The organism is Hymenobacter artigasi (assembly GCF_012275535.1).
In the GTDB taxonomy this organism is placed as follows: domain Bacteria; phylum Bacteroidota; class Bacteroidia; order Cytophagales; family Hymenobacteraceae; genus Hymenobacter; species Hymenobacter artigasi.
In genome coordinates this window covers 209,755-267,000 of the sequence record NZ_JAAVTK010000002.1, presented here as the reverse complement: position 1 = coordinate 267,000, position 57,246 = coordinate 209,755, and the positions used below count along the sequence as shown (strand labels likewise).

Below are 57,246 nucleotides of genomic sequence, written 5' to 3'. Positions count from 1 at the left end.
GGCGCTTGTTGGCCAGTACCGAGCCGATGAGCGAGCCCGCGTCGTCCACCAGCGCCCGGCCGGCTTCCAGCACCAGCAGCGGCAGCTCATCGGCCGGGAAGCCTGCGCCGAGCAGGGCCCCGGTAATGGCTTCAGCGTACTCATCGAGCGGTGGCACCGTGTCGGCGGCGGGCAGGTAAGCGCCTTTCAGGGTGTTGGTGGAAGGGAAGCCGCCGCCCAGGTCGAGGTACTGAATGGCCGTGTGCAGCTCGCGCCCGCAGCGCCGGGCCAGCGCCGCCAGCTTGGTGGCCGCCACGCCATACGCCTTGGGCTGAAGCACGTAAGTCCCAATGTGGCAGTGCAGCCCCACCAGCGCCAGCCGCCCCGAGGCCACCACGCGGCCCAGCGCCTGCCAGGCCTCGCCGTTCTCCAGGTTGAAGCCGAACCGGTCCCACTGCGGGTAGATGCCCGCGTCGAGGTTCACGCGCAGGGCCACGCGCGGCCGGGTGGCGCGGCCGGCCGCCACGTCCAGCAGCAGGTGCAGCTCATCGGCATTGTCGAGGTGAATGACGGCATCGACCGCGCAGGCCTGCTCCAAATCGGTGCGCCGCTTGCCGGGGCCGTTAAATAGGATGTGCGGGCCGGGCACGCCGTTCAGCAAGGCCTTCTCCAGCTCCATGCCGCTCACCACCTCCGCCCACGCGCCCTCCTGGTGGAAGGTGCGGCACACGGCATTCAAATAGTTCGTCTTGTACGACCACGCCAACTGCACCGCCGGGTAGCGCGTGCCGAAGGCCCGCACCGCCGCCTGGTAGCTGCGCCGCAGCTGCCGCTCGCTCAGCACAAAGAGCGGCGAGCCGAACCGGGCCACCAGCTCCGCCACGGCTACGCCATCGAGGGCGGCCGTGGGCGCGGCCCCGGCGCGCGGCCCAAACTTGTGCAGCGCGCCGGCCGTGAGCTTGCGGAGGGTAGGACGTTCGTAGGGTTGTTTCATGGATGGATACTAATGAGCCAGCGGACAATTCCCCTCCTCAGCTGAGGAGGGGATGCTGGCGCGAAGCGGCAGCTGGGGTGGTTGAATCGTTGAACGACTCGCGCCCGCACCAGCCGGGCATCGTTTGGGCGTGATTCGGCCGCATCAGTCGGGTATCGTTCGGGTGTCGTTCAACGAGGTCAACCACCCCCGTTGCCGCGTCGCGGCAACATCCCCTCCTCGTCTGAGGAGGGGAGCTCAAAGTTCGCCCAGCGCGGCCACTTGCTGGAACTCGGTATGGTCGGTAATCAAGTCCCAGGCGTAGCGCACGAACATCTTACCCACGGCATAGCCTTCCATCATGGTCACGGGCAGGCCTAGGGCCAGGCGGAGCAGGGCGGCGGGCTGGTTCTGGCCGGCGGCGGCCGTGAGGTATATCCAGGCCGGGAAGCGGGGGTTGATTTCGAGAATAACCAGCTCATCGGCCGCCGTGCGAATCAGCTCCAGCTCGAAGCCGCCGCGCCAGCGCGTGGCCTCGGCAAAGCGGCGGGCCAGGGCCAGCAGGGCCTCATCCTCCAGGGTGATGCCCGCCCAGGCCTTGCCCCGGTCCGTGATGGTGAGCTTGCGCATGGGCACCGCGCTCAGGGCGCGGCCGTGCCCGTCGCCCAGCCCGGCAATGTTGATTTCCTGCCCCGCCACAAACTGTTGCGCGATGAGCGGCACGCCCCACAGCCCGCTCAGCCGCGCAAACGCCTGCTCGGCCTGCGCCAGCGAATGCACCACGGCGGCATCGTAATAGCGGCCCTTCAGTACCAGCGGCCAGCCCAGTGTTTCAGCGGCAGTCGTTATTTCAAAAGCGCTGTGCAGCGGCCGGCTGGCGGGCGTGCTGAAACCATACGCGGCCCCGAAAGCGGCCAGGTTCAGCTTGTCGCGCGCATCGAGCTGGGCCAGCGTGGGCAGAAACGTATGGATGCCCAGCGCCCGCAACTCGGGCTCCAGCTTGATGAAGTTGAACAGCTCCGCATCGAAGTTGGGGATGAGCACGGCTACGTCCTCCCGCTCACGGATGTGGGCCAGCCGCGCCAGCAGCGCCGCCGTGCCCGCCGCAGGGTAGGGCAGCTGGTACGTCTTATCCACCAGCTCACGCAGGTAAATACCGGGCTCCAGCGCCTCGTAGCTCAACCCGATGATGCGCAGGTCGAAGTCCGTGGTTTCGCGCAGGGCGCGGATGACGGCCACGCCGGGGCCGGGACTGTCGGTGGCATTGAGGCCGGTCACGGCCACGGTGAGGCGCGGCCGGGTGTTGGAAGCAGGGAGTGGGGAGGGGGAAGTGGGCATTGGCTCAGGTTACTTTTTGGTGCTCACTTTCCGCTTCCCCCAGCAGGTTGAAGTCGCGCAGCTGGGCCAGCAGGTCGTCCCAGTCCTTTTCGAGCTGGCCGGGGGCCACATCGTAGCGCTCCAGAATGTCGGCCTTAATGGCCGCCGCGTCCAGCCCGGCCTTGGCGCGGGCCAGGATGTCGGCCGCCAGCGGGTTGGCCGCGAAGGAGTCGCCGGTGGCGGGATTGAAGATGAATCCGGCCTCGCTGGTGGCAATGTTGGGCTTGAGCTTCATGGGAGGGGAAAGGTAGGGGAGGAAGGTGTAAGGCGGGGGACTTTCCTGTCATCCTGAGCATTCTGCGATTGAAGCAGAGACGAAGGACCTTATCACGGCTGCGCCAATTGCATTGCTGACTGAATTACTGCAAACCGTTCTTCGGTGGTAAGGTCCTTCGTCTCTGCTTCAATCGCAGAATGCTCAGGATGACAGGCGGACGCAACGCCGGGTCAGCACAAGCCCCCCTACGGAATCACCTCCACCCAGCCCTTAAACTTGCGGCCGTCGGTGTAAGTAGCCAGGTAATAATACAGCCCGCCTACGCCCTGGCCGCCCCACTGAAACCCGCGCTCCGAGGAGGCGAATACCTGCTGTCCCCAGCGCGAGAAGATTTTGATGCCCGCAAATTTATTATCGCAGAAGTCCACCGGCAGGTCGGGCATCCGCAGGAAGTCGTTTTGCCCGTCGCCATTTGGCGTGATGACATTAGGCGGGCGGAAGGCGGTCAGCTCCGCCACCGGCACCACCTCGAAGCGGATGGCGCGCTCCTGCGGCAGCGGCACACAGGGGCCGGTTTCGGTCAGCTTGAAGTGCACCACCAGGCCATTGCTGGTGCCGATGGCCGCCACGGCCGCGCAGGTCGGCTCCCAGGCGAAGGTGCCGTTGGCCAGCCCCGCGCCGTTTTGGGCGGTAAACTGCATGCCCATGCTGGCCAGGTCGAAGCCCTCGCCCACGGCCGCGAGGGCCAGGGCGTTGCGGTCGGCATCGGTGCCGGTGAGGGTGGCGGTGTAGCGCTGGCCCAGCGTCACGCGCACCACCGTGGGCGCGGCATCTACGGTGGGAGCCGGGGCGGGCGGGAAGCTGCTGCTGAGCACCGGGGCCGCGTTGGTGCCCTGCGTGGCGGTGAAGGCCACGCGCACGGTGTCGTGCTTGGGCAGGCTGCACCCGTTATCGGCCACAATGAGGTCGAGCAGGTACACCTTGCCCTTGGTGTCGGAGCAATCGGGGAAGCAGAGGGTGGCGGTGAGGGTGTCGGGGGCACCGGCGGCCCGCACCGTGCCGCTGATGCTGGTGGTGAAGGTGGGCGCGGGCACCGTGAAATTGACCGGCCGGGTGCTCATGGTAAGCACCGAGTTGGGGTCGGAGTCGGTGTAGCGAATGGTGAGGCAGCGGTTGCCGCCGGGCAGCAGGCGCAACGTGTCGCGGCCGGGGCGGTACAGGGCGGCGCTGTTGGCCGCGCGCACCTGGAGCCGGGGCGCCACGTTGGTGGGGCAGTTCAGCACGTAGAGCTGGAAGTCGCGCCGCGTCTCGCCAATCTTCACGCCCTTGCGGTATTCCGCGCAGCGCACCCCGAATACGAACAGGCCCAGGCTGCTGGCCCGCACCGTGAGGCGGCCGGTGCGCGCGTCAATGCCCAGGGCCGGCGTGCCCGGAATCTGGTTGGCGGCGCTCAGGCCCTGGCTCCAGGTGATGGGGGCGTAGGGGGCCGCGCTGGGCAGCGGCGCGTTGTTGCCGACGGCCGCCGTGGCGTGGCCGTTGAGCGGCGTCACCATGTCGTAGGCGAGCGAGTCGCCATCCACGTCCTGCCCGCCGAAGTCGTAATAAAACAGCTCGCCCCGGCACGCATAGTCGCCCAGGGGCGGGAAAATGCGCGGCGTGGAATCAATAAAAGCCGCGCCATTGCGGACGACAGCCGGAAATTCGAGGTAAAACGTCTGGGCCGCGCCGCCGGGATTGATAATGTTGCTGATGGTGATGTTGCGGCAGCAGCGCTCCACGGCCACGTAGTAGCCGCCGGCGTTGGCGTAGGTGGCGGCATCCAGCGTTATTTCTTTGGTGTACACCAGCTTGCGGGTGCTCAGCGAGCCCACGGCGCAGGCGGGATTGGTGTACTGCACGAAGGTGTTGCTGGTGAGCGGCAGCGTCACGTTCACTACACGCTGGTTGGTGGCTTTCACAAAAATGCTGGCTACCAGGCTTTGGTCCAGGGCCAGCGGGTCGCCGTTGATGGCATCAAAATACAGGTTGAGGCTGAGCGTGTAGGTGCTGCCGGACTTGTACTGCAAATCCAGCTCGCCGCCCACAATGTGCGTGGCCGAAGCCACCAGCGGCAGCAGCAACAGGAGCAGAAGTCCAAGCGAGCGGAGGGGTTTCATGTGGGTAGTGAAGATAAGAAATCGGCAGCCGGGAAACCTCACCCCCAGCCCCGGTTCGCTTAATGCGCGAAGCCCGCGGAGAGGGGAGCCAAGGTAATCGTTAGGCTCCCCTCTCCGCGGGAGAGGGGCTGGGGGTGAGGTGACGGCGTCGGATTAGTTAGCGCCCGTGCCGGTGCCCGTACCCGTCGTGGTCGTGGTAGTCGGGGTGGTGGCCGTGGTGGTTTTCTTGGTGCAGCCGCCGTTGGGGCGCACGTTGTCTTTCTCGCAGCCCGAGAAGCTGCTCATGGAGCACAGCAGCGCGGCGGCGCTGGCAAAGCGTAGGAGGTTAGTGAAGCGCATAAAAGTTGGTTGGGGAAAAGGGTTGAAAAATGAAAAAATGATGAGAGGAAGGCTAGTGAATGTTGCCGCCCACGGCCAGGCCGCTGGGCACGGCGGCGGGCACGGTGCGGTCGTAGCTGGCGGCGGTGAGGGATTGCAGAAAGGCAATGATGTTCTGCGGATTGGTCACGCGGCCGGGAAACAGCGGGTCGCGCTGGCTTAGGCTCACGTGCGGGTTGGCCGTGGCCGGTGCCCCGGGCGGTGGCGCGTAGAAAGCCAGCACCGCCTGCAGGTTGGGCAGCGTGCCGCTGTGCATGTAGGGCGCGGTGAGGGCCACGTTGCGCAGGCTGGGCGTGCGGAAGGCGTAGCTGCCATTGGCCCCTGCATCGGAAGTCGGATTTTTGCCGTTATCGGCCACGCCGAGGATGTGCAGCTGGTAGTCGCTGAGCATCGGGCCGCTGTGGCACTTGGCGCAGCCGCTGGTCACGAAATCGTTCAGGCCCTGCACCTGCTGGGCCGTGAGGGCGCTTTTGTCGCCGCGCATGTACTGGTCGAAAGGTGCATCGGTGGCCAGCAGCGTGCGCTCGAAACAGGCAATGGCCTTGCCGATATTGGCCGGCGAAATGGGCGTGGCCTCCGCGAACGCCGCCCCGAACAGCGGCCCATACGCCGCGATGCCGCGCAGCCGCGCCACCACCGAATCGAGGGCCACGCCCTCGGCGTACTGGTGGCCGCGCATCTCATCCAGCGCGGCCACCGGCATCACCGACTGCGTTTCGAGCGACTGCGCCCGCAAGTCCCAGAACATGGCGGCGGTGGCAGGCTGGCAGCTGCCATCGGCCGCCATGCCGTTGAAGGCGGCGTTGAGCACCGTGGGCGAGTTGCGCTGGTTGAAGGCAATGTCGTTGGGGGCGCGGAAGTGGCGGGCGGTGCCCAGGCCCTGCCCGTTGCTGCCAATGCTGAGGTCGAGGGCGTCGGCGTAGCCGCTGGCGGGGTGGTGGCAGCTGGCGCAGCTCACGTCCTTGCCGCCCGACAGCACGGGGTCCCAAAACAGGGCGCGGCCCAGCGCGATTTTGGCCGCGCTGCTCGGGTTGCTGGCCGGAGCGGTGGCCACCTGCGGCAGCGCCGTGATGGTGGCGAGGTCGGCGGTAGTGGGCGTGCTGAGTTCGCGGTCTTTCTGGCAGGCCACTACCAGCAGCAGCGCGGCTGCAGCCATCATCGAAGCAAGTCGGGGAAGCAGGGGCGAGGCCATGAATAAAGCAGGGGGGAGGAGCGGAGGTGTAAGCGGCAATCTGCCAGCCAACAGGCAGCGGGTTTGGCTCAAATTTGCGGCTCCTTAATAACTGGGGCCAACTGCAATCGCCGAGCTACTGTCCCGCGTCGCCCATTCGCCTTTTTAGCCCCCCCAAACGGCGCGGCCAATTGGGGCCACGCCGCGCCAGCGGCCCAAAGTGCCGACTCGGCGATACCCACCCCCCGCTGGCCGATACAAGGCCCGGGCACCCAAGGGCGGGTTGTAGCTTTGGAGGGAGTTAAAAGTTGGGAGTATAAGAGCTGAAAATGGGAGTTGAGGACTGGCCGCCGTTCGTTCTCGCTACGCAACGCTTCACTTTTAACTCCTAACTCTTAACTCCCAACTATGCCCCTTCCGCTACTCCGTTCGGCTTCCACGCTGCTGCTGCACGCCCTGGTCTGGGGGCTGGTGGCGGTGTTGCTGGTGGCCCAGCAGCCCGACTACCCCGGCCCCAAGCCCACCGAGTTCTGGCTGACGCAGGCCGTGGTATTTGGCTTGCTGGTGGGTGTGTTTTACCTGAACGTGGCCTGGGCCGCGCCGCGCCTGCTGTATGGCGGCAAAGGCTGGGCCTACGTGGTGCTGAATGCCGCGCTGGTGCTGGCGGTGCTGGCCATTCATCAGCAGGCAGAGCAGCGCCTGGGCGTGCCCGAGCTGATTTCGGCTGCCCGCGAGGCCGTCCTCAACCCGCCCAATCCGTGGTCGGCGCCGCGCCCGCACCCGCTGCCGGGCCTGGAGGAAGGCAGCCCGTTCGTCAATTCCGGGGTGCTGCTGCTGGCGCTGCTCGTGCTGGGCATTGCCACCAGCCTCGCGGCCATGCAAAAGGGCCAGCGCGACGCCGAAAGCCGCCTGGAGCTGGAGCGCCGCCAGGTAGCCACCGAGCTCAGCCTGCTGAAAGCCCAAATCAACCCGCACTTCTTTTTCAATACCCTCAACAACATCTACGCCCTCACGCTGCTCGACGCCGACCAGGCCCGGGCCGCCCTGCACCGCCTCTCGCGCATGATGCGCTACGTGCTGTATGAGTCGCCGGCCGGCCACACCCGCCTGAGCCAGGAAATCAGCTTCCTGCGCGATTATGTTGAGCTGATGCACCTGCGCCTGACCAATAAGGTGCAGGTCAGCTTCGAGATGCCCGACCCTGCCGGGCCCGGCCCGCTCAGCCCCGACCCGTTCATCGCGCCCATGCTGTTTCAGCCGTTTGTTGAGAATGCGTTTAAGCATGGCGTGAGCGCCACCGCGCCCAGCCGCATCAGCATCGAGCTGCGCCAGCCCACGGCCCATACCGTGGAGCTGTGCGTGCGCAACACCGTGTTCCCCGACCGGCCCGCCGCCGATGACGACGAGCCCGGCGGCATTGGCCTGGCCAACACCCAGCGCCGCCTCGATTTGCTCTATCCCCACGCCCACACCGTGCGCGTAAACCCCCGCAACGCCGCCAACGAATACGAAGTATGCCTGCACCTGAATCTGTAACCCCCGCCCCGGCCGCCGCCCCGTTCGTCATCAACTGCGTAGCCGTCGATGACGAGCCCCTGGCCCTGGGCCTGGTGTGCTCCTTCATCGAGCAAACGCCGTTTCTGCGCCTTGTGGGCCGGCACGAAAGCGCCGTGGCCGCTCTGCGCTCGCTGCACGAGCGGCCCGATGCCCAGCTGCTGTTTCTCGATATCAAGATGCCCGACCTCAGTGGGCTGGAGCTGGCCAAGGTGCTGCAGCACGGCCCGCGCATCATCTTCACCACCGCCTTCAACCAGTATGCCCTGGAGGGCTTCCGCGTCGATGCGCTCGATTACCTGCTCAAGCCCTTCGATTACCAGGAGTTTCTGCGCGCTGCCCTCAAGGCCAGAACCTACTTCGAAATGAAGCAGGCCAGCGAAATCCCCGCGTCCGCCACCACCCCACCAATCCCCCAACCCGCCAATCTACCAGAGGACGACCACATCTACCTCAAAGTGGAGTACCAACTGGTGCGCGTGCCCCTGGCCGACATCGTGTACGTGGAGGGCCTGAAGGACTACGTGAAGGTGCACCTGGCCAGCCAGACGCGGCCGCTGCTCTCGCTCACCAGCCTGCGCGGCATGGAGGAAAAGCTGCCCGCCGGCAAGTTTCTGCGCATCCACCGCAGCTACATCGTGGGGCTGGGCCACATTCAGTCGGTGGGCCGCGGCACGGTGCAGATTGCCGGCGAAACCCTGCCCGTGAGCGACGGCTACCGCGAGGGCTTCGACCAGTTTTTTAGTCGCTGGAAATAAACTTCCGGGCCCGGGCGCCAATCCAACCAATGTTCACGCTGCGTTAATAGTAGCGTCACTACCTTGCCTGCGTTATGAGTGAGAATCAGCCCGATTACTTCGATACCGACGGCCGCCCCCAACCCGCTGACTACGCGAGTGCTGCCGCCGAGCGCAAGCTCAAAGTCTGGGCCGTGCTCAACGCCGTGCAGCAAGGCCTGATGGATGCCGTGGAGGCCTGCGCCGCCTACGGCATCAGCCCCGCCGAGCTGGAAGAACAGCGCGCCGACTGGCTCGATTTCGAGTCGGGCCGCCGCTGATTGCCGGCCGGGCTGGAATTAACTTTTAAGTCTCTTTGTATAAATGCCCGGCCGCGATTTTTCGCGCAGCCGGGCATTTCTTTTGATAACCCCCTTTACTACTCTATCGTACCACTGCTTCATGCAAGAAAATCATCCTGCCGCTGCCCACGCCCTGCCCCAGCTGCCCAAAGCCCCCACGGGCATCGACGGACTCGACGAAATTACCGAAGGCGGCCTGCCGCTGGGCCGGCCCACGCTGATTTGCGGCAGCGCCGGCTGCGGCAAAACCCTGATGGGCATTGAGTTCCTGGTGCGCGGCATTCTGGATTTCAACGAGCCGGGCGTGCTTATGGCCTTCGAGGAAACCGCCCAGGAGCTAGCCGCCAACGTGGCCTCGCTGGGCTTTGACCTAAAGGATTTGCAGGAACGCAAAATGCTGCGCCTCGACCATGTGCACGTGGACCGCTCCGAGATTGAGGAAACCGGCGAGTACGACCTCGAAGGCCTGTTCATTCGGCTGGGCCACGCCATCGACAGCATCGGGGCCAAGCGGGTGGTGCTTGATACCATTGAGGCGCTGTTTTCGGGCTTTCCGAACCAGGGCGTGCTGCGCTCGGAAATCCGCCGGCTGTTTCACTGGCTGAAGGACAAGGGCGTGACCACCATCATCACCGCCGAGCGTGGCGACGGCACCCTCACGCGCCAGGGCCTGGAAGAGTACGTGTCAGACTGCGTAATTCTGCTCGACAACCGCGTGATTGACCAGATTACCACCCGCCGGCTGCGCGTGGTGAAGTACCGGGGCAGCACCCACGGCACCAACGAATACCCCTACCTCATCACCGAAAACGGCATTTCGGTGCTGCCCGTGACCTCGCTGCGGCTCGACCACGCGGTGTCGAGCCATATTGTCTCGACCGGCATTCCGGCCCTCGACGAAATGTTTGGCCTGCGCGGCTACTACGAGGGCAGCAGCGTGCTCATCACCGGCACGGCCGGCACCGCCAAAACAACCCTGGCCGCCGGTTTCGCCGAAAAAATCTGCCAGGACGGCGGGCGCTGCATCCTGTTTGCCTTCGAAGAATCGCCGGCGCAGCTGCTGCGCAACATGGCCTCGATAAAAATCAACCTGCAGGAGCATGTGACGTCCGGCCAGCTGCTCATCGAAGCCAGCCGCCCCACCCTCAACGGCCTGGAGCAGCACCTCGTCACGCTGCACCGCCTGGTGCGGGAGTTCAAGCCCACCGCCGTGGTCATCGACCCCATCACCAACCTCATTTCCGTAGGCAACAAGAATGAGGTGCGCAGCATGCTCACCCGCCTCATCGACTTTCTGAAAGTCAACGGCATCACGGCCCTGTTTACGGCCCTGGTAAATGGGCACGGCTTCCAGCAGGAAATGACCGACGAGGGCGTGTCGTCGCTGGTCGATACCTGGATTTCGGTGCGCGACCTCGAGGGCGTGGGCGAGCGCAACCGCGGCCTGAGCATCCTCAAGTCGCGGGGCATGGCTCATTCCAACCAGGTGCGCGAGTTTGTGGTGACCCCGCACGGCATCGAGCTGCTCGACGTGGTGCTCGGGCCCTCCGGCATCGTCACCGGGGCCAGCCGCCTCACCCAGCAAATGCAGGAGCACGCCGAGATGCTGGCCGCCCAGCAGGAGGCCGACCGCCGCGACCGCGAAGTGGAGCGCCGCCGCCGCATGTTGGAAGCCAACATCGCCAACCTGCGTACCGAGTTTGAGTCGGCGGAGGAGGAGCTGCGCCAAATCAGCTCCAACGAGCAAAGCCGCCAGCAAACCCTGCTCAGCGGCCACCAGCGCATCGCGGCCGCCAATCCGCCGGCCCCCAGCGCGCCCAGCGCCCCCACCGCCGAAAGCGGCCAGTAACCCCAACACCCGGAATGCCGTAGCATCCCATTCCATTGTCCGTTTTATGGCAGAAGTAGCCGCAGTTGAATTAGCAGAAGAAGGCCTCCAGGAAACGTGGGAACTGCGCTTGTACGTGGCCGGCCAAACGCCCAAGTCGGTAACGGCTCTGGCCAACCTTCGGAAGTATTGCGAGCAGCACCTCAAAGGCCGCTACAAGCTGGAAGTGGTGGACCTGCTGGTGAATCCCCAGCTGGCCGAAGGCGACCAGATTCTGGCCATTCCTACGCTGGTGCGCAAAGTGCCCGAGCCCATCCGCAAAATCATCGGCGACCTCTCCAACGAAGAGCGGGTGCTGGTCGGGCTCGACGTGCGCCCGGCCCTGAGCAAATAACTGCGCGCCCATGGACCCTTTCACGGACCCCCTGGCCCCGCCGGAGCCCGCCGGCCCCGAGTACGTGCTGCACCTGTACATCACGGGGGCCACGCCCAACTCGACGCGCGCCGTGCGCAACATCAAAGACATTTGCGAGCAGTACCTGAAGGGGCGCTATGAGCTGCTGATTATGGATGTTTTCCAGCAGCCCGCCCTGGCCCAGCGCGAAGACCTCATTGGCGTGCCCACGCTCATCAAGCGCAGCCCCGGCCTGGTGCGCCGCCTGGTGGGCGACCTCTCGGACCGCGAGCGGGTGCTAAAAGCCCTGGGCATCAACCCGTCAGCTGGCGAAGGCGTGCGCTATGAGTGAGCCGTTGCCCATCGCCGCCGAGCTGGCCCGGGCCAACGAAGAGCTGCGCGAGCAGCTGGAGGAAGCCCAGGACCTGATTCACGCCATCCGCACCGGGGCCGTGGATGCGCTGGCCGTGCAAGGGGCCGAGGGGCCGCGCATCTTCACCCTGCAGGGGGCCGACCAGAGCTACCGCACCCTCATCGAGCAGATGAGCGAAGGTGCCCTGCTGCTGGCCGAAGATGCCACCGTGCTCTACTGCAACGCCAGCCTGGCCGAGCTGCTGCACTGCCCGCTGGCCGAGGTGATGGGCCGCAATTTCGATGAGTTTGTGCCTCCGGGCTTTGGCAAAACCTGGGCCGCGCTGATGGACCGGGGCTGGGCCGGCAAAAGCCGGGGCGAGCTGCCGCTGCAAACCCAGACCGGGGCGCTACTGCCCTTCTCGGTGTCGATGAACGTGCTGGAATTCAACGAGACGCCGGCGCTGGCCGTCATCGTCACCGACCTGTCGGCGCAGCGCGAAATTACGGCCATTCGGGCGCAGGTAGCCGAGCAGAATGCCCTGCTCGACCGCAAAAATGAAGAATTGAAGCGCGAGGAGGCGGCCCGCCAGGCCGGCGAGCGCGCCGCCGCCGAAGCCAGCCGCGTGCTGGAAGGTATTCCGCAGATTGCCTGGACGGCCACGCCGCAGGGCATCAATTCCTACCTCAACCGCCGCTGGTTCGATTACATTGGCCGGGAAAACGCCGTGGGTTCTGACCAGGGCTGGACGGCGCACCTGCACCCCGACGACCGGCCCGCCGCCCGGCAGCAGTGGGTAGAATGCCTGGCCTCGGGCGAGCCCTATGAGGTGGAGTACCGCTTCCGCAACCGCGCCGGCGACTACCGCTGGATGCTGGGCCGCGCCCAGCCCTCGCGCAATGCGCAGGGCGCGATTATGCAGTGGATTGGCACCTGCACCGACATTCACGAGCAGAAGCTGGCCCTCCAGCGCATCGACCAGGCCCAGCACCAGCTGCGCGACAACAACGCGCAGCTCACCCGCGCCAACGTCGACCTCGACAACTTCATCTACACCGCCTCGCACGACCTCAAAGCGCCCATCAGCAACATTGAGGGCCTGCTCGATGCCCTGCTGCTGGAGCTGCCCGCCGCCACGGCGCAGAGCGCAGAGATAAGCCCCCTGCTCGACCTGATGCAGGACTCGGTGAACCGCTTTAAGCGCACCATTGAGCACCTCACGGAAGTGTCGCGGCTGCAAAAGGAACACGGCAGCTACGTGGCGCCGGTAGACCTGGCGGCCGTCATCCACGACGTGCGCCTCGACCTGGAACCGGTTATCCAAGGCACGGGTGCCCGGTTGGAAGTGGACGTGCAGGCCACCCCCGTGGTGCTGTTTTCGGAGAAAAACCTGCGCTCAGTGGTGTTCAACCTGCTCAGCAATGCCCTGAAGTACCGCGCCCCCACGCGGCCGCCGCACGTGCGCCTGCGCACCTGGGCCGAAGCGGGCCACACGGTGCTGGAAGTGCGCGACAACGGCCTGGGCCTCGAGGCGGCCTATCTTGACCGGCTATTTGGCATGTTCCAGCGTTTCCACGACCATGTGGAGGGCTCCGGCATCGGGCTGTACATGGTGAAAAAAATGGTGGAAAATGCCGGGGGGCGCATCACCGTGACGTCGGAGCTGGGCACGGGCAGCGTATTCTTCGTGTATTTCGTTCATCAATAACCCGCGGTGCGCCAAAGCCCGGCTTTGCGGGCAAAACCGCGGATTGAATGCCCATGCAAAAACTTGCCTGCGTCCTGCTCGTCGATGACGACGCCACTGCCAACTACCTCAACCAGCTGCTGCTAAAACGGCTGGGCGTGGCCGAGCAGGTGCTGGTAGCGCTCAACGGCCAGGAGGCGCTGGACCTGCTGCACGTTCATTGCCAGACGCCCTTCGCCACCTGCCCGGCCTTGGTTCTGCTGGATGTGAAAATGCCCGTGATGGACGGCTTCGCCTTCCTCGAAGCCTACGAGGAATTGCCCGCCGCCCAGCGCCAGGCCATCACCGTGGTGATGCTGACCACCTCCCTGCACCCCCGCGATGTGGAGCGGGTGCAGCAGCTCAAAATCGGCGGCTTTTTCAACAAGCCCCTGAACCGGGAAAAGGTCGACGAAATTCTGAAAACCCACTTCGGCCGCCAGCTGCCGGAAGCGTAAGCGGCGGCCTGCGGCTAGTGCCGCTCCAGGGCGGCGCGGTCCCAGCCCGACAGGTTGGCGGCGGCGGCGTAGGTGCTTTGCAGGAAGTCGTGCACGGCTTGGCGCGGGTCGGGGGCGGTGCGGGCGGCTTCGTAGGGCAGGAAGTATTCGCCCATTTCGGGATTGAAAAAGGCTTCGGCGGGCTGAATAGGGGCCTCGGCCAGGCCCGGCACGCCGGGGTACACGTAGCTGTAGAAGGCGGCTTCCTGGCCGTTGCCGCCGGGCCACCAGCCGGCCGCGCACTGTTCGGCCGAGTACGATTCGCGCGTCACCCAGTCAGCCAGGTGCGGGATGCCGCCGGGGTGCGGCGGCGCAGCCCGCCCCGAAAAGCGCGTGACTGCTGAATCGAAGCTGCCCCAGAAAAAATGCACCGGGCTGCACTGAGGTGTGACACTTTTGCAGATACCGGTAGGTAGATGAAAGGGGGAGTTGACGGCATTACCATTGGTGTATTAATGGGCTGTTAATCAATTATTTTGAGATTAATAGATTCTGCAGCTCCTTTTGGGAAGTAGCCAATTCGCGTTTGCAGTCGTCGAGGGTGATGTTCCCAATGGCCGTGCCGATGATGTTGCCTTTGATGGTGGAAATATTTTGTGTGAGTTCGGCACCAGGTAGGAATGGCTCACCGGTACCAGTAATAAGCCAGCTTGAATTGACGTGGCTAAAATGGCTCGATATGCTCTCCAGATAGTCCGAGTTTAACTTGGTACCCATGCTGAGGTAGTTCCTAGTGTTTGAATCTAGTACACCAAGCACAGCGCTAAATGCCTTGGCACTAAGGTTTAAGGATTTTATCAAAAAAATTAAGCCGCCCATTGATGGGGTTTTGGGCCGGTTTTGAGGAATTGTCTGGCATTTTGAGCCTAAAATGGTGAGCTAGTTATGGCTCACTGCCGTGTGTTTGTTGCACGTCACGACAGCGCTCATGCAATAAAGCAAGGGCGCGGCGAATCTTGTCAAACACGCTATGCACGCTCCCCTCAGCACGGACCGGCAGAAGTACTTCCAACTCATGGCGCTGGTGTGCGAAGACCTGCCCACCACAGCCATCGATACGCTGGCGTGCAGCGGCTACGAAGCCACTTCGGCGCAGCTCACGGCCATACGCCAGTACCGCAAAATCCACTTGCCTTGGCTCATCGACCTAGTGCGGGCCGGCCTGCCCGGCTACGTGATTCCCCTTGATGTGCTGCCCGCGCAGGTGCTGCCCCCCCCTCTTTTCCTACCAGTTCACCATTACCCCACATCTCATGCACCTCAACACCGACCCCGTTGTGCCGGCGGCCTCCGCCAAAAAGCCGTACTGGCGCGACCTGCACGAACTCACAACCATACATCTCAACCCAGCCCTTGTGACACTGGTGACGCTCCCGGAACTGGAGCGCCGCCTGAGCAAAATCGAAGCCGAGTACCCGCATCTGGTGGAGGAAACGCCCATTGTGTGGCAGCATGAAACCCACCGCCGCGCCCAGTTCCAGGGCTTGCAGGTGAGCGGCAGCCGCACGCCGGCCCATCCTAACACCATTCAAGCCTACTCCAATGCCCTACAAAATCGGAACCAGCGGAAACCCCACCGGCCGCCCACTAGGCAGCGCCAACAAAGCCACGGCCGCCGCCCGCGTAGCTATTGCCGCCGTCCTGGCTGGGGCCAACGCCGAAAAGCTGGCCGCCCACTTCGATAGCCTGACCGGAAAAGACTTCATCGATGCTTACGTGAAGCTGGCTGAGTTCATTATTCCAAAGCTGCAGTGCACGTCTCTAACGGCTGAACAGGAACGCGGGCCAGTAAAGCATATTGACGGCACCCGTGAGCAACGGGCAGCCAACACCCGCAACGCTGCCAAGATGCTGAATTAACTTAAAGCTGCCAGCACGAAAAATCCCCGCGCCCTCGAATGAGGAACGCGAGGATTTTTGTTATCGGTAAGAGACTACGTTAATGCCGAAAAAAGATTAGCGTTTGCCTTTGGTGCTGCCCTTGCCGTTCTGCTTGTCAGTCAGGGTGAGCTTAATCGAGCCATCGGGCATGGTAACCGCCTCCGTATTATAGGTGCGGGTAACCCCATCGTTGTTGCTTTCCGTCCATGTCGCATTCTTGACCAAGCGTTGGGCGGGGCGGGATTCTACGGGCACGGTGCCCTGCCACACGGACATGGCGTTGCCTGAGGGCGTGACCATGAATTTTTCCTGCGTCATCGTCAGGCAATTGAGGCCGTTAAGGCCCAGCAAAGAATTCGTGATGCATTCCGTACGGGTGCTTTTTTGCACGTACGCGCCCTGGCCCTGCTGCACGGCACCTTCAATGCGGTTCTGTGCGCGTGCGGTTGTGGCGCCTGCGGTCAAGGCAAGAAACAAGAGGGAAACGGCGGTATTTTTCAGGAAGTTTTGCATGATTATCTAGGAAAAGAATAAGGAATGAATTGCGCTTTCAAATAGCGTACCACAACCATACGGCCTCGTCCACTGACGCGTTCTACCACTTCCCCTGAAACGCCTGCTGCATCTTGTTCTCTTATTAAACGTCCGAGTGCGGCCCAGCCTTGTACAATCAGCATGAAAAGCCCCACACCCTCGATTAAGGAACGCGGGGCTTTTGCCGTTTGGTAGAGCTGGCAACTACAACCTTTCGGGCTGAAACAAAGATAAACAGACCGCTGGGGAACCTCGGCCGCGCTGGCCGATACCGGCCGAAAAAGTGCAGCCGTGTACCCCTACGTGTACCCTTGGAAAACAAAAAGGCCCTTTACGATAGCGTAAAGGGCCTCTTTCGTGGTCGTGTAAGGAGAGGCGGATGTTCTGCTAAAAGAGGCTGGAGTATGCTAGTGCCGACTTTTTCGCTTGTTTACTGGTGATGCAACGAGGCGAAGGCGTTGGAGTCGGCTGCCGTTTGCTGGGGTTGCATACTACCTGCATACTGCGCCAACGCCTGTTTCAACTCTTCACTGATGGGTAGACCCATCTTGCCGCTGAGTAAGCCCTCAACGGTTAGGGGCTCTGGTGTCGCCGCTGGCGTGCTCGTACTCGTCCGGTCTGCCTCCCAACGCTGGTCAAACTCGGCGATGCTGCCCGGGCGCTGGGCAGTGGCGCCGACGTAGCGCTGAAATGCCGCCAAGGAACTGTGACCGCTCCAGCTCATGACCTCCTTCACTGCGAATTTTTTGTCCAGGCACAGCGAAACGAATGAGCGTCGCAGGGTGTGGGACGTCACAAACTTCCATTTGGGTTTGGTGCGCTCCATTGCCTTGCCGTGAAGGCGGTAGTCCTGGGTGTAGTCTTCGTGAAGTAACTCGACGAGCTGGCAGACGTCCTTGATGCCCCGGTTGAACTCCTGCTCGGAGAAGAAGGGTAAGTCCAGCTTGCCGTCGCTGGTGTATTTAGCCAGCACCTGCCGCGCTTGGCGAAACAAGGGGACGTGAACCTTCACGGCTTTCGCCGCGCTCTTCCGCATTGGCAAACTGATGAAGTCACCCGAAACAAATCGGCTTTCCAGACGGCTCATGTCGCTCCAACGAAGTCCGCAAAAAGCTTGTAGGACGAGGACGTCCCTGATTTTATCCAGGCGTGATAGGGGTGGCAAGGGCAGCGCCTCGATGGCGTCCAGCATCTCCTGGCTCAGCACGAACGGGGTGGTCTGCATTACGGCATGCAGCGCCTTTGTGCCATCGTCGGCAAGGTTCACGCCCGGTGCCGGGCGTTGGCGTAAAAACTGACGGAGCAGCCGCACCCGCTTGTGCAGGGTCGCGTCGTTGTACCCTTGTTGTTCCTTTCCCTGCTTGGCTTTTTTCAGCCATTGTTGCCAAATACGTACATCCGCAGTCTGCAACGACGACAGGTACCATGTCGACTTATGGGCGCGCTCGAAGTCCTTGATATTGTAGAGCAGCGTGTTGAAGTTACGACGGGTGCTCAGTGCCCAATCTTCCTTCGTTGCCATCCACGCCGTGAGCACCTTTGTCAACGGTAACTCCTTTGCTACTACCTGTGCTACCTCTGCCCCTTTGAGCTGATGCCGCGTGAGCTGCTCAACGCTCGGGTAGACGTTGCCGTTGGCGAGATATAGCTCCCGGACTTGCTGTTTGAGCAGTTCCAGCACCTCTTGGGCTTTCCTGTTGGCGGCGGTTGCGCCCGTCCCCACCACGCTCCGGGTCGTGTTGTCCCAGCGGGCTTGCGCTACACGTACCCCCGTAGGGACCCTCTTTATCTTTCGGTTGTGGGAATATTCCGCGTAAATGGTGACGCTCCCACGGCTAGGGTTGCGGGCGGCTAAATACGTTTTGGTGTCCATGCTGGGGTGCTAAAAGTGGTTAGGAGGACGTGACCACGCGCCTAATGGAGGCGTCATTTCACGATTTCGCCGCTTATAGGATTCCCAAATCGGAAAGTTTGAAATCTCGCCGACTTTTCAGGAAATAATTTTCCATCGGGTGCCGAACGCCCCTGTTGCCTCCGCCTATATGCACCGCATGCTAGCTCAAGTAGCGCCTACTCACAAAGATACAAATTTGCTTGGAGATAGCCTAGCTCCAAGCAAATAAACCTTATTTTTCCTCGTGGACGTGCGAGACGTAACCAAAGGGGGGACGTGTAAACACGTCCAGGAGAGCTTCGAGCCGTTGAGAGGTGCGAGGAATGCGCGTCTTGTCCCGGTCACGTAGCAGAAGCGCCTGCGCCATTTCGACGCTCATGCCCGCCATGAGCGCCACCTGGCTGATGCGGATGAACTTCGCGTGCTGCTGCACCCAGGCGCACAAATCCTCCCATGCCTTTTGTTCGGCATCGGCGTCTTCGAGGCGCATGGTGTCCAACTCGGGGCGGCTCATGGGGCAGCTACGGGCGTGGCGACAACCTTTGCCTTGCCGATGCCGACCATATCCTTTTCCTCCGGAGTCATCTTGTAAAGGTCGGCGACGAGGGCATCGATTTCGGCTTCGAGCACACTGATGTCCGCAGTCGAGGCGCCGGCGCGAGCGGTGACTATCTCACGGACACGCTCAACGATGGGCTCCCGGTCGGCAGCTAGGGAAAATGGCAGGGGAAACGGGCTCAGGTCCTGCGCGAAGAAGCGTAGGTAGCCACCCCGAACATTTGCGAGGGTGTGGTCGAAGTAGAAGCCGGCAACGCGGGAGTTCAAGATGCCCACCAAGAATAGGCTGTCGGATGCAATAAAGTAGGCGCTGTTGGTGAGGTAGGTAGCTTGGTTGTCCGGGAGGAAGGTCGGCACCGGCGTGATGTCGGGCAAGAGGATTTTGGGCTTCTCGAACTCGGGGTAGTAGTCACACGCCCGTAGCTCCCACCAATAGTCGCCTTTATCTCCACGCTTCATTGCCGGCTTCTCGAAAGGGAGGAGGTGAGCGGCGATTGCGGGGTAGGTGGTTTCCAGCGCTGCCCACGGGGACGGGAAGTTCTCCTTGGCGGGCTTTTTCCACTTGCCCTTGTGGTCTAGGGTCCAGCCCAGCTTGAGTTTCGTCCACCCCTTGCCGAGGACTATGAGGAATTGCTCCTGGGGTACGGGCTGGTAATGCTTCAAGTCCTTCCCCTCGGCGAAAATGCGGATGACTTCGCCGGAGCAAGGGTCAGCATCTAGTAGCCGGGCACGGGTCTCGGCGTCGATGACGAAGGCATCATTCAAACCGGTTACAATCCCACGAAAAATTTTATCGCCGATAGCGTCGCCCAGCGTGCCTCCAGCCGAATCAAGTCGGTCCAGCAGGTCCTGCTCCTTGGGTAAAGCAAGGAGCCAGCGGCTGCGGTCGGCGCTGAGGTAACGGGAGGGCAATGGGCGTGTTGCGGCGCGCAGCTCCGCGCCGAAATCCTCGGGGGCGGGCAGGCGCTCCATCTCTGCAACCCAGACAGTATGCTCATCTTCCATCGGCGTGTTTTGCGCTACTAGGATGAGCGGGTATGCGATGGCATCTGGGAAAACGGGTAGGTCGCCAAAGTCCACCAACCGGAGAATGTTGCGCTTGCTGAGGAATTGGCGCAGGGGCTTGCCATAACTGGCTCGCAGCCATTTGTTCTTGACGATGAGCGTGAGTAACCCGTTGGGGCGTAGCAACCGCATGCCTTGCTCGATGAAGTACACGTACAGGTCGGCTTTGCCCTCGGTGACTTGGTACGATTTCGCGAGGTGCTGTTTGAATTTTGCCTCCAATTCCCCTTGGCGGATGTACGGCGGGTTGCCGAGCACGACGTCAAAGCCACGAAAGTCGCCGTTGTCGTCCAACACCTCGGGGAACTCGAAGCGCCATTCGAAGGCTGCCCGGTACAGCAGCCCTTGTTCCCGCTCGGTCAGGTCTTTTCTCAGCCGCTCGAGATATATTTCCAGGCGGCGCATCTCAACGAGGCGGGCGTCTTTTTGCTTGGGGGTCTCGGGGATGATAAAGTGCTGGTGCTCCAGCGCGATGCGTTCGTTTTGGTGCTTATTGATTTGCTTCCGCAAAGGGTCGCGCTTGTGTATCGCCGTGGTGAACTTTTGCCGAAGCTGCCCCAGTACTTCCTGAAGGTCTTGCTTCGCTTTCCTACCCTGGGCGCTGAAGTACGCTGTGACTGTGTCCCTATACGCCTGCATGGAGAAGTCCTTGAACACTTCGGACAGGTCTTCCTGGAGAGGAAAACGCGCTAGCAGGGAGTTGCCCACCCGCACGTTCAAGTCGAGATTTGGCAGGGTCTCCAGCTCTTGAAAATCGGTATCGGGGCGGTAGTACGCGTGCTTCAGCAGCTCAATCCATAAGCGTAGCCGGCAGATGCGCACCGAGTTGGGGTTGATGTCCACGCCGAACAAGCAGTGCTCCATCAGGGCACGCTTCTCGCGGAACAGGGCGCGTTGCAGGCGGTCGTGCTCGACGGGCACCGTGCGCTTGCCACCCGCCCCGAGCTTGGCGGTGTATTGAACCAAATCGTCGGTGTCTTCGTGCTGCACCACCAACTCATCCCGCGCCACCGTGAGCCGGTAGCGTAGGCGCCTGTGGTCGTCGGAGTCATCAAGTAGCAGCCGGAGCTCGGCTTTGATAGCCAGCAACTCGTTGAGAGCGGACACCAAGAAGTGTCCCGAACCAACTGCCGGGTCGCATATTCGAAGCTGGTTGAACAGCGTGCTATCGTGAAGGCGATTCTTTGGGTCGAGGCGGTCGGCTAGTTCGGCAATATTTCTAGCCCCGTACTCGTAGTGGTTATTAAAGTGAGCTACCACGGCTTTCCGTAACGTCTGCCGGCACATGTGCATGGTCACGAAGCCCGGGGTATACACCGAGCCTTCCTTGTAGCCATTGATTTTTTCAAAAATCAAACCCAGGACGGCTGCGGATATTAGCTGACGGTTGTCGTTGCCCATACCTCCTTCCTCGGTGTTGCCATCGGAGGCGAAGTCGTAGGCGTCGAAGAAATCAAGTAGGTACCGCAGCGCATCGGGGGCACCTTCGCCACGCGTGCCATAGGTTTCGCGCAGTACCGAGCGCGGGTGCAAGGGCAGGGCAATGTGGTCGTCGAGGTTGCTGATGCGCAGCAGGCGGCGCTCCAGAAAACTGTTCTCAAACAACGAGCTGTTCAAGTATGGCACCCGGTCATACTGCGCCCGGACAGAGTCGTGCCGTCCGACTACGGGGCGGTTCAGGACCCGGAAAAACAGCTTGTTGACGTGGTCGTACTCGGGCAGTTGTTTGGAGCTCATGAACCGAAAAACCTCTTGGCTTTCGGGGTGGTACCGACGAAGCTGTCCTTCGAGCAGTTTAAGGAAAAGGAAGCGGTTAATCCAAGTCAAGCATAGCTCCAGGGCAGTAGCTTCGAGCTGTTCGGCTTCCGTCTCGCCGTACGCCTCGCGCTCGTCCGTGGTGAGGTTGGTCAACCCATCTTCGGCTTCGAGCTGCATGATGGTGTTTTCCATCAAAGAGCCCAGCTGCCGGTTTTTGGACGCGCACCGGGATATGAACCGACCCTTGGTCGTCTTGACCTCCTCCAGCCCGAGCAGGTACAGGAGTTCGACGTAGAAGCTCTGGTTGAGGGTATTCGCGTCAGCGGCAAATGCCTCCTTTAGTAGGTGGGGAGGAGAAAACAGCTTTGTCAGCCACCCCAATGCTCGTGCCTCGCCGACCTCGTGTTCGAGGTCCACGTAGGTAAAGGGTATCTCTTCGCTAAGAGTCGGAAGCAGGTCCTTGAGCTTTTTGTAGAAGTAGTCGTTGGTGCGCGATGCCTTCTTCTTGTCCTTGAAATCCCGGAATAATTTCTTGACCTGCGTGTTGCGGGCGAACACACGGTCGAACACAAGCGCGTCGAAGATGAACCATTTGTATCCGGTGGTGATGACGAGGCGGCGCAGGTCATCACCCTTGCCCGACTCCCTGTCCTCCAAGTAGTACAGGATGAGTTCGTGCAGGGCTTTGCGGTTCAGGTCCTCCACCAGGACCATCTCGCCGGGGTTCTTTTTGTGCTTCAGTTCGAGCAACACGCCCACCGAGTCCGAGGGCTTGGGACCGTTGCGCATGACCAAATCCCGTGGCTGCTCGGAGTGGATGTAGTGCTTGCCCTCGTCGAAGCCGACCTTGCAAAGGAACCTCCTGATGCTCTCGGGCAGCCCATCCTCCCCCTTCAAATTGGGGAGCTCATCAAGTAGTTCCAGCCTTGCTGCGCGGAAGGCATCACGTTGCGCCGTGGTAAGGTTATGGCGGCGGTAGGCTAAGTCCAATGCCTGCGAGGGCAGCTGCTCTTTCAACTTCATATCAGTGCAATTTACGCCCATCGCGTTTCCTCCTGCAAGTGGACCGGTTGTAGGTATGGGCAAAGCCCACACCATTAGGATGCTTACTTTTTAGATGCGCCCCGAGCTGGTCTTGCTCCTGTGGACGCGTGCGCTGGTGCGCAGGTCTAGGATTCAAGGGCTGACCACGCCCCGTTGCTGGGCGTTGATGCTGAGCCTCCGAGAGCGAGAAGTTTTCGCAGGCGAGCGGCGGCGAATTCTCGCCGTTCGAGTTCATCGACCACGCGCTGCGACAGCCCATGATAATACCCGGATTCTCCGTTAAAGACCGGCTCAGCATAGTCGAAGGCATCTTTGTGTTGCTCAAACAGGGCTTTATCAAGGAGTCCGGAAAATTCGTCATACCCGTAGCCCACGTCTATGGATAGCTGCACGACGTCCGGGCTCGACTTGGTGTGGGGCGGGTGGACATGGATGGCTCCGTCGATGGTCTTGTCCACGTATTCGGATAAAACCGTGATTAAGTCGGATAGGGCGTCAATTTTTTGCATAGGGTGGCGATGATTTTTGCAGCGCAGGGCGCATTTAATTTAGTTGAGGGAAGAGGTTTAGTTTTCCCAGCTCATGTAGGAATATTTTGCGCACTTCTTCTTCTTGGGGTTTCTTGACGAGCACGGCATCGTGGATGGTCACCAAATCGGTAATGCCCGCCTCTACTAGCCCTTTTACCACGCAGCAGTACATGATAGAACTCTCCAGCCTTTGCGCTAGCAGAGCATTGTTTGCGTGGCGTTTGCCCGGGTTGAAGTCCCAGGATAAGCTTTTAATCTTTCGGAACAGGGTGTGCAAATCGGCAAACTCGCTCTTGACCAAGTCGTAGGCTTGCTTTTTGAATATGGTCTCGCGCAGTTTTGCCGGTCGGTGGAGGGCTTTGCGGTGCCGGTCCTGGGCATGGTCATACCGCCCCCACGCAACCGGGCACGCACCACCGTTGAACGTCCTGCTCCGCAGCTCAAATTGCTTGGTAGCAGAGGCAGCCCGGAGTTCTTCCGAGAGGATGCGAGCCTCCGCCGCTTCCAGGCTGTCCAGCGTGGTGCTAATCGGGGCGGCGGCGTCCCGGAACTTGTAGTTGCTGAAAAATGCGATGTAGCATATCAGTTTGGCATCGTCGCGGGTGACTGGTACGAAGCCGCGCTCGCCCCTGTACTTTTCGTTGTACCTGTCACGCAGCAGCTCGTACACCTGCCCCTGTTGGGCTTTCTGCTTGAATAAAAGGTAGTTCTCCGCCGCCCCCATGTCTTCAAAAAATGGAATCGCTGTACCGCACTCTGGGGTGAACTCGCGGATGAGCGCTGGGGTAGCGGCGCTGAGAAAAAACGGCTGTGAATTGGTCATATCCACCACGACCACTTCGGTGTCGAGGTCGTTTTTGAAGCGCAGGAAGGGGCGCAACGATTTAGGAAGGTTGACTACCTGGTCGTGCAGCCGGTGCCCAAAATCACACACTAAAGTGGCGCGGAATGGGTTCTCGTTGAACAGCGTGATGAAGGTGCTCGGCGGGTACTTTATGCTCTGGCGGTCGTAGAGCGCTTGGACGGCGACGCGACACGCGGGCGTGTCCAGGAGCACGACTTCTTCCATCTTTCCCTTCACGTACTCCCTGTATTTTTCACGGTAGGCGTAGCTCGGGCGTGCGGCAGCTATTTTGTTATCGAGTAGAACAGAGTCCTTGGCTTTGTACTGCTTATAAAGCCTGTTTTCCTCCAGTAGGTGAGCTGGGATGCGGTACTGCTTGCACTCGCCACCGCCTTTATCGCCGGCAGAGGACTGCCAGTGACAATAAGCTCCACCATACATTATCTTGCCCGTGCCCGTCTCCAACTTGACCTCCAAGTAGCCGTGTTCAAGTAGTTTTCCTACGACCTTCGAGTAGTTGACCCCAAGCCACGAGCGCATGCGCTCGCGCCGGACCTGCATATAGTTGGTGAGCGGTCGGTGCAAAAATTTCTCGTCGTCTACGTCCTCGGCTCTCACGTTCCGGTGAGTTATCAGGTAGGAGTAGAGTAGTAACACGCCCTGGATGGATTTCTCGCACTCGCCTTGCCCGGTCAAAATAAGATTGAGAGCAGGGACGTCGAGTAGGGGCGGAAGAAAAAAAGTTCTGCCGAGCACGTGCTTGCGGTGCTTGAAAGCAAACCTGGGGGAGGGGGTCGAAGTAGTCCGCATCATGCTCACTTTACTTCTGAGCCCGGTGATGACGGACATGCGCTGCGAGTGCGCGCTCGACGTCGTGAAGGCGGAAGAAGAACTTGTTGCCGTCCACCACTTTCTTGATGAGCGCATGTGCAAGTAACCGTTGCAGGCACGTCGCTGGGATGGCGAATCCCCGGATGATTTGCGCTCTGGAAACGTACTCCTCGTTATCGTGGAAAAATTGGATGGGTGAAAAAACCTGGGGCATGGCTGGATATAATGTTTCTATTATATATGCGGAAGGGAGCGTTCCCTTCCTTGCATTTGCCCCTTTTAGCCAAAAAATACAAAAGGTTTATAATTTTTTTCCTCAGAAGGATGTGGGAATAAAATGATGATGTGGGAATAAAATGGGGACTTATGAAGAAATATATTTCGACAATTGGGTCAGCACCCCGAGTCGAAATAGGGGCAAGGAGGGGAAAGGGAGGAAAGAGGAAACAGTATACCCGTGCACTTTTTGCTGGTGGGCGTAGGTCCTTATTTCAGCTCCTCGCGTTGATATTGTAGTAGAGGTGAATCGAAAGGCGTTGCCTGGGGCAGGTTCGAGAGGATGCTGCGTATCATGCTCGACTTACCATTTGGTGCGATTGTCCACAGGGCTGTCGCCGATTTCAAGAAGGGCGCTACATTCTTCTAAATACTGCGCAGTGCGCTGAACGGCAGACAATGAAGTTCCCCCCAAGAGCATGGTCGGGCTCGTAGCGTGCGTCTCGGGGAATTCTTTTAGGTAGACCGGGTAGAGCATTGTCCCGCTGGGGAGCTGGGCTCTCTCCACGTCGGTGTTCTGTAATTGGATAAAGCCGCAGGCGGTACATCGTAGGTCCCCCCTCGCGCCTTGCCCAGGCTCCCACCAAATGATGCCGAGTATAGCGTTTTGAAAATCAAAGCACTCGGTGCACCAATTTTGGGTGCATACCTGCCCGGTGCTTAATTCCTCCCACAGGCGTACTGGCGTTGACATGTTGGTAATGGTTCGGGTGGGTGAAGCTCAATGCCCATACGCGGAGTGGACGTCTCCACAGCAGCAAGAAACAACCGGAACAACACTAGTTGAAGCCGAGCTACAGCGTCCCAAGAGCTAGAAAGTCAAGGGGGAAGGTTAGATACCAAGAATCAATAGTGGTGCTTTGAACGAAGCCTTTCCCCAAAGATTATAAAGTCAATGCCCACGAAGCTGGGAAGGCGCTGGTTGAAGCCAAGGTGAGCGCCCCACCGGCTCATGTACTTAATATTGGGTAAATACGATATAAGGCGATTGCGCACCCGGGTTCGCGCACGCGACCACCTTCATGTTGGAGCTCTGGTGCAGCCATCGCGGCTAAGATTACGGGGCATGAGAACGACGAGGTCATGAATCCAAGAAATTTTGAATTGCGAGCTGGCTGATACGCCAGGTCGGTCTCTCACAGGTCCCCAGGTTGCTACCCCGCAGCTTACCTTCGTTCAGGTACTTGTGGATGGTTTTCTCCGAAACTTGAAGTTGGTCCGCTACCTCTTTCACGGTGAGCTGCCCTAGCGCGGGCGAGGTTTTCGCAGCTTGTTGCATGGCAGCGGTTACCCGTGCAAGGACGGAGGCGCTGATTTGGTCGGCGATGGCGTTCACCTCGGCGGGCGACAGGTTGATGTTCATATGCGTCGAATGGTTTTGACGCTTATAGCACCTCATTTTCGGAAAGTTTGAAGTTGCCGCTGCTTTCTCCAAAAATATTTTGCAAGAGGGAGCATCGTTGGGAAATAGCGGAGTTTAGCGCCCTACAAGTCCCACTTAGCAGCCCTGCATACTCATTGCATACTAGAGCAATAAAAAACCCCCTCAGCAAGAAGCTGAGGGGGTTTTTCGTGGTCGTGTAAGGAGTCGAACCTTAAACCTTCTGATTCGTAGTCAGATGCTCTATCCAATTGAGCTACACAACCCTTTTCCCGTGTTGGGAGCACAAAGGTAAGAGGATAAAAAGCGCCTGTGCAAACCACGCGTCCATTTTTCCTCAATAAAAATGCGCCGATGGCAGCAAGTGGCTAATAATCAGCCGGAGATTTTTATTGATTTCCGGTGCCGCCCTGGCGTAATACCCGATTCAAAGCCTGGTTGAAGACAAAATAGAGGCCGAATAGCGAGGCCGCCACCAGCCCCACCAGCACCAGCTTGCTGAGAGTGCCTTCGTCGGGGTCCTTCAACAGGGCCAGCACGTCGGAGGCTTTCGTGCCCAGCCAGTAGAAAAACAGGCTGCGCGGCAGCATGCCCAGCACCGACGCGGCCAGGAAGCGCTTGCGCGGCACGCCCACAATGGCCAGGATAAACGTCATGAGGGCAAACGGCAGCACGGGCGAGAGGCGCGTGAGCAGGATAAGCTGCCAGCTTTGGTTTTGCAGTTCGCCCAGCACGGCTTCGGCCTTGGGAAACAGGTGCAGGAAGTGGCGCAGCTTGCCGTGGTCGAGCCGCTTGGCTAGCTCGTAGCCGATGGCGGCCGCCAGCGCGTAGGCCAGCACCATGCCCGGCAGCCCCGCCCACCCAAAATAGTAGCCCGTGATAATGGCCACGAACGTGGTAGGCGTGAGGGCAAAGGCCATGGTGAAGGCAATAACCACGAAATACAGCAGCGCCTGCCCCGCGCTGAGGTGCTCCAGCAAATCCTGCTTTTCGTAAAGCAGCGTGAGCAGCGAAGCCGAACCCAGCAGGGGCACGGCCACCAGCAGGAACATTGTGAAGAGCGTGGAGAAGTTTTTCTGGAAAAGCTCGCGCAGCAGTCGGAACATAAGGAAGGCCGAAACCCCGCCAGTTGGCAACGGGGCTTCGGCCTGCAAGTACGGTGGAAAGCCCGGGAGCGCCGAAAAATTTACGCCTCGGGGGTTTCTTCAGTGGGCTCGTCGTCGGGGGCGGGGCCGCCGGCGGGGGCCAGCTTTTTGCCGGTGAAGAAGCGTTTGATGCCCGCCCAGGCCCCGCTGAGCGCCAACAGGCCCAGCTTCCAGAACTTCAATATGACGGCAAACAGGCCCACTTTGGCCAGTACTTTGCCCGCAATGAGCCCGCCGATACCGTAGGCGGCCACCTCGTCGAGGCCGGAGTTGAAGTCGGTGTACTGCTGGCCCTTGGCGAAGCTCACGGCGCTGAGTAGCCCCGGAATGCTGGCCTTGATGTCGCCCAGCTGCTGCTCGGAACCCACGGCGTTCAGAATGAGCACGCCCTTGCGGCCTAGCACGCGCACGTTGTAGTTCAGCGTGTTATCGGGGCTGTTGCCGAAGTTCAGGGTTTTGGCCCAGTGCAGGGTGTGCGTGGTTTTGTCGTAGTAGGGCGAAGAGGCCCAGCCCACCAGCGCCACGGGCTCGTAGCCGGCGGCGGTGCGCTCCTTGTTGGCGTCCACCATGTCCTCGCGCATTTCCTTCAGCAGGTCGTCGTAGTTGATGTCGTCGGCATCGTCGTCCTTCACATGGCCCGAAGGGTCGTATTCGATGACGTAGGCCCAGCTATTCTCATCCAGCGGATTCATCTTGCTGGGAAACAGCATGCCCAGCGAGGTGCCGTCGGGGTTGTGCCAGTAGCGGGTGAGCACCGTGCGGCTTTGGGCCGAGTCGAGGTAGCGGAAACCGCTGGGCACCTCCAGCTCGCTGATGCCGCCGGGCAGCGTGACGTGGCCCTGCTGGTAGTGCAGGGCGTGGTGCAGCGAGTCGATGATAAAGGTGCGGTGGGCAGCCGAGTCGGCAGCCGTGAGCAGGGGTTTGGGCGTGGCCTGGGCCGCCAGGGGGAGCGCCAGGGTAGCCAGCGCGAGTAGAAAATGCTTCATGCAGGAGCAGGGGAAAGGGGTGAAAATGAAAGGAATTGAAAAAATCAGCAGGCAAGATAGGCACGGCCGGCGAACCAGCAACCGGGGCCGTTTCCGATTAATCGCCGACCTTTGCCGCCGGCCCATCCGGCCGCTCAACTTCTACAGCCCACCCATGAAATTCGCCACCAAAGCCATTCACGCCGGCGTGCACCCGGACCCCGCCACCGGGGCCATCATGACGCCCATCTACCAGACTTCGACCTACGTGCAAACGTCGCCCGGCAAGAACATGGGCTTCGAGTACTCGCGCACGCACAACCCCACCCGCTCGCAGCTGCAGGCTGCTGTAGCGGCGCTCGACAATGGCAAGCACGGCATCGCCTTCGCTTCCGGCATGGCTGCCATCGACTGCGTGATGAAGCTGCTCAAACCCGGCGATGAGGTGATTTCGACCAATGACCTGTACGGCGGCAGCTACCGCCTCTTCACCAAAGTGTACGAGCCCTACGGCATCAAATTCCACTTCGTGCCCATGCACGACATGGAGGCCGTACGCGCCGTGGTGAGTGAGAAAACCAAGCTGATTTGGGTGGAAACCCCCACCAACCCGCTGCTCAACATCATCGACATTGCCGCTGCCTCGGCTGTGGCCAAGGAGTGCGGCGCCCTGCTGGCCGTGGATAACACCTTCAGCACGCCCTACCTGCAAACGCCAATGGATTTGGGCGCGGATATCGTGATGTACTCGCTGACCAAGTACATGGCTGGCCACTCCGACACCGTGATGGGTGCCCTGGTGGTGAACGACGATGAGCTGCACGAGCGCCTGAGCTTCTACCAGAATGCCTGTGGCGGCACGCCCGGCCCCCAGGACTGCTTCCTGGTGCTGCGCGGCCTCAAAACCCTGCACATCCGCATGCAGCGGCACTGCGAAAACGGCCGCGCCGTGGCCGAGTACCTGCGCCAGCATCCCAAAGTGGAGAAGGTATACTGGCCCGGCTTCGAAAACCACCCCAACCACGCCATCGCTGCCAAGCAGATGCGCGATTTTGGCGGCATGCTTTCCTTCATCCTGAAGGGTGATAAGCAGGAGGATGCCATCGCCGTGCTGGAGAAATTCCAGTACTTCACCCTGGCCGAAAGCCTGGGCGGCGTGGAAAGCCTTTCGGGCCACCCCGCTACCATGACGCACGCCAGCATTCCGGCTGAGCAGCGCCGCAAGTCGGGCCTCTCGGACTCGCTCATCCGCCTGAGCGTGGGCATCGAGGATGCCGAGGATTTGATTGCCGATTTGGCCCAGGCCATCGGGTAATGCAGAATTGTTCAATTGCGGCCGCCCTGGGTGGGCTGCTGGGGCTGGCGCTTCTGGCGGCGGCCCAGCAGCCCGCCCCAGCCCCCGCCGGGCCCACCAGCCGGGCCAACCTGATATTGGTGCAAACTGCCGCCCGGCCCGATTCGGTACTGGCCGGCTTGCGCACGTATCTGGTAAACAACGGCTTCGTGCCGGACACGCTGGACCCGGTGCGCGGCCTGCTCACAACTCGGGTGCTGGCGGAGGGCGAGCTGCTGGCCGAACAGATGAAAATCCGGGCCGTGCGCACGGGCGCCGGGTGGAGACTCACGGGCGTTTACCTCATGGGTGGGCCGGGCGGCAAGAATTTTACCGCGTTTCCAGCCCTGAATTTTGGCCTGAGCGATGCCCCGGCGAAAACGGCTTTCCGAGAGCTGGATGGTGCTGCCCATGCCATTCCCGGCGGTACCCTGAGCTACGGCCGGGCCAAAGTGCCGTTCGGGGCGTTTACCAAATGGCAGGACGCGCTGAAAATGCCTTGGTGACCAACTGCTATAGGACTTACGCACTTTCAGCCCCAGCGGGGCGACATGTCGGTAGTAACTAGCTGACGTTGAAAAAGAAGCTCCGTAGGGGCGACACTCGTTGAATCACTTGGCGAGTGTCGCCCCTACGGGGCTTTAACGTTACACTATCCAATGCATACTACCGATATATCGCCCCGCTGGGGCTGGAAGTGCGTAAGTTCTATGCTAGTAGCGCTTGTGTTGTGTGCCCGCTCATCCGCTTGGGCACAGGCATCGCGGATGCCGAGGACTTGATGGCCGATTTGGCCCGGGCTATTGGGTAATTTGAGTAAAAAAAGTACGTCTTACCTCGGCTACGCCCGGCATGACGTACTTTTTTACCGTTTAAGGTTATCGTCCAGGAAAAAATGCTGCCCAACCAACCCATCCCCATCATCACCCTGCCGCTCTTCCCGGAGCTGGACCGCCTGCTGCTGGAGCTGCTGCAGAGCCTGACGCCCGCCGACTGGCAGCGCCCCACCCTGGCCCGCGAGTGGACGGTGCAGGACGTGGCCGCGCACCTGCTCGATGGCAATCTGCGCACGCTCTCCATGCTGCGCGATAGTCATTTTGGCGAAGCCCCGGCCGATGCCAGCTACGCCGGCATCGTGGCCTACCTCAACCGGCTGAATGCCGACTGGGTGCGAGCCGCCCGCCGCCTCAGTCCGGCGGTGCTGATTGAGCTGCTGGCGCAGTCGGGCCGCGAATACACAGCCTATCTGAACACGCTTGACCCGTGGGCCCCGGCCGCTTTTGCAGTGGCCTGGGCCGGCGAAAGCACGTCGCTGAACTGGTTCCACCTGGCCCGCGAATACACCGAGAAATGGCACCACCAGCAGCAAATCCGCGCCGCCGTGGGCCAGACCGCCCCGCTGATGCAGCCCGCGCTTTTCCAGCCCTTTATCGAAACAATGATGCGGGGCCTGCCGCACGCGTACCGGGCAGTAGCGGCGCCGGTGGGCAGGCTGGTCCAGGTGGCCGTCACAGGCAATGCGGGCGGGCTCTGGGAGCTGGCCCGCACGGCTGAAGGCTGGCAGCTGCAGCCGCCCGGGGCCGCCACCCCGGCCACCACCGTCGCGCTGGCCCCGGCCGATGCCTGGCAGCTGTTCACCAAAGGCCTGAGCGCACTGGATGCCCGGGAACGGGCCCAGGTAGCCGGTGATGAGGGCCTGGCCCTGGCCGCCCTGCGCATGGTGGCCGTGATGGGGTAGGGGAAAGCAGTCCGGTGAGTTGTTTCTGGCGTTGAGCGCCTCTTCCACCATCGGTGAGGGCGTGGAGGATGCGGCCTGCTCGCCCGCGCTGCTGCTACAGCGCAGGAACCCGGTAGGGCATATTAAAAGCGCATTAATGCCCAACCCTAGCCCGGAAGAATCGGTTTAAAGATGATTCTGTGTTAATTCTGTTTTTATTGGCCGGCCCTGAGCCGGTTTTATCGTTATGCTTCCCCTTACTAATCTGCGCCGCTGGAGGCGCGTGCTGCCCGGCATTGCACTGCTGGGATTAGCCGGTTGTAACCTGATTGAGTTCAGCCCCAACGACCACCGCGTCCCCGAAGAATTCACCAACCTCACCGAAAAGAATCTGGCCAAGCTGCAAGCCCGGCCCCTCGCGGCTGGTGATTCGCTGCGCTTCATCTTCACCGGCGACTCGCAGCAGTTCTACGACGAGGCTGAGGCCCTGGTGGCCAGCGTGAACCAGCAGCCCGGCATCTCTTTCCTGGTGGTGGCCGGCGACATTTCCGATTTCGGCCTGGCCCGCGAAATGCAGTGGGTGGATGAGAAGCTGCGCCGCCTCACGGTGCCCTACGTCACGGTTATCGGCAACCACGATTTGGTGGGCAATGGCCGGCCCACCTACCAGCACATTTTCGGGGCTTTCAACTATTCGTTTGTGTACGGCAACACCAAGTTCATCATGGTGGACACCAACGGCCGCGAGTACAACTTCGACGGCACCGCCCCCGACATGGCCTGGCTGAAACCCCAGCTGGCCAACTTCGATGGGGCCCGCCGCCAGGTGGTGATTTCGCACGTACCGCCCACCAACGATGACTTCGACCCCGCCCTGCGTGCGCCCTACGTGCAGGCCCTGCACGAAGCCCCGAACCTGGTGTTCGAGATGAACGGCCACAACCATTCCTACAGCATCACGCAGCCCTATAATGACGGCGTGACTTACGTTAATTCTGACGCTTTTTCGGAGCGGCACTACCTGGTAGTCACCGTGTGGGGCGACAAGCAGTTTCGCATCAAACGCGTCAAGTTCTAATGAAAAAGCTCCTGCTCTCCGCCCTGTTGCTGGTTGCTGGTGTTCCGGCCTTCGCTACCCCGCCCGATACCGCCGCCGTCCGTATTCCCCCCGCCGCCCGTCGCGTAGAGCGGCCCTGGTACCGCCCCGCCCACCTGGCCCTGCAAACCGGTGGCGGCCTGGGCATGGTAGCCGCCGGGGCCGGCTACGAATTCTCGAAAACCCACCTCGAAACCGATATTCTTATCGGCTACGTGCCGAAGTATTACGCCGGCTCCACGCTGAGCCTGGCTTCGTTGAAGTTTATGTATTCGCCCTTCCACCTGCCGGTGGGCGATAAATTCCAGGTGGTGCCGCTCACTGTGGGCGCCTATTTTAGCTACACCCACGGCACCATCAACGACGAGCTGAAGGGCCAGTACGCCAGCGACTACTACTGGTTTTCGACCGATACCCGTTACGGGCCGCTGCTGGGCAGCCGCGTCACGTTTCTGGCCCCGCCCGTGGCGGCCACCGGCCAGCCGCGCAAAATCTCGTTGTACTATGAGCTGGGCAGCAACGACTTGTATCTGGCCAGCTACCTAAACAACCGCAACGGCGGCCTGGGCTTCGGCCAGCTGCTGACGCTGGCACTGGGCATAAAAGCCGATTTTTAGCCGCGCCCGTAAAGGCAGAATCTTCAGGCCATGCTTTCCCAGCGTCGTTGCACCGGTCTGACCGCCCTAGGCGGTCTGACCGGTTGTCGTAGGGGTGAAATCGTGCTCATGTCAACAGGTCCGACCGGTTGGTGTGCGGCTGAAGTCGTACCCACTTCAACCGGTCAGACCGGTTGTTTTGCGGCTGAAATCGTGCTCACGTCAACCGGTCAGACCGCCTAGGGCGGTCAGACCGGCGCAACGACTCGGCGAAAGCACGCTCGGGGCTCTTACCTCTAGCGCAGCTTTCCAATGCTTCATCAAACATTGCGGCCGCTGCTGCGTCTGCGCTCCCGATGAAACCAGTAGCCTCCGCCCGCCTGCAAGCCGTTCGCATCGGCAAAATTTACCAGAACGCCGTGCCCACGCGTGTTGGTCCGCCCTCCGGCTACGGCGCGCTTCTGAAGCGCTGGTTGTTTGAAAAGGCCGAGCGGGAGCCCCAAAAGCCCCTTGGTCCTTTCCGGGCCGATGTTGCTGCCCTGGCGGCCCCCGTGCCGGCCACGGCCCTGCGCGCCACCTGGCTGGGCCACAGCAGCATGCTGCTCGAAATCGATGGCCGCCGCATCCTCACCGACCCCGTGTGGAGTGAGCGGGTGTCTCCCTCGCAGCTGGTGGGGCCGAAGCGGTTTTTCGCCCCGCCGCTGGCTTTGGATAAGCTGCCGAAGCTGGATGCCGTCGTCCTCTCGCACGACCATTACGACCACCTCGACCCCGCCGCCATTCGGGTGCTGGGGCGCACGGGCGTGCCTTTTTTCTGCCCGCTGGGCGTGGGCGCGCACCTGCGCCGCTGGGGCATGCCCGCCGCCAGCATCACCGAGCTGAGCTGGTGGGAATCGGCCCGGCTGGGCGATGATTTCGCGCTGGTGGCCACGCCGGCCCGCCATTTCTCGGGTCGGGGCCTCACCAGCAACAATACGCTCTGGGCCTCGTGGTGCCTGCTTGGGCCCACGCACAAAGTGTTTTTTGGCGGTGATTCCGGCCCCTTCGAAGAAGGCTTCCGGCAGATAGGGGAGGCCTACGGACCGTTCGATTTGACGATGCTGGAAATCGGCGCTGCCGACCCTGAGTGGGCCGATATTCATATGGGCCCCGACCATGCCCTGACGGCCCACCGGCTGCTGGGCGGCGGCCCGCTGCTGCCACTGCACTGGGGCACGTTCAACCTGGCCTTTCATGCCTGGCGGCAGCCCGTGCAACGCCTGCTCGAAGCCGCCGGACCCGAAGTGCCGCTGCTGCTGCCCGCCCCCGGCCAGCGCGTAGATGTGGCCGCCGGCCCGCTCAACTCGCAGTGGTGGGAGCGATAGTGCAGCCCCAGCAGCTGGTGATGTTGGTCTTTTTAGCGTTTGTCATCCTGAGCTTGCGAAGGACCTTATCACGGCTGGAACGTATTTGAACGTGGCTATTCAACCGTGACAAAGCACTTTGCAAGCTCTGCATGACATGATTTTCGGATTATCGGACGCATGCGAAAAACAATTGACGCGCCTGCCGCTTATACCCACTCGATTCCGGCCGCAGCCGTGGCCCGGTCGTCCTGATTTTATTTTTGCCCCGTGATACAATTCCTCGCCGCCGCCTCCTTTATGGGAAATCGGCTGGCTCCCACCAGCTTTCCCTCCAACTTTGCCAGCGTGTCGATGCCCTTGGGCGCGGCCGTGGTAGGGTGCTGTTGCTGTTGTTGTTAGGATAGGGCATTAGCCGGCAGGCATAGGCTGATAGCCTTGCCCGGCTGAATGCCAGACCAAAAAAGTGCGGAACCCTGCCTAGGCGTGCCACTGGCCGCGCCGCCAGCGGGGCATGCAGTAGCCCTTGGGGTGTTTCTGGGACATAATTATTTAGTGGTGTTAACAAGCGCGTTCTGACGTTGGGGCTGCCGTGTGGGCAGTTCCGGCCGTTAGCCGCCGTGGCTTTTCTTTTTCCTGGGTTTGTCTGGCTCCCAAAACCGCTGCGGCGGCCGCCGGAAACCCGTTTTATTTCCCTCTCTTTTTTTACTGATGATACACTCCACAACTACCCGCATCGGGCTGGTGGCGCTGCTTTTGTGGCTGACCACCGCCGCCACCTGGGCTCAGAACCTCACCGTAACCGGCCGCGTGCTCGACGCCACCGGCCAGACCCAGCCCGGCGTGACCGTGCTCCAGCAAGGCACCACCAATGGCACCAGCACCGACGGCGACGGCCGTTTCTCACTCAACAACGTGCCCGGCACGGCCACGCTCGTGTTTTCTGCCGTGGGCTCGCTCACCCAAACCGTGCCGCTGAACGGCCGCGTAACCCTCGAAATTCGTCTCGCCGCCAACCAGACCGAGCTGAACGAAGTGGTAGTCACCGGCTCGCGGGCCACCGAAGGCCGCTCCAACATCCTCACCACCTCGCCGGTGGACGTGATTTCGGCCCGCGAAATCAAGGCGTACGCCCAGACCGACATCACCCAGATTCTGACCTACATCGCGCCCTCGTTCCAGAGCACGCGCCAGACCGTGACCGACGGCACCGATTTCGTGGACCCCGCCACCCTGCGCGGCCTGGGGCCCGACCAGGTGCTGGTGCTCGTGAACGGCAAGCGCCGCCACACCTCGGCCCTCGTCAATATCAACGGCACGCCCGGGCGCGGCTCGGTGGGCACCGACATGAACGTGATTCCGCCGGCCGCCATCAAGCGGATTGAGGTGCTGCGCGACGGTGCGGCGGCTCAGTACGGCTCCGATGCCATTGCCGGCGTCATCAACATTCAGCTGAAGGACGACACCACCGGCATCAGCGTGAGCAGCACCGCCGGCCAGACTACCAAGAGCGACGGCCAGCTGTTTCAGGCCGATGCCAACCTGGGCTTCGGCCTCGGCCACCGGGGCTTCGTGGACGTGAGCGGCCAGTTCTCGAACCGCAGCTACGTGGACCGCAGCGGGCTCGATACGGCCCCGCTCATCTACCTGGGCACCAGCGGCGGCAACTACCCCGCCGGCCTCACCGACCAGCAGAAGCTCGACCTGAAAACCCGCGATAATGCCTTGGTGGCCCAGAATGGCTTCAACCGCCGCGACATCCGGGTGGGCGGCGCCGATACCCGCACCTACGGCAGCTTCGTGAACGCGGCCTACACGCTGGCCCCCAGCATCGGCCTCGAAGCGTATTTCTCGGGCGGCCTCACGCGCCGCACGGGCTCGTCAGGCGCGCTCTACCGCCTGCCCACGGCTGTCACGCAGACCGATGCCAGCATTTACCCCAACGGCTTCCTGCCCTTCATCAACAGCACCGTGAACGACGGCTCCGCCATTGTGGGCCTGCGCGGCAAGGTATTCGGCTTCGCGGCCGATTTAAGCAATACCTACGGCCGCAACGCGCTGAAATACAACATCAGCAACACCCTCAACGCCTCGCTGCCGGTGGGCACCAGCCCCACCAGCTTCTACGCTGGCGAGCTGGCTTTCCAGCAGAACACCACCAACCTGGGCTTCACCCGCAAGTTCAGTGAAGTGGGCCCGCTGGCCACATTGAACGTGGCGTTTGGCGGCGAGTTTCGGGTTGATAATTTCCAGATTAATGCCGGTGATGTAGGCTCATACATTCTCGGCGACCGCAAGGTGAACGGCAGCCCCGCCGCCGCTGGCTCGCAGGGTTTTGCGGGCTACCGCCCTTCCGATGCCCTGAACCAGAGCCGCAACAACGTGTCGGGCTATATCGACCTGGAAAGTGACCTCACCGATAAGCTGCTGGTGGACGTGGCCGGCCGCGCCGAGCGCTACTCCGATTTTGGCTCCAATGTGAGCGGCAAAGTGGCTGCCCGCTACAGCATTCTCGATGGCCTGGCGCTGCGCGGGGCGCTCAGCAACGGCTTCCGGGCCCCCTCGCTCCAGCAGCGCTACTTCACCAACTCCAGCACGCAGTTTACCAGTGGCGAGCTGCGCGAAGTGCTGACTACCAACAACGACGACGCCATCACCAAAGCCTTCGGCATTGGCTCGCTGAAGCAGGAAAAGTCGACTAACTACAGCCTGGGCCTCACGGCGCGCCTCTTTAAAACCATCACCCTGACGGTGGACGCCTACCAGATTGACATCCGCGACCGCATCGTGCTCAGCTCGCAGTTCAGCCGCGGCAACCCGGCGGTGGCGGCCATTCTCACGGCCAACCCGCGCCCCGGCCAGAACCCGGTGCAGGGCGTGCAGTTCTTCGCCAACGCCGTGAACACCCGCACGCAGGGCATCGACATTGTGGCCAACGAGCGCCTGACCTTAGGCCCCGACAGCCGCCTGACCCTGACTGCTGCCGCCAACTTCAACGAAACCACGGTGCGCAGCTTCAACAGCTCCGCCACCATCGACAACAACCCCAGCCTGCAGAACACGCTGTTTGACCGCGCCCAGCGTGCCCGCCTCGAAAACGGCCAGCCCCGCAGCAAAATCAACCTGAGCGCCGACTATGGTTACAAAATCTTCGGCCTGAACCTGCGCACCGTGCGCTTCGGCGAGGTGCAGACCAAGGACGCCGACCCTACCCGCTCCTACATCGACCAGACTTTCTCGGCCAAGTGGGTGACCGACCTCACCATCAGCGCCCAGGTTATCAAGAACATCGGCCTGAGCGTAGGCGTGAACAACCTGTTCAACGTGTACCCCGACCGCCTCTACCAGGACCCCAACAATAACGAGCAGAGCCTGACCTACACCACGCTGGACGGCACCAACCGGGGCCGTTTCCCCTACGGCTCCAACCAGTTTGGCTTCAGCGGCGCGTACTACTTTGGCCGCGTGAATTTCACGCTGTAATCCCGCCTGATTCCTTGCCGAAAAGCCAGCTCCGCATCCGGGGCTGGCTTTTTTGTTGCCGATGGGCCTGAGAATATTCAGGCGCTGAGATGAGCAGTAAGCTGAACAATCAACAAATCAATATTTGCAGTTAAAATATATATTATGTAACATTTTTGTTGTATGTTTCAGCATATTACTGCATGTATGCTTTTTATACTCCAAGCCTAGCCAATGGGCTGCTGAAGCGAATGAGCAGTAATGACTGCCCCGATTCTCTCCTGTTTTTCACCAAAAAACGTTGTTGTATGAAAAATCTTCTACTTCTGATTTTGCTGATACTGCTTACCGGGGCTGCGGCCCAGGCGCAGAAAGTGACGGTGACGGGCCGGGTGGTGGGAGCGTCTGGTGAGGGCCTGCCCGGCTCTACGGTGCTGGAGCGCGGCACCAGCAACGGCACCAGCACGGGGGCCAACGGCGAGTTTTCGCTCTCGGTAAACCCGGGGGCTACCATCACGGTGCAGGCCATTGGCTTCGCCACCCAGCAGATTCCCCTCAACGGCCGCAGCCGCCTCGACGTGCGGCTGGCCGCCACCGCCCAGGACCTGAACGAGGTGGTAGTAACGGGCTCGCGCGCCACCGAAGGCCGCTCCAACATCCTCACCACGGCCCCAGTAGACGTGATTTCGGCCCGCGAAATCAAGGCCTTCGCCCAAACCGACGTGGCCCAGGTGCTGGCCTACGCCGCGCCCTCGTTCCAGAGCACGCGCCAGACCATTTCCGACGGCACCGACCACATTGACCCGGCCAGCCTGCGCGGCCTTGGCCCCGACCAGGTGCTGGTGCTCGTGAACGGCAAGCGCTTCCACAACTCGGCCCTCGTGAACATCAACGGCACGGTGGGCCGGGGCGCGGTGGGCACCGACTTGAACGTGATTCCGACCGCCAGCCTCAAGCGTATTGAGGTGTTGCGCGACGGCGCGGCCGCCCTCTACGGCTCCGACGCCATTGCCGGCGTGATTAACCTGCAGCTGAAGGACGACACCACCGGCGTAACGGCCAGCAGCACCGTGGGCCATACCACCAAGAGCGATGGCGGCGTGTTTCAGGTCGATACCAACATCGGCATCGGGCTGGGCGGGCGCGGCTACCTCGACCTCAGCGGCCAGTACCAGAACCACAGCTACTTCAACCGCGGCCTGCCCGATACGGCGCCGCTTATCTACCTGGGGGCCAACTCGGGCCAGTACCCCAGCAGCGCCACCACCGAGCAGGCCCGCCGCGACCTGAAAGCGCAGGACGATGCCCTGGTGGCCAAGAATGGCTACGACCGCAACAACCTGCGCATTGGCAGCGCCGACACCCGCAATGTGGGAGGCTTCCTGAACGCCGGCTACCGCCTTGGGGGCGGCATCGAGGCCTACGCCATGGCTGGCTACACGCACCGCACGGGGAAGTCGGCCGGCTTTGCCCGCCTGCCCAACCAGCCCACCCAGAGCGACCTCACCATCTTTCCGAACGGCTTTCTTCCCTTCATCAATACGAAAATCAACGATGTGTCGACCATAGTAGGCCTGCGCAAAACCATCGGCGGCTTCGGCTTCGACCTAAGCAATACCTACGGCAGCAACGAGGTGCGCTACGATATCAGCAACTCGGTGAACGCCTCGCTGCCGCAGGGCGCGGGCATTCGCAACCAGACTGAATTCTACGCCGGTACGCTCAAATTCACCCAGAATACGTCGAACCTGACCCTGACCCGCAAGTTTGCCGACCTGGGCCCGCTGGCTACCCTGAACGTGGCCGTGGGCGGCGAGTTTCGGGTCGATAATTTCAAGATTTCGGCCGGTGAGCCCAACTCCTATATCAACGGCGGCCGCCTGATTGGCACTGCACCCACGGCCTCGGGCTCGCAGGTATTTCCGGGCTACCAGCCGACGGATGAGGTGAATAAGTCGCGCAATAACCTGGCCGGCTTTCTCGATTTGGAAAGCGACCTCACCGAGAAGCTGCTGGTGCACGCCGCCGGCCGCGTGGAGCGCTACTCCGATTTCGGCAGCAGCGCCAGCGGTCAGCTGGCCGCCCGCTTCAGCATCATCGACGGCTTGGCCCTGCGCGGCTCACTGGGCAACGGCTTCCGGGCGCCTTCGCTGCAGCAGCGCTACTTCACCAACGTGAGCACGCAGTTTATCAGCGGCGTGCCCAACCAGATTCTGACCGTGAACAACGAAAATCCCATTGTGCGCAACAGCTATACGGTGGGCGGCACCGGCCAGCAAGGTTTTGGCGTGGCTCCGCTAAAGCAGGAAAACTCGCGCAACTACAGCTTGGGCCTGACCGGCCGCGTGGCCCAGGTAGTGACCCTGACCGTGGACGCCTACCAGATTGACATCGACGACCGCATTGTGCTCTCGTCGGCCTTCACCCGCACCAATACCATCGTGAACACCATTCTGGGCACGCAGCCGGTGAGCCGGGTGCAGTTTTTTGCCAATGCCGTGAACACCCGCACACAGGGTATCGACATTGTGGCCAACAGCCGCCTCCCGCTGGGCGATAAAAGCCGCCTGGGCCTCACGGCTGCCGCCAACTTCAACGAAACCACCGTGCGCAGCTTCAACAGCACGTCTACGACCATCAACAACGATGCGACCGTGGGCACCAGCAACCTCCAGAACACGCTGTTTGACCGCCAGCAGCGTGCCCGCCTCGAAAACGGCAACCCGCGCAGCAAAATCCTGCTCTCGGCCAACTACACCTACGGCATCTTCGGCCTTGAAGCCCGCAGCGTGCGCTTCGGCGAGGTGCAGACCAAGGACGCCGACCCGGCCCGCTCGTTTCTCGACCAGACATACGCGGCCAAGTGGATTACCGACCTCACACTCAACGTGCAGGTCATCAAGCAGGTGGGCGTAGCCGTGGGCATCAATAACCTGTTCGACGTGTACCCCGACCGCATCATCCAGAACCCCCGCAACGACCCCAACAACTTCTCCGTCGACCCGGCCCAGAGCTACAATTCTTCGCTCGATAACACCAACCGGGGCCGCTTCGTGTACAACGCCAGCCAGTTCGGCTTCCAGGGCGCGTTCTACTTCGGCCGCGTCAACGTGGCTTTCTAGCTGGGGAGCTCAGCGGAATTTATAATCAAAAAAAGGCCCGCTCCGCTTCAGCGCAGTCGTTGCTCCGGTCTGACCGCCCTAGGCGGTCTGACCGGTTGAAGTGAGCACGATTCCGCCCTGACGATAACCGGTCAGACCGCCTAGGGCGGTCAGACCGGAGCAACGACCAAAAAGGCCGAGCGGGCCTTTTTGGTCGTTATGTTTGCGCGGCGTGGGCTACTTGCCCGTGGCCGGCGTAGCCGAGTTGCTGTCCAGAATCTTAAACAGTTCGCTGAGCTTGGGCGTGAGGATAATCTCAGTGCGGCGGTTCATGGCCTTGTTTTGGGGCGAGTCGTTGGGTGCCACGGGCACGTACTGGCCTCGGCCCGAGGCCGTGACGCGCTCCGGGGCCACGCCGGCCGTGGTAAGCAGGCGCGCGATTTCGGTGGCGCGCAGGGCGCTCAGGTCCCAGTTGTCGGTCATGCCGGCTGTGCCCGACCGGATGGGCACGTTATCGGTGTGGCCTTCCACCACCACGTTCACGTCTTTCTGCTCCTGGAGCACGGTGGCCAGGTTTTTCAGCGCCTCCTGGCCTTTGGGGTCTACTTTGGTTGAGCCCGATTTGAACAGCAGCTGCTCCGACAGTGACACGTACACCTTGCCGTCCTTCAGCTTCACCTGCAGGTCGCTGCTATTGAAGCTGAGCAGGGCCTTGCTCACGCGGGCCTTCAGGTCGTCCACGGCTTTGTCCTTCTCGGCCAGGGCTTTGGTGAGCTCGGTGAGGCGGGCCTCGCGGGTTTTGAGGTCGACGGCGAGGCGGTCGTTATCGGCTTTGCTTTTCTGCAGCGTGGTTTCCAGGGAGCCTAGCTCGGCTTCGCGGCGGGCCAGGTCCTGAGCTACCTTGTTGTAGTCCGATGATTTGTTAGCCAGCTCGCGGTTGCTGTTTTTGAGCAACTTTTCATAGCTGCCGTTCAGCTCATTGTAGAGGCTGCGGGTTTTGCGATAAGCATTGCCGGTTTCGGCCGAGTCCGTTACGAGGCGCTTTTGGGTGAGGCGCAGCTGGGCCAGCTCGTCGCTTGCCTTTTGCAGCTCGGCGGTAGCGCCGCGGTACTGCCGCTCAGCGGCCGCTTTGCCATCGGCATCGGCCCGCTGGCGGGCACTGAGGTCGTCGTATTTCTTGGCCGTCACGCAGCTGTTCAGCACCGGGGCGGCCAGCAGGCAAAGACCCAGCAGGGCAGGGGAGAAGGTTTTCACGGGAATAAAAAGGCGCAGCGCCGGGCCATCGGCGGCCGGACTGCCCGGCCGCGTTGGCCCGGCAAGGTAGCGCTTAACCCGCGCCCGGCCTAGTAAAATGCCCTTCCGAACAGGTTTTGGAATCGATGCCGGAAACACCGCGAACGAAGCCCATTCCCGCCCCGTTTGGGGCTTGGTGCCGCTCCAAAGCAGCGGCCGTGCCCGCGCCAAACCACGCCAGCCCGCTGCCACCAAGGATTTTGCGAAAGATGGCAATAGTTATGGCTTATCTTTGGCGCCCTGTAATTTGCCGCTGCACGCCCGAAGCTGGCGGCTTTTCCATCTAAAAATTCAAGCTGACAGCCCCGTGCTGGCAGCTGCTAGTTAAACGAAATATGGCCTGGTTCAAGCGCGTAGAAAAGGGCATTGTGACCCCCACCGACCAGAAAAAAGAGACTCCCGACGGCCTCTGGTACAAGTGCCCCGAGTGCAAAACCGTGGCCACCATGGCCGAGCACAAGCGCCTGCTGCATGTGTGCGGCAATTGCAGCCACCACGGCCGCATCGATGCCATCGACTACTTCGAATTCCTCTTCGACCAGGGCGAATTCACGGAGCTCGATGCCAACCTCACCTCCGGCGACCCGCTGCACTTCGTGGATACCAAAGCCTACCCGCAGCGCGTGGAGGCCACCGAGCGCAACACCGGCCTGAAAGATGCCGTGCGCACCGCCCACGGCCTGAGCGCCGGCCAGCCGCTGGTGGTGGCGGCCATGGATTTCAAGTTCATCGGCGGCTCGATGGGCTCGGTGGTAGGCGAGAAAATTGCCCGCGCCATTGACTATGCCCGCCAAAGCCGCACGCCGTTCCTGATGATTTCGCGCTCCGGCGGGGCCCGCATGATGGAGGCCGGCTACTCGCTCATGCAAATGGCCAAAACGTCGGCTAAGCTGGCGCTGCTCTCCGAAGCCGGCGTGCCCTACGTGAGCTTGCTCACCGACCCCACCACGGGCGGCGTCACGGCCTCGTTTGCCATGCTGGGCGATTTTAACATTGCCGAGCCCGGCGCGCTCATCGGCTTTGCCGGCCCGCGCGTCATCAAGGAAACCATCGGCAAGGACCTGCCCAAGGGCTTCCAGAGCGCCGAGTTCGTGCTGGAGCACGGCTTCCTCGACTTCATCGTGGACCGCCGCGAGCTGAAGCAGCGCCTGGCCGACCTGCTGGGCATGCTGCAGCCCGCGCCGGCCGCCGCCGCTAGCACCCCCGCGCCGCGCCGCGCCGCCACCAAAGCCCATCAGCAATAAAAAAAACGCCTTTTTCGTTTTCGGCACACTTCTTGAAAAATCCGTTTCCGGCCCCGGGACGGGTTTTTCCGTATAAGGGCCGAATACAACTTCACCAACCCCTCATTTTCACATGAACACCTCCAAATCCCTTCTTTCTGTTCTGATGGCTTTCGTGCTGCTGTTTAGCTCCTGCGCCACTTCGCAGCAAGCCAGCTCCACGCAGCCCGACCTTTCGACTAACAACGGTACCGGTGCCCGCAAAACCGGCATGAGCAAAACCGCTAAGGGTGGCCTGTTGGGCGCTGGTGGTGGTGCTATTCTTGGTGGCGTAGTTGGTGGCTTGCTGGGCGGTGGCAAGGGCACGGCTATCGGGGCCATTGTAGGTGCTGCTGCGGGTGGTACCACGGGTGCCATCATTGGTCGCAAAATGGATAAGCAGGCCGAAGACCTGCAAAAAGACATGCAGAACGCCAAGGTTGAGCGCGTAGGCGAAGGCATCAAAATCACCTTCGACTCGGGCATCCTCTTCGATACCAACTCGGCTACGTTGCGTTCGGCTTCGGAATCGGACATCACCAAGATGGCTGCCATTCTCCAGAAATACCCCGACACCAACGTGCTGGTGGAAGGCCACACCGATAACTCGGGTTCGGATGCTATCAACCAGCCCCTGTCGGAGCGCCGGGCCCAAGCCGTGGCCAACTCCACCATCGCCAAAGGCGTTTCGTCGAGCCGCATCACCACCCAGGGCTACGGCTCGACTCAGCCCGTGGGCGACAACACCACGGCCGAGGGCAAGCAGGCCAACCGTCGCGTAGAAATCGCCATCTACGCCAACGAAAAGATGAAGAAAGCGGCCGAGCAAGGTCGTTTGTAAGCAGCATTCGTCGGGCCACTGCTGCCCGGTATGCAAAAAAAGGTCGCTCCCCCGGGGCGGCCTTTTTTTGTGAATGCAGTAGTCCTGGTCACCCAAATAGACGCATTTTCTTCAGCAACCCTGCCCGCCTGGTATGCGTTGAAATCCCGTAAAACCTCCCATCAACTTAAACCTCCTGAATTATGAAATCCCTGCGTGTAATATTCGCTTTGTTTTTGATGCTTTTCGTGCTGGCCGGCACTAGTGTGCAGGCTCAGACGCCCAAAAAAGGCTGGAGTAATAAGGCCAAAGGCGCGGCCATTGGCGGCGGTGCGGGTGCCGTGACGGGTGCCGTGATTGGCGGCGGCAAAGGGGCCCTGATTGGCGGGGCAGCCGGCGTGATTGGCGGCGGCCTGATTGGCCGCAACAAAGACAAGAAAAAAGACCCGGCCCGCTACAACGCTTACCATAAAAAGAAGTAATTCAGCCGCTATACGCCGATAGGCTATCGCGCTGATAATAGGCCCTGCCACCCGGCAGGGCCTTTTTTGTGGTTGAACGAGCCGGCTAATGTGTTGGGCAGGCCAAAAGGCGCGCTGGCCCCGAGGAGTTTGGCAAGGTGGTTGCAAATGGCGTACTTGCCGGCCTATTCGCACACCGCGATTTTTTGCTGGTATTTTTTATCCAAACCCTTTTTTTAACATGAAATTTCTTCGTTCATCCATTGCGTTTCTGTTCGCCCTGCTGCTGCTGGTAAACAATTTTGCGCAAGCCCAGACCTCTACCGTTTCGACTGCCAAGCCGAAGGGCATGAGCAAAACCCTCAAAGGCGGCCTCATTGGCGGCCTGGGTGGTGCCGTAGCTGGTGGCGTGGCAGGCCGCCTGATTGGCGGTAAGTCGGGCACGGCCAAAGGGGCCATCATCGGGGCTGTAGTAGGTGGTACGGCGGGCGCCCTCATCGGCCGCAAGATGGATAAGGCTGCCGCCGAGCTGCGCCGCGACCTCGAAGGCGCAACCGTAGAGCGCGTGGGCGAAGGCATCAAAATCACCTTTGCTTCGGGCATCCTGTTCGGTACCAACTCGTCGAACCTGACTCCGGAAGCTGCCGGCAACATTGACCAACTGGCCGCCACCCTCAAGAAGTATGCTGATACCAGCGTGGTAGTGGAAGGCCACACCGATAGCTCGGGTTCGGATGCCATCAACCAGCCCCTCTCGGAGCGTCGGGCCCAGGCCGTGTCGAACGAGATTCAGGGCCAGGGCGTAGACTCGGGCCGTATCACGGCCACCGGCTACGGCTCGACCCAGCCCGTGGGCGACAATGCTACCGCCGCCGGCAAATCGGCCAACCGTCGCGTAGAAGTAGCCATCTTCGCCAACGACAAGATGCAGAAGGCCGCCAAAAAAGGCCAATTGTAATTGTCAGAACCGCAGATTTATCGGAAGGCACGGATTGGTCGGATTTTGTAGCCGACTGAAAGTGTAAGCCGAACCGTAGTGAGATTGAAAAAAAAGCCGCCTACCCGGGCGGCTTTTTTGCGTTTGATGGAAATCGTCCACGAAATCCGACCAATCCGTGCCATCCGATAAATCCGCGGTTCTGACTTCTTCGCCGGCCGAGAAAGCCCTGGCTGACCACCAGATTCTCGACCATGTCTACGGCCACCTGCCGCCCGAGCCGCGCCGCACGCCCATGCGCGAGCTCATCTCCACCGTACTCTCGCACCGCACCACTCACGCCGATGAAGAGTTGGCCTACGACCGCATGCTGGAAGCTTTCGGCGACTGGGCCGGGGTGGAGGCCGCCCCCACGGCCGACCTGGCCCACGCCATTCGAACCACGCGCTGGCCCGATACGCAGGCCCCGCGCATTCAGGAAATCCTGCGCCGCATTCGGGCCGAAACGGGCGGGCCGTTCGACCTGGACTTTCTGGCCGACTGGCCCACGGAACGCGGCATGGCCTGGCTCACGGACATGCCCGGTATCGGCCTGAAAACGGCTTCGCTGCTGCTGCTGTTCAATTATCATAAGCCGGTGCTGCCCGTCGATACGCACGTGCACCGGGTAGCGCAGCGGGTGGGGTTTTTGGGCGCCAAGGTGTCGGTAGAAAAGGCGCACAGCGTGCTGCTGGCCCTGCTCCCGGCCGATGCCGAAACGTTGTTCAACTTCCACAAGCACAACTACTGGCACGGGCAGCAGATTTGCTTTTTCCTGAAGCCGAATTGTGCCCGCTGCCCACTAAAAGGGTTCTGTACCTACTACCAGGAGCATTTCGGTCCGGCTACGGCCGAGGCGCTGGCGGCCACGCCCGATAAGTGGGACCCCGCCGCCTGGGGCAAGCTGCCGCATTAGTAGCGCGAACTTTGTAGTTCGCGTCCCCGCGCCGTAAGGATGATTCCGATAATGCGCGGGGACGCGAACTACAAAGTTCGCGCTACTGCGCAAGCGTACCTTTACACCATGCGTCTCGTCAAGCACCCCGTCCTTTGCAACTACTACGTCACTTACCGCTGCAATGCGAAGTGCGCGTTTTGCGATATCTGGGAGAAGCCCTCGCCCTACATCACCCTGGAGGACGTGGACCGCAACCTGCGCGACCTCAAGCGGCTGGGCGTTTCGGTGATTGACTTCACGGGCGGCGAGCCGCTGCTGCACCGCCAGCTGCCCGAGTTTCTGGGGCTGGCGCGGGAGCTGGGCTTCATCACCACTGTGACTACCAACGGCCTGCTTTACCCCAAAAACGCCGAAAAGCTGCGCGGTAAGGTCGATATGCTGCATTTCTCGCTCGACTCGGCCGACCGTGATACCCACGACCTGGGCCGGGGCGTGGCTTGCTACGATTTCGTGCTCGAAAGCATTCGCGTAGCCAAGGAGCTGGGCGAGCGGCCGGATATTCTCTTCACCGTATTCCGCAAAAACCTGGCGGATTTGGAGGCCGTGTACCGCGACATTACCCAGCCCAATGGCCTCGTGCTCATCCTCAATCCCGCCTTCGAATACGGCGATGTGGAAACCGGCGAGCAGCTTACGCCCGAGGAGCTGGACTACCTCTCCGCTTTCGGCAAGCGCAAGGGCGTGTACCTGAACGAAGCGTTTATCGAGCTGCGGCGCGATGGCGGCAATCACATTGCCGCGCCCGTGTGCCGGGCCGCCAGCACCACGCTGGTCATTTCGCCCAGCAACGAGCTGGTGCTGCCCTGCTACCACCTCGGCGAGCAGAAATTCCCCATCGACGGCAAGCTGTTCGACCTCTACAACGCCCCCGAAACTCAACGCTTGGCCGCCCTGGAAGGCCGCCTGCCCGCCTGTGAGGGCTGTACCATCAACTGCTACATGCAGCCCAGCTTCGCGGTCGAAACCAGTAAGTATTTCTGGCAGGCGCTGCCGAGTACGCTGAAGTATAATTGGGAGAAAGGCACCTGGAAGCGGCTACTTGTGAGGTAAGCTTTAGCTTGCCGTCTCATTGCCGATACGGCAAGCTAAAGCTTACCTCACAACTCATGCCCGCTCTAATTCTCCCCGTTCACGGCATCTCGCCCACCATTCCCGCCGACTGCTTCGTTGCCGATAACGCCACCATCATCGGCGATGTCGTCCTTGGCTCAAAATGTACCGTCTGGTTCACGGCCGTTATTCGCGGCGACGTGCACAGCATCCGCATCGGCGACGAAACCAATATCCAGGATGGGGCGGTGCTGCACTGCACCTACCAGCAAGCTCCGCTCAGCATCGGCAGCCGCGTCAGTATCGGGCATCGGGCGATGGTGCACGGCTGCACCGTGGAGGACGACGTGCTCATCGGCATGGGAGCCATCGTGATGGACCATGCCGTGGTGGGCACCGGCTGCATCGTCGCGGCCGGGGCCGTGGTGCTCGAAAATTTCGTATGCGAGCCGGGCTTTCTATACGCGGGAGTGCCCGCCAAAAAGATTAAGCCCGTGACGGAGAAGCAGCGCGAGGGGCTGAAGCGCACGGCTGCTAATTACCAGACCTATGCCAGCTGGTTGGACAATTAAAAATGAAGAATTAAGAATGGCCCTCCTGCATCGTCAGGAGGGCCATTCTTAATTCTTCATTCCCTTTACACCTCGTCGCTTAACTCGCCGCGCGGGGCCTCGCGCTCGGCGTGGGTGGTCACGCGGAGTTGCACCAGCTCCACGGCGCGGCGCGAGCGTTGCAGCACGCGGAACTCGTAGGGGTCGAGCACGGCCACGTCGCCCACTTCCGGGATGCTGCCGTAGATGACGTTGAGCAGGCCGCCCACGGTTTCGTAGTCTTCGCCCTCGGGCAGGGGGAAGGGGAGGTACTCGTTGGCGTCGGAGATGGGGGTGGCGGGGTTCACGCGGTATTCGTCTTCGGCCACTTTCTCCACTACGGGCACTTCGTTGTCGTACTCGTCCTGGATTTCGCCCACCAGCTCTTCCATAATGTCCTCGATGGTGACAATGCCCGACACGCCGCCGAACTCGTCGCTCACCACGGCCATCACAATGTGCTTGCGCTGAAACTGGCGCAGCAGGCGGTTGATTTTCTTGGTTTCGGGCACGAAGTAGGGTGGGCGCATGATGCGGGCCAAATCCACGGCCTCGCCGCGCCGGATGATGGGCAGCAAGTCCTTCACGTTGAGCACGCCCACTATGTTGTCAATATTGCCCTCGAACACCGGCATGCGCGAAAAGCCTTCGGCAAAGATGAGGTCCAGAATCTGGTCGACGGGCGCGTTCACATCCAGCGCCGAGAGCTTGGTGCGGGGCACCATAATCTGCTTCACCATGCGGTCGTTGAACTGGAACACGTTTTCCAGCAGCTCGTGCTCGGAATCCTGAATTTCGCCGGTTTCCTTGCTCTGGTCGATGAGCAGGCGGAGCTCGTCGGACGTGTGCGCCTCCGTGCCGTGCACGTTCTGAATGCCCACCGCGCCCAGCAGCAGGTTGCTGGCCTTGGAGAGGAACCAAGTGAGGGGCCGCGTGATGTAGTAGAAGCCGCGCAGCGGCAGCACCAGGGCCAGGCTCACCGCCTCGGGCCGCTGAATGGCCAGCGCCTTCGGAAACAGCTCGCCAAAGAGCACGTGCATGAACGTGAGGACAATCAGCCCCATGCCCACGGCCAGGCTGTGCGCCGTGATGGGCGAAATAGGCAGGCCCAGCCGCGGCAGGAAGCCCAGAAAAATTTCCGTGAACAGCTCTTCGCCCACCGCACCCAGTAGCAGCGAGGCAATGGTGACGCCCAATTGCGTGGCCGACAGGTAGTCGTAGAGCTTGTGCAGCACGCCCAGCGCCAGGCCGGCCAACCGGCTGCCCTCCTTGGTTTTAATTTCCAGCTGCGAGAGGCGCACGCGAATCAGCGAGAATTCGGCGGCCACGAAAAATCCGTTCACCAAAACGAGGAAAACGGTCAAAAGTATTTGTAAACCCATGTCTGCGGCCCCCGCGACGCGGTCGGTCTGGAAGCCTTTGTAGGCCAAAAGTACGCAGTTTGGCGCAGGTGGTTGGCTTGCTGAACTTTTAACTCATCGGTTTGTCATTCAACGAGGCTTAATTTTGTGCTCTGAAGTAGGTGTAAGCTATAGCCGGGTGAAGCGACTACCCATGGCCTCCAACCGGGGTAATTGCAACGAGAGCGGCCCTTTGCCGGTTAGGAAGAAGCCAGGCGTGGCCAATCACAACGCGTCATTCAAATACAATGAAGAATTTTCGGATATTAACTGCAGCGCTGTTTTGGCTGGCCCTGATGGGCCCCGCCGCCGCTCAGATTCTCACGCCTACCCACCTGAGTACCGCCCTGAGCAAGCCCACCGCCAAAGTGGGCGAGGAGGTCGAATTAATTATCAACGCCCGCATCGACGACAAGTGGCACCTCTATGCCTCCGACTTCAGCGATGAGGTAGGTCCCGTGGTATTCACGCTCAAGTTCAAGCCCAGCCCGGCCTATGCGCTGGTGGGCAAGCTCCAGGCCATCAAGTCGCACCACGAGCAGGACGAGATTTTCAAGGGCGAAGTCGCCTTCTGGGAAAAAACCGGCCAGATGCGCCAGCGCATCAAAATCCTGCAGCCCGGCGCGCTCACCATCGCGGCCGATGCCGACTACCAAAGCTGCACTACCGTGGACGGCAAATGCGTGCCCGGCAGCGAAACCCTGAAATTCGGCCCGCTGACGGCCACCGGCGCGGCCGCTCCGGTCAAAGCCACCGGGGCCGTGCCGCCCGCCGCCACGCCTACCACAGCGGCGGTAGCGGCTGCCCCAACTGCCGCCGCCCCCGCCGCTGTGCAGGCGACCGCCCCGGCCGGTGATACGGCTGCCCAGGCAGCCACTGCAGCAGTTGTGCCCGCCCCAGCCACCAGCGCCACCCCCGAAGCCACGGCCGTCGCGCCCGCGCCCGCCGTGGCCAGCGTAGCCCTCGCCGCCGACCCCGTGAACAAAGCCGGCGGCCTGTGGGCCTTCGCGCTGCTGGCCTTCACCTTTGGCCTGGCCGCGCTGGTCACGCCCTGCGTGTTCCCGATGGTGCCAATGACAGTTTCACTTTTCACCAGCGGCAACGACAGCCGCCAGCGCGGCATTTTCAAGGCGCTGGTGTACGGGGCCAGCATCATCGGCATTTATGTGCTGATGGGCGTGCTGGTGTCGGTGCTGCTGGGCGAAGACGGCCCCAACCTCATTGCCACGCACTGGATTCCGAACCTGATATTTTTCGTCGTCTTCGTCGTGTTCGGCCTGTCGTTTCTGGGCTTGTTTGAAATTACGCTACCCCACCAGATTGTGAATTCGGTGGACGCGCAGGCCGATAAAGGCGGCTGGGCCGGCATCTTCTTCATGGCCCTTACGCTGGTGGTGGTGTCGTTTTCGTGCACCGCGCCCATTGTGGGCAGCATTCTGAGCATGGCCGCGCGCGGCGAGCGCATCACGCCCATTGTGGGCATGCTGGGCTTTTCGCTGGCGTTTGCGCTACCGTTCACGCTGTTTGCCATTTTCCCTTCGTGGCTGAAAAGCCTGCCCCGTTCCGGCGGCTGGCTGAACACGGTGAAGGTGGTGCTGGGCTTCATTGAGCTGATGCTGGCCCTCAAATTTCTGAGCACCGCCGACCTGGCCTACCACTGGCACCTGCTCAACCGCGACGTGTACATCGTGCTCTGGATTGTGCTTTCGGCGCTGCTGGGCTTTTACCTGCTGGGCAAGTTCCGCCTCTCGCACGACTCGCCCCTCGACCACCTCAGCGTGGGCCGCCTGCTGATGGCCGTGCTGGCCTTCGCCTTCACCGTGTACCTGGTGCCGGGCCTGTTTGGCGCGCCGCTGCCGCTGCTGGCCGGCTACCTGCCGCCCCAGAGCAAGCACGACTTCTCGCTGGCCACGGCCGAGGGTGGGGCCGCGCCCGCCGTGGCAACCAGCACCACCGGGGCCGCCGCCCGCGAGACGCCCCGCTTCGGCGAATTCCTGGAGCTGCCCCATAACCTCGACGGCTACTTCGACCTAGAGCAGGCCAAGCGCGTGGCCCGGTTGCAGCACAAGCCCATTTTTATCGATTTCACCGGCCATGCCTGCGTGAACTGCCGCAAGATGGAAGCTACGGTGTGGAGCGACCCGCAGGTGCTCACCCAGCTCCGCAACGATTACGTGGTAGTGGCGCTGTACGTGGACGATAAAACCGAGCTGCCCCAGAAGGAGTGGTACACCTCCACCCACGATAACCAAATCAAAACCACGCTCGGCAAGCAAAACGCCGACCTCCAGATAACGCGCTACGGCATCAATGCCCAGCCGTACTATGTGATTCTGGATGCCGACGATGCAACCAGCCAGCCCCTGGTAACGCCTATTGCCTATGAGCCCGACGTGGCGCAATTCAGCGCCTTCCTGCAAGCCGGCTCGAAGCAGTACCGCACGCAGCGGGCCCCGGTAGCGGCCCGCTAAAAAATCAGTTGAGCAATTCCGTGGCGGTAGCACACAAAATCCCCAAACGAGTTAAAGCACGAAGAGGCGGCCCCCACCCAGAGGCCGCCTCTTACAAGTGTGAGGTGCGCACCCACCCAGATGCGCAGCCCCGTTTTCCCCTCTTCTCCTCCGTATCCAACCACGGCCATAACAAAAGGAAGTTTCCTTTTATGAAGAACTTAGCGAATCGCACGGCCGAGGTATCAGCCTTGTTTCAAGCACTAGTAGGTTCTTATTTAGCACCGTGGCCTTCTGCCTAGGATTATGACAAATGTAAGATGTATGGTTAGATGATGCAAATAATTCTTTCATCTAACCCGAGCTTTGCAATAAATTTAATTTTAAGCGTTTAATTCAACACTCTCTCCAACTCCTTTCCGCAAAAAATGGCCAGAAATTACGAACTTGATGATACCGACCGCAACATCCTGAACTTATTGATTCAGGATGCCAAAATGCCGTACACCGAAATTGCCCGCAAAGTCAATGTTTCGGGCGGCACGGTCCACGTGCGAATGGCCCGGCTGGAAGAGCTCGGCATCGTGCAGGGCGCGACCCTGCGCATTGATTACCAAAAGCTTGGCTATGGCGTGAGCGCCTTTCTGGGTATTTATCTGCTCAAAAGCTCGGTGTATACCAGCGTGGTGCAGCAGCTCCGTGAAATACCGGAGGTTGTGAGCATTCACTTCACCACTGGCGCATATGGGGTATTCGCCCGTTTGGTATGCCGCGATACCCAGCATCTGCGCGATGTTCTCCACGACCGCATTCAGCCGATTGACGGCATTGAGCGCACCGAAACCCTTATTTCGCTGGAAGAAGTAGTGAATCGGCCCACGCAGCTGACATAGCTGCACCGGCTGAGATTGAGCAGCAGCAGCTGCCAGGATATGCGGCATTGGCCAAGCTTGAATAGCCTTGGTCAGTGCCGCATATCTGCTTTTTAATACCTGCCTGCGTGCAGCTTGCCGCCACAAGCGCGCGACGTGCCCACGCCGCTGTAATTTTGTGCCGTGCCCACGACTCCTGCCCCGCCCGCCACGCTACTCATTCAAACCGCCTTCATCGGCGACGTTATTTTGATGACGGCGCTGCTGGAATACCTGCACCAGTCCGAGCCCGCCACGCCCGTCGATGTGCTGGTGCGCCGCGGCAACGAAGGCCTGCTGGCCGGCCACCCGCACGTTCGCAACGTACTGATTTGGGATAAGAAACACCGCAAATACGCCGCGCTGTGGGACTTGCTGGGCCAGATTAGGGCGGCGCGGTATGGCCGCGTCGTGACCCTGCAGCGCTTTGCCAGCACGGGCTTCCTCACGGCGTTTTCGAAGGCGAGGGAGCGCATCGGTTTCGCCAAAAACCCATTGAGCCGGTTTTTCACGCGCCGCGTGCCCCACCAGATTGGCGACGGTACGCATGAGGTGACGCGCAACCTGCGGTTAGTTATAGTTAAAAGTGAAGAGTTAAAAATTAAAAGCGAAAAAGTAGCCGGTAAATCCGCAGAGGTTTTAACTTCTAACTCTTCACTTTTAACTCTCTACCCGCCCCGGCTCTATCCCTCAGCCGCTGATGAAGCGGCGGTAGCGCCCTATGCAACGGCCGGCCCCTATATCTGCCTGGCCCCGACGTCGGTGTGGTTCACCAAGCAATACCCCGAGGAGAAGTGGCTGGAGCTGCTGGCCGCCCTGCCCCAAAACGTGCGGGTGTACCTGCTGGGCGGCCCGCCCGACGTGGCCGCCTGCGAGCGCCTGGCCGCCGCCAGTGGCCGCGCCAACGTGACCAGCATTGCCGGCAAAATCGGCCTGCTCGCCTCGGCCGCCCTCATGCGCGGGGCGGTGATGAACTACGTGAACGACTCGGCCCCAATGCACCTGTGCTCGGCCGTGGGGGCACCCGTGACAGCCGTTTTTTGCAGCACCGTGCCCGCCTTCGGGTTCGGGCCGCTGAGTCCGGTTTCGTTCGTGGTGGAAACCAAAGAGGCGCTGGCCTGCCGGCCGTGCGGGCTGCACGGGCATGCGGCCTGTCCGCTGGGGCACTTTCGCTGCGCCTACGGCATTGAGGTGGGGCAACTACTGGCTACGTTGCCGGTTATATCATCCGAAAGTCGGCTGTCATCCTGAGCTTGCGAGACTGCCCAGCCGTACCTTTGCTTTACTTATGCTCGATTATCACATTCACGAATATCCTAACGGTATCCGCCTCTTACACAAGCAGGTACTGCACACTAAAATAGCGCATTGCGGGTTTTTGCTCGATATCGGCTCGCGCGATGAGGCCCCGCACCAGCAGGGCCTGGCCCACTTTTGGGAGCACATGGCCTTTAAGGGCACCGAAAAGCGCAAGTCGTTCCACATCCTTAACCGCCTCGAAACCGTGGGCGGCGAGCTGAACGCCTACACCACCAAAGAGAAAATCTGCTTCTACGCCGCGCTGCTCAGCACGCACTTCGAGCGGGCGTTTGAGCTGCTGACCGACCTCACGTTCAATTCCATCTTTCCGGGCCGCGAGGTGGAGAAGGAGCGGGGCGTGATTCTGGAGGAAATGAGCATGTACCAGGATGCCCCGGAAGATGCCATCATCGATGATTTTGATACCGTCGTGTTCGGTGACCACCCGCTGGGCGTGAACATTCTGGGCACCCGCGAGAGCGTGAGCCGCTTCCAGACGGCCGATTTCTACGCCTTTTTGCAGGAGCAGCTGCGCACCGACCGGCTGGTATTCAGCTCGGTGAGCAACCTGCCGTTTGAGGCGGTGAAAAAGCTGGCCGATAAATTTCTGGCCCCGCTGCCAGCCCGGCTGGGCCCGCGCACCCGCCGCCCCGTGGGCAGCTACGAACGCAAGACGCAGACCGAGACCCGGCCCATCTCGCAGGCGCACTGCCTGCTGGGCGGCCCGGCTTACTCGCTGAACGACGCCCGCCGCATCCCGTTTTTCATGCTGAACAACATCCTCGGCGGACCGGGCATGAACTCGCGCCTCAACCTGGCCGTGCGCGAGAAATACGGCCTCGTGTACACCATCGACAGCACGTATTCGCCCTACACCGATACCGGCCTGTTTGGTATCTACTTCGGCACCGAGGGCAAGCAGGTGAAGCGCACCCTAGGTCTGGTGCAGAAGGAGCTGAAGCTATTGCGCGAAAAAGCGCTGACCACCAACCAGCTGCACATCGCCAAGCACCAGCTGATGGGCCAGCTCGCCATGAGCGAGGAAAGCAACGGCGGCCTGATGCAGCTCCTCGGCAAAAGCACGCTGGACCTGGGCCGCGTAGAGCCACTGAGCGAGATTTTCGGTAAAATCGAGCAGATTTCAGCCGCTGAACTGCAGGAAATGGCCAATGAAGTGCTGACGGAGGAGCACCTGAGCGTGCTGCAATACGTGCCGGAAGGGAAATAGCCGCGCTTTGCCAAAGTCGTCGCCTCCTGTTTTTGGCCCAATTGCGGGCATCGCACCCGGCCACGAGTTCGCCAATCGGTTGGAACTGTGGGGGGCGGGTGTGCATCGCCAAACGCAGGCGGGCATCAGTGCCCGGCAGGGTGGGGCTGCGGAGTCCATCGTGCTATCTGGTGGCTACGAGGACGACGAGGATTTTGGCAGCATCATCATCTATACCGGCCGGGGCGGGCGGAGCGCCGAAACCAACCAGCAGGTAGCCGACCAGACCCTGACCGGCGCAAACCTGGAACTGGTGCGCAACGAGCAACTGGGCCTGCCCTTACGTGTGACGCGTAAAGTGACGACTGGCAGCACCAGCTTCTACCGCTATGGCGGCCTGTACCGGGTAGTGCGCCATTGGGCTGCGCCGGGCCGGGCCGGATTCCGGGTTTGGCGTTTCCGATTAGAGCTGCTGACTGAAAACGAGGCCGCTATCGAAGCGGAAGCAGCGCCTGCTTCAGTGGCAGTCGGTGGGCAGGCTGAGTTGTTTGAGTACGCCAACTCCGGTCATTTATCTGCCGCTGAGCCAGCGGCTGGCTATCACCCGGCACCGCGCCGCGAGGCTACCACCCTGCGCATTGTGCGCGACACCGCCGTGACGCGCCAGGTAAAGCTGCTGCACGACTATTGCTGCCAGGTGTGCAGTACACGGTTGGAAGGGGCCGCCGGCCCATATGCGGAGGCAGCCCACATTCAACCATTGGGCGCTCCACACCACGGCCCCGATATTCTGGAAAACGTGCTTTGCCTGTGTCCTAACCATCATGTATTATTTGACTTAGGTAGTTTTGGAGTGGCTGATGATGGGCAACTGCTCGGATTGCCGGGGGCGTTGCAGCTGCATAAAAAGCATCTCTTGAACCCGGTGTTTCTGGCCTATCAACGGGCTCATTTCTATCAACCTAATTCCGAAGCGCGTGGTAAGTAATAGCCGCCGCTGGGGGATGCTGTTCCGATTTGGCCATGTAGGCACCTACCGGCCGGGCGACACCTATTGCAACCGCATCGAGCTGGCTTTTAGTGGCGTGCACCGGCCGCGCCGGGCGGGCGTGTGCGGCACCCAGGCGCTGGGGGCCGAAAGCATTGTGCTGGCCGGCCAGTACGAGGACGACGAATTTGGCGAGCCCGAAATCCGCTACTCCGGCAACGGCGGGCGCGACCCCAAAACCGGCCGGCAGACGACGGACCAGGTGGCTACAGGCACCAATCTGGCCCTGCTGAAAAGCGTGGAAACCGGCCGGCCCGTGCGCGTGCTCCGCAAGGTGCCGGGCGAGTACGGGTTGGATGTTTATCGGTACGAAGGGTTGTATCGGGTCATTGGGTCCAGCTTTGGGCCGGGGAAATCGGGTTTTCAGATTTTCGTGTTCCGGCTGCGGAATTTTGCTTGATTTTTAGCCCGCAGAGGGCGCGGAAGGTTTGGGCGCAATGGGCCGAACATGGTTGGCCAAATGGGCCACAAACCACCCCCCCCCGGG

The 57,246-nt window shown here is 61.3% G+C and carries 50 protein-coding genes and 1 tRNA gene (1 of these 51 only partly in view); 30 read left to right on the top strand and 21 right to left on the bottom strand.

What is annotated here, in order from left to right:
* The 6 genes from HBN54_RS04645 to HBN54_RS04620 form a co-directional block, all read right to left on the bottom strand.
* Window positions 1-973, bottom strand: the 5' portion of a protein-coding gene (locus HBN54_RS04645; protein ID WP_168671989.1) for a type III PLP-dependent enzyme domain-containing protein. It extends 374 nt beyond the left edge of the window; 973 of the gene's 1,347 nt are visible here — the first part of the coding sequence; it begins with the start codon at window positions 971-973; its stop codon lies beyond the left edge, outside the window.
* A 237-nt stretch (window positions 974-1,210) separates the two neighbouring features.
* Window positions 1,211-2,290, bottom strand: a complete 1,080-nt coding sequence (locus HBN54_RS04640) for an ATP-grasp domain-containing protein (protein ID WP_168671988.1) — start codon at window positions 2,288-2,290, stop codon at window positions 1,211-1,213.
* Window positions 2,291-2,294: 4 nt separating this feature from the next.
* A complete protein-coding gene (locus HBN54_RS04635; protein ID WP_168671987.1) occupies window positions 2,295-2,564 on the bottom strand; it encodes a PqqD family protein in 270 nt (89 codons plus the stop codon).
* 227 nt (window positions 2,565-2,791) lie between these two features.
* A complete protein-coding gene (locus HBN54_RS04630; RefSeq protein WP_168671986.1) occupies window positions 2,792-4,702 on the bottom strand; it encodes a T9SS type B sorting domain-containing protein in 1,911 nt (636 codons plus the stop codon).
* 153 nt (window positions 4,703-4,855) lie between these two features.
* Window positions 4,856-5,041: a hypothetical protein gene (locus HBN54_RS04625; RefSeq protein ID WP_168671985.1), complete on the bottom strand. Its 186-nt coding sequence runs from the start codon at window positions 5,039-5,041 to the stop codon at window positions 4,856-4,858.
* Window positions 5,042-5,093: 52 nt separating this feature from the next.
* Window positions 5,094-6,239, bottom strand: a complete 1,146-nt coding sequence (locus HBN54_RS04620; protein ID WP_235955385.1) for a cytochrome-c peroxidase — start codon at window positions 6,237-6,239, stop codon at window positions 5,094-5,096.
* Between the two features lie 420 nt (window positions 6,240-6,659).
* Here HBN54_RS04620 and HBN54_RS04615 point away from each other — a divergent pair, with 420 nt between their 5' ends.
* The 8 genes from HBN54_RS04615 (at window position 6,660) to HBN54_RS04580 (ending at window position 13,641) form a co-directional block, all read left to right on the top strand.
* Window positions 6,660-7,787, top strand: a complete 1,128-nt coding sequence (locus HBN54_RS04615; RefSeq protein WP_168671983.1) for a sensor histidine kinase — start codon at window positions 6,660-6,662, stop codon at window positions 7,785-7,787.
* Complete coding sequence (locus HBN54_RS04610) at window positions 7,766-8,563, top strand: LytR/AlgR family response regulator transcription factor (RefSeq protein WP_168671982.1); 798 nt, start codon at window positions 7,766-7,768, stop codon at window positions 8,561-8,563. The genes HBN54_RS04615 and HBN54_RS04610 overlap by 22 nt, the downstream gene beginning before the upstream one ends.
* Window positions 8,564-8,637: 74 nt before the next feature.
* On the top strand, window positions 8,638-8,862 hold the full coding sequence (locus HBN54_RS04605) for a hypothetical protein (protein ID WP_168671981.1): 225 nt from the start codon (window positions 8,638-8,640) through the stop codon (window positions 8,860-8,862).
* Between the two features lie 121 nt (window positions 8,863-8,983).
* Window positions 8,984-10,732 carry a circadian clock protein KaiC gene (gene kaiC / locus HBN54_RS04600; protein WP_168671980.1) on the top strand — a complete coding sequence of 583 codons (1,749 nt, stop codon included), beginning with the start codon at window positions 8,984-8,986 and terminating at the stop codon, window positions 10,730-10,732.
* A 46-nt stretch (window positions 10,733-10,778) separates the two neighbouring features.
* On the top strand, window positions 10,779-11,105 hold the full coding sequence (gene kaiB / locus HBN54_RS04595; RefSeq protein WP_168671979.1) for a circadian clock protein KaiB: 327 nt from the start codon (window positions 10,779-10,781) through the stop codon (window positions 11,103-11,105).
* A gap of 10 nt (window positions 11,106-11,115) precedes the next feature.
* Window positions 11,116-11,457, top strand: a complete 342-nt coding sequence (locus HBN54_RS04590; protein WP_168671978.1) for a circadian clock KaiB family protein — start codon at window positions 11,116-11,118, stop codon at window positions 11,455-11,457.
* Window positions 11,450-13,165, top strand: a complete 1,716-nt coding sequence (locus HBN54_RS04585) for a sensor histidine kinase (RefSeq protein ID WP_168671977.1) — start codon at window positions 11,450-11,452, stop codon at window positions 13,163-13,165. The genes HBN54_RS04590 and HBN54_RS04585 overlap by 8 nt, the downstream gene beginning before the upstream one ends.
* Window positions 13,166-13,218: 53 nt before the next feature.
* A complete protein-coding gene (locus tag HBN54_RS04580; protein WP_168671976.1) occupies window positions 13,219-13,641 on the top strand; it encodes a response regulator in 423 nt (140 codons plus the stop codon).
* Between the two features lie 14 nt (window positions 13,642-13,655).
* Here the strand turns inward: HBN54_RS04580 and HBN54_RS04575 are convergent, their stop codons facing one another.
* A complete protein-coding gene (locus HBN54_RS04575) occupies window positions 13,656-14,051 on the bottom strand; it encodes a DUF5996 family protein (RefSeq protein WP_168671975.1) in 396 nt (131 codons plus the stop codon).
* 100 nt (window positions 14,052-14,151) lie between these two features.
* The gene (locus HBN54_RS04570; RefSeq protein ID WP_168671974.1) at window positions 14,152-14,499 is read right to left on the bottom strand and encodes a hypothetical protein; all 348 of its coding nucleotides are present in this window, start codon (window positions 14,497-14,499) and stop codon (window positions 14,152-14,154) included.
* 723 nt (window positions 14,500-15,222) lie between these two features.
* Here HBN54_RS04570 and HBN54_RS04565 point away from each other — a divergent pair.
* The gene (locus HBN54_RS04565) at window positions 15,223-15,540 is read left to right on the top strand and encodes a hypothetical protein (protein ID WP_168671973.1); all 318 of its coding nucleotides are present in this window, start codon (window positions 15,223-15,225) and stop codon (window positions 15,538-15,540) included.
* Window positions 15,541-15,636: 96 nt separating this feature from the next.
* Here the strand turns inward: HBN54_RS04565 and HBN54_RS04560 are convergent, their stop codons facing one another.
* The 11 genes from HBN54_RS04560 to HBN54_RS04510 form a co-directional block, all read right to left on the bottom strand.
* Window positions 15,637-16,074, bottom strand: a complete 438-nt coding sequence (locus HBN54_RS04560; protein ID WP_168671972.1) for a hypothetical protein — start codon at window positions 16,072-16,074, stop codon at window positions 15,637-15,639.
* Between the two features lie 451 nt (window positions 16,075-16,525).
* The gene (locus tag HBN54_RS04555) at window positions 16,526-17,968 is read right to left on the bottom strand and encodes a tyrosine-type recombinase/integrase (RefSeq protein WP_168671971.1); all 1,443 of its coding nucleotides are present in this window, start codon (window positions 17,966-17,968) and stop codon (window positions 16,526-16,528) included.
* A gap of 253 nt (window positions 17,969-18,221) precedes the next feature.
* Complete coding sequence (locus HBN54_RS04550; RefSeq protein WP_168671970.1) at window positions 18,222-18,503, bottom strand: hypothetical protein; 282 nt, start codon at window positions 18,501-18,503, stop codon at window positions 18,222-18,224.
* Entirely contained in the window at window positions 18,500-22,393 is a 3,894-nt protein-coding gene (locus HBN54_RS04545) for a type IIG restriction enzyme/methyltransferase (RefSeq protein WP_168671969.1), read from the bottom strand. Before HBN54_RS04545 ends, HBN54_RS04550 begins: the two co-directional genes overlap by 4 nt.
* Window positions 22,394-22,539: 146 nt before the next feature.
* Window positions 22,540-22,923, bottom strand: a complete 384-nt coding sequence (locus tag HBN54_RS04540) for a hypothetical protein (protein WP_168671968.1) — start codon at window positions 22,921-22,923, stop codon at window positions 22,540-22,542.
* A 34-nt stretch (window positions 22,924-22,957) separates the two neighbouring features.
* On the bottom strand, window positions 22,958-24,637 hold the full coding sequence (locus tag HBN54_RS04535; protein ID WP_168671967.1) for a hypothetical protein: 1,680 nt from the start codon (window positions 24,635-24,637) through the stop codon (window positions 22,958-22,960).
* Window positions 24,609-24,833: a hypothetical protein gene (locus HBN54_RS04530; protein ID WP_168671966.1), complete on the bottom strand. Its 225-nt coding sequence runs from the start codon at window positions 24,831-24,833 to the stop codon at window positions 24,609-24,611. The genes HBN54_RS04535 and HBN54_RS04530 overlap by 29 nt, the downstream gene beginning before the upstream one ends.
* A 1,143-nt stretch (window positions 24,834-25,976) precedes the next feature.
* Window positions 25,977-26,258, bottom strand: coding sequence for a helix-turn-helix domain-containing protein (locus HBN54_RS04525; protein ID WP_168671965.1), 282 nt, complete (start codon window positions 26,256-26,258; stop codon window positions 25,977-25,979).
* A gap of 210 nt (window positions 26,259-26,468) precedes the next feature.
* Window positions 26,469-26,542, bottom strand: a tRNA-Arg gene (locus HBN54_RS04520).
* A 123-nt stretch (window positions 26,543-26,665) separates the two neighbouring features.
* Entirely contained in the window at window positions 26,666-27,382 is a 717-nt protein-coding gene (locus HBN54_RS04515) for a TVP38/TMEM64 family protein (RefSeq protein ID WP_168671964.1), read from the bottom strand.
* Between the two features lie 80 nt (window positions 27,383-27,462).
* Window positions 27,463-28,407, bottom strand: a complete 945-nt coding sequence (locus tag HBN54_RS04510; protein ID WP_168671963.1) for a DUF2167 domain-containing protein — start codon at window positions 28,405-28,407, stop codon at window positions 27,463-27,465.
* Window positions 28,408-28,561: 154 nt separating this feature from the next.
* Here HBN54_RS04510 and HBN54_RS04505 point away from each other — a divergent pair, with 154 nt between their 5' ends.
* From HBN54_RS04505 to HBN54_RS04470, 8 genes are all read left to right on the top strand, one after another.
* Complete coding sequence (locus tag HBN54_RS04505; RefSeq protein WP_168671962.1) at window positions 28,562-29,701, top strand: cystathionine gamma-synthase; 1,140 nt, start codon at window positions 28,562-28,564, stop codon at window positions 29,699-29,701.
* Entirely contained in the window at window positions 29,701-30,225 is a 525-nt protein-coding gene (locus tag HBN54_RS04500; protein WP_168671961.1) for a hypothetical protein, read from the top strand. Before HBN54_RS04505 ends, HBN54_RS04500 begins: the two co-directional genes overlap by 1 nt.
* Before the next feature lie 389 nt (window positions 30,226-30,614).
* A complete protein-coding gene (locus HBN54_RS04495; RefSeq protein ID WP_168671960.1) occupies window positions 30,615-31,457 on the top strand; it encodes a maleylpyruvate isomerase N-terminal domain-containing protein in 843 nt (280 codons plus the stop codon).
* Between the two features lie 226 nt (window positions 31,458-31,683).
* Window positions 31,684-32,514 carry a metallophosphoesterase family protein gene (locus HBN54_RS04490; protein ID WP_168671959.1) on the top strand — a complete coding sequence of 277 codons (831 nt, stop codon included), beginning with the start codon at window positions 31,684-31,686 and terminating at the stop codon, window positions 32,512-32,514.
* Window positions 32,514-33,149: a hypothetical protein gene (locus tag HBN54_RS04485; RefSeq protein WP_168671958.1), complete on the top strand. Its 636-nt coding sequence runs from the start codon at window positions 32,514-32,516 to the stop codon at window positions 33,147-33,149. Before HBN54_RS04490 ends, HBN54_RS04485 begins: the two co-directional genes overlap by 1 nt.
* A gap of 335 nt (window positions 33,150-33,484) precedes the next feature.
* Window positions 33,485-34,492, top strand: coding sequence for an MBL fold metallo-hydrolase (locus HBN54_RS04480; protein ID WP_168671957.1), 1,008 nt, complete (start codon window positions 33,485-33,487; stop codon window positions 34,490-34,492).
* A 690-nt stretch (window positions 34,493-35,182) separates the two neighbouring features.
* Window positions 35,183-37,954 carry a TonB-dependent receptor gene (locus HBN54_RS04475; RefSeq protein WP_168671956.1) on the top strand — a complete coding sequence of 924 codons (2,772 nt, stop codon included), beginning with the start codon at window positions 35,183-35,185 and terminating at the stop codon, window positions 37,952-37,954.
* 287 nt (window positions 37,955-38,241) lie between these two features.
* Entirely contained in the window at window positions 38,242-41,055 is a 2,814-nt protein-coding gene (locus tag HBN54_RS04470; RefSeq protein ID WP_168671955.1) for a TonB-dependent receptor, read from the top strand.
* 216 nt (window positions 41,056-41,271) lie between these two features.
* On the opposite strand, the gene HBN54_RS04465 is transcribed toward HBN54_RS04470, so the two are convergent.
* Entirely contained in the window at window positions 41,272-42,288 is a 1,017-nt protein-coding gene (locus tag HBN54_RS04465; protein ID WP_317170168.1) for an OmpA family protein, read from the bottom strand.
* A 374-nt stretch (window positions 42,289-42,662) separates the two neighbouring features.
* Here HBN54_RS04465 and accD point away from each other — a divergent pair, with 374 nt between their 5' ends.
* The 7 genes from accD to HBN54_RS04430 all read left to right on the top strand — a co-directional run bounded on the left by accD (window position 42,663) and on the right by HBN54_RS04430 (window position 48,426).
* A complete protein-coding gene (gene accD / locus HBN54_RS04460; protein ID WP_168671954.1) occupies window positions 42,663-43,571 on the top strand; it encodes an acetyl-CoA carboxylase, carboxyltransferase subunit beta in 909 nt (302 codons plus the stop codon).
* A 112-nt stretch (window positions 43,572-43,683) separates the two neighbouring features.
* The gene (locus HBN54_RS04455; protein WP_168671953.1) at window positions 43,684-44,430 is read left to right on the top strand and encodes an OmpA family protein; all 747 of its coding nucleotides are present in this window, start codon (window positions 43,684-43,686) and stop codon (window positions 44,428-44,430) included.
* 182 nt (window positions 44,431-44,612) lie between these two features.
* Window positions 44,613-44,891 carry a YMGG-like glycine zipper-containing protein gene (locus tag HBN54_RS04450; RefSeq protein WP_210427946.1) on the top strand — a complete coding sequence of 93 codons (279 nt, stop codon included), beginning with the start codon at window positions 44,613-44,615 and terminating at the stop codon, window positions 44,889-44,891.
* Between the two features lie 220 nt (window positions 44,892-45,111).
* The gene (locus tag HBN54_RS04445; protein ID WP_210427945.1) at window positions 45,112-45,828 is read left to right on the top strand and encodes an OmpA family protein; all 717 of its coding nucleotides are present in this window, start codon (window positions 45,112-45,114) and stop codon (window positions 45,826-45,828) included.
* 157 nt (window positions 45,829-45,985) lie between these two features.
* A complete protein-coding gene (locus HBN54_RS04440) occupies window positions 45,986-46,762 on the top strand; it encodes an endonuclease III domain-containing protein (protein ID WP_317170167.1) in 777 nt (258 codons plus the stop codon).
* A gap of 108 nt (window positions 46,763-46,870) precedes the next feature.
* Window positions 46,871-47,854 (top strand): radical SAM protein, encoded by a 984-nt coding sequence (locus HBN54_RS04435; RefSeq protein ID WP_168671952.1) that lies wholly within the window; start codon window positions 46,871-46,873, stop codon window positions 47,852-47,854.
* 56 nt (window positions 47,855-47,910) lie between these two features.
* Window positions 47,911-48,426 (top strand): gamma carbonic anhydrase family protein, encoded by a 516-nt coding sequence (locus HBN54_RS04430; protein WP_168671951.1) that lies wholly within the window; start codon window positions 47,911-47,913, stop codon window positions 48,424-48,426.
* A gap of 65 nt (window positions 48,427-48,491) precedes the next feature.
* On the opposite strand, the gene HBN54_RS04425 is transcribed toward HBN54_RS04430, so the two are convergent.
* Complete coding sequence (locus HBN54_RS04425) at window positions 48,492-49,826, bottom strand: hemolysin family protein (protein ID WP_168672290.1); 1,335 nt, start codon at window positions 49,824-49,826, stop codon at window positions 48,492-48,494.
* A 266-nt stretch (window positions 49,827-50,092) separates the two neighbouring features.
* Between HBN54_RS04425 and HBN54_RS04420 the strand changes: the two genes are divergently transcribed.
* From HBN54_RS04420 to HBN54_RS04395, 6 genes are all read left to right on the top strand, one after another.
* Window positions 50,093-52,315 (top strand): protein-disulfide reductase DsbD family protein, encoded by a 2,223-nt coding sequence (locus HBN54_RS04420; protein ID WP_168671950.1) that lies wholly within the window; start codon window positions 50,093-50,095, stop codon window positions 52,313-52,315.
* 407 nt (window positions 52,316-52,722) lie between these two features.
* Entirely contained in the window at window positions 52,723-53,187 is a 465-nt protein-coding gene (locus tag HBN54_RS04415) for an Lrp/AsnC ligand binding domain-containing protein (RefSeq protein WP_168671949.1), read from the top strand.
* Window positions 53,188-53,349: 162 nt separating this feature from the next.
* Window positions 53,350-54,456, top strand: a complete 1,107-nt coding sequence (locus HBN54_RS04410; protein ID WP_317170166.1) for a glycosyltransferase family 9 protein — start codon at window positions 53,350-53,352, stop codon at window positions 54,454-54,456.
* 37 nt (window positions 54,457-54,493) lie between these two features.
* Window positions 54,494-55,732, top strand: a complete 1,239-nt coding sequence (locus HBN54_RS04405; RefSeq protein ID WP_168671948.1) for a M16 family metallopeptidase — start codon at window positions 54,494-54,496, stop codon at window positions 55,730-55,732.
* Window positions 55,733-55,739: 7 nt separating this feature from the next.
* A complete protein-coding gene (locus tag HBN54_RS04400) occupies window positions 55,740-56,699 on the top strand; it encodes a YDG/SRA domain-containing protein (protein WP_210427944.1) in 960 nt (319 codons plus the stop codon).
* Window positions 56,700-56,715: 16 nt separating this feature from the next.
* Window positions 56,716-57,159, top strand: a complete 444-nt coding sequence (locus tag HBN54_RS04395; protein WP_168671947.1) for a YDG/SRA domain-containing protein — start codon at window positions 56,716-56,718, stop codon at window positions 57,157-57,159.
* Window positions 57,160-57,246: the final 87 nt, after the last annotated feature.

Excerpts from the sequence above, each read along its gene's own strand:
- HBN54_RS04405 (WP_168671948.1), top strand. The coding sequence starts at position 54,494 with ATGCTCGATTATCACATTCACGAATATCCTAACGGTATCCGCCTCTTA.
- HBN54_RS04445 (WP_210427945.1), top strand. The coding sequence starts at position 45,112 with ATGAAATTTCTTCGTTCATCCATTGCGTTTCTGTTCGCCCTGCTGCTG.
- HBN54_RS04535 (WP_168671967.1), bottom strand. The coding sequence starts at position 24,637 with ATGTCCGTCATCACCGGGCTCAGAAGTAAAGTGAGCATGATGCGGACT.
- HBN54_RS04580 (WP_168671976.1), top strand. The coding sequence starts at position 13,219 with ATGCAAAAACTTGCCTGCGTCCTGCTCGTCGATGACGACGCCACTGCC.
- HBN54_RS04565 (WP_168671973.1), top strand. The coding sequence starts at position 15,223 with ATGCCCTACAAAATCGGAACCAGCGGAAACCCCACCGGCCGCCCACTA.
- HBN54_RS04625 (WP_168671985.1), bottom strand. The coding sequence starts at position 5,041 with ATGCGCTTCACTAACCTCCTACGCTTTGCCAGCGCCGCCGCGCTGCTG.
- HBN54_RS04475 (WP_168671956.1), top strand. The coding sequence starts at position 35,183 with ATGATACACTCCACAACTACCCGCATCGGGCTGGTGGCGCTGCTTTTG.
- kaiC (WP_168671980.1), top strand. The coding sequence starts at position 8,984 with ATGCAAGAAAATCATCCTGCCGCTGCCCACGCCCTGCCCCAGCTGCCC.
- HBN54_RS04630 (WP_168671986.1), bottom strand. The coding sequence starts at position 4,702 with ATGAAACCCCTCCGCTCGCTTGGACTTCTGCTCCTGTTGCTGCTGCCG.
- HBN54_RS04550 (WP_168671970.1), bottom strand. The coding sequence starts at position 18,503 with ATGAGCCGCCCCGAGTTGGACACCATGCGCCTCGAAGACGCCGATGCC.
- HBN54_RS04500 (WP_168671961.1), top strand. The coding sequence starts at position 29,701 with ATGCAGAATTGTTCAATTGCGGCCGCCCTGGGTGGGCTGCTGGGGCTG.
- HBN54_RS04435 (WP_168671952.1), top strand. The coding sequence starts at position 46,871 with ATGCGTCTCGTCAAGCACCCCGTCCTTTGCAACTACTACGTCACTTAC.
- HBN54_RS04470 (WP_168671955.1), top strand. The coding sequence starts at position 38,242 with ATGAAAAATCTTCTACTTCTGATTTTGCTGATACTGCTTACCGGGGCT.
- HBN54_RS04530 (WP_168671966.1), bottom strand. The coding sequence starts at position 24,833 with ATGCCCCAGGTTTTTTCACCCATCCAATTTTTCCACGATAACGAGGAG.
- HBN54_RS04555 (WP_168671971.1), bottom strand. The coding sequence starts at position 17,968 with ATGGACACCAAAACGTATTTAGCCGCCCGCAACCCTAGCCGTGGGAGC.
- HBN54_RS04495 (WP_168671960.1), top strand. The coding sequence starts at position 30,615 with ATGCTGCCCAACCAACCCATCCCCATCATCACCCTGCCGCTCTTCCCG.
- HBN54_RS04570 (WP_168671974.1), bottom strand. The coding sequence starts at position 14,499 with ATGGGCGGCTTAATTTTTTTGATAAAATCCTTAAACCTTAGTGCCAAG.
- HBN54_RS04540 (WP_168671968.1), bottom strand. The coding sequence starts at position 22,923 with ATGCAAAAAATTGACGCCCTATCCGACTTAATCACGGTTTTATCCGAA.
- HBN54_RS04515 (WP_168671964.1), bottom strand. The coding sequence starts at position 27,382 with ATGTTCCGACTGCTGCGCGAGCTTTTCCAGAAAAACTTCTCCACGCTC.
- HBN54_RS04455 (WP_168671953.1), top strand. The coding sequence starts at position 43,684 with ATGAACACCTCCAAATCCCTTCTTTCTGTTCTGATGGCTTTCGTGCTG.
- HBN54_RS04430 (WP_168671951.1), top strand. The coding sequence starts at position 47,911 with ATGCCCGCTCTAATTCTCCCCGTTCACGGCATCTCGCCCACCATTCCC.
- HBN54_RS04620 (WP_235955385.1), bottom strand. The coding sequence starts at position 6,239 with ATGATGGCTGCAGCCGCGCTGCTGCTGGTAGTGGCCTGCCAGAAAGAC.
- HBN54_RS04640 (WP_168671988.1), bottom strand. The coding sequence starts at position 2,290 with ATGCCCACTTCCCCCTCCCCACTCCCTGCTTCCAACACCCGGCCGCGC.
- HBN54_RS04615 (WP_168671983.1), top strand. The coding sequence starts at position 6,660 with ATGCCCCTTCCGCTACTCCGTTCGGCTTCCACGCTGCTGCTGCACGCC.
- HBN54_RS04635 (WP_168671987.1), bottom strand. The coding sequence starts at position 2,564 with ATGAAGCTCAAGCCCAACATTGCCACCAGCGAGGCCGGATTCATCTTC.
- HBN54_RS04545 (WP_168671969.1), bottom strand. The coding sequence starts at position 22,393 with ATGAAGTTGAAAGAGCAGCTGCCCTCGCAGGCATTGGACTTAGCCTAC.
- HBN54_RS04480 (WP_168671957.1), top strand. The coding sequence starts at position 33,485 with ATGAAACCAGTAGCCTCCGCCCGCCTGCAAGCCGTTCGCATCGGCAAA.
- HBN54_RS04420 (WP_168671950.1), top strand. The coding sequence starts at position 50,093 with ATGAAGAATTTTCGGATATTAACTGCAGCGCTGTTTTGGCTGGCCCTG.
- HBN54_RS04590 (WP_168671978.1), top strand. The coding sequence starts at position 11,116 with ATGGACCCTTTCACGGACCCCCTGGCCCCGCCGGAGCCCGCCGGCCCC.
- HBN54_RS04525 (WP_168671965.1), bottom strand. The coding sequence starts at position 26,258 with ATGAACATCAACCTGTCGCCCGCCGAGGTGAACGCCATCGCCGACCAA.
- HBN54_RS04395 (WP_168671947.1), top strand. The coding sequence starts at position 56,716 with ATGCTGTTCCGATTTGGCCATGTAGGCACCTACCGGCCGGGCGACACC.
- HBN54_RS04425 (WP_168672290.1), bottom strand. The coding sequence starts at position 49,826 with ATGGGTTTACAAATACTTTTGACCGTTTTCCTCGTTTTGGTGAACGGA.
- HBN54_RS04610 (WP_168671982.1), top strand. The coding sequence starts at position 7,766 with ATGCCTGCACCTGAATCTGTAACCCCCGCCCCGGCCGCCGCCCCGTTC.
- HBN54_RS04450 (WP_210427946.1), top strand. The coding sequence starts at position 44,613 with ATGAAATCCCTGCGTGTAATATTCGCTTTGTTTTTGATGCTTTTCGTG.
- HBN54_RS04560 (WP_168671972.1), bottom strand. The coding sequence starts at position 16,074 with ATGCAAAACTTCCTGAAAAATACCGCCGTTTCCCTCTTGTTTCTTGCC.
- kaiB (WP_168671979.1), top strand. The coding sequence starts at position 10,779 with ATGGCAGAAGTAGCCGCAGTTGAATTAGCAGAAGAAGGCCTCCAGGAA.
- HBN54_RS04415 (WP_168671949.1), top strand. The coding sequence starts at position 52,723 with ATGGCCAGAAATTACGAACTTGATGATACCGACCGCAACATCCTGAAC.
- HBN54_RS04490 (WP_168671959.1), top strand. The coding sequence starts at position 31,684 with ATGCTTCCCCTTACTAATCTGCGCCGCTGGAGGCGCGTGCTGCCCGGC.
- HBN54_RS04605 (WP_168671981.1), top strand. The coding sequence starts at position 8,638 with ATGAGTGAGAATCAGCCCGATTACTTCGATACCGACGGCCGCCCCCAA.
- HBN54_RS04585 (WP_168671977.1), top strand. The coding sequence starts at position 11,450 with ATGAGTGAGCCGTTGCCCATCGCCGCCGAGCTGGCCCGGGCCAACGAA.
- accD (WP_168671954.1), top strand. The coding sequence starts at position 42,663 with ATGGCCTGGTTCAAGCGCGTAGAAAAGGGCATTGTGACCCCCACCGAC.
- HBN54_RS04485 (WP_168671958.1), top strand. The coding sequence starts at position 32,514 with ATGAAAAAGCTCCTGCTCTCCGCCCTGTTGCTGGTTGCTGGTGTTCCG.
- HBN54_RS04510 (WP_168671963.1), bottom strand. The coding sequence starts at position 28,407 with ATGAAGCATTTTCTACTCGCGCTGGCTACCCTGGCGCTCCCCCTGGCG.
- HBN54_RS04505 (WP_168671962.1), top strand. The coding sequence starts at position 28,562 with ATGAAATTCGCCACCAAAGCCATTCACGCCGGCGTGCACCCGGACCCC.